This window comes from Kitasatospora sp. NPDC088779, assembly GCF_040685395.1.
GTDB lineage: Bacteria > Actinomycetota > Actinomycetes > Streptomycetales > Streptomycetaceae > Kitasatospora.
Genome location: NZ_JBFBHW010000048.1, coordinates 1 through 57,671, shown reverse-complemented (window position 1 = coordinate 57,671; position 57,671 = coordinate 1). Strand labels below are relative to the sequence as shown.

26 protein-coding genes and 1 pseudogene (1 of these 27 running past the window's edge) are annotated in these 57,671 nt (G+C 70.2%); 17 read left to right on the top strand and 10 right to left on the bottom strand.

Features of this window, described 5'->3' with window-relative positions:
- Positions 1 to 27,674: the 3' portion of a DUF6349 family protein gene (locus tag AB0P03_RS32345; RefSeq protein ID WP_363632182.1), read on the top strand. The gene continues 9,940 nt to the left of window position 1, outside the view; only the last 27,674 of its 37,614 coding nucleotides appear in the window; its start codon lies beyond the left edge, outside the window; the stop codon is at positions 27,672 to 27,674.
- A 955-nt stretch (positions 27,675 to 28,629) separates the two neighbouring features.
- Here the strand turns inward: AB0P03_RS32345 and AB0P03_RS32340 are convergent.
- The 9 genes from AB0P03_RS32340 to AB0P03_RS32300 all read right to left on the bottom strand — a co-directional run bounded on the left by AB0P03_RS32340 (position 28,630) and on the right by AB0P03_RS32300 (position 38,518).
- Positions 28,630 to 29,634, bottom strand: a complete 1,005-nt coding sequence (locus tag AB0P03_RS32340) for a hypothetical protein (protein ID WP_363632180.1) — start codon at positions 29,632 to 29,634, stop codon at positions 28,630 to 28,632.
- A gap of 797 nt (positions 29,635 to 30,431) precedes the next feature.
- Positions 30,432 to 31,043 carry a hypothetical protein gene (locus AB0P03_RS32335; protein ID WP_363632179.1) on the bottom strand — a complete coding sequence of 204 codons (612 nt, stop codon included), beginning with the start codon at positions 31,041 to 31,043 and terminating at the stop codon, positions 30,432 to 30,434.
- Complete coding sequence (locus AB0P03_RS32330; protein ID WP_363632177.1) at positions 31,036 to 32,835, bottom strand: TraM recognition domain-containing protein; 1,800 nt, start codon at positions 32,833 to 32,835, stop codon at positions 31,036 to 31,038. The genes AB0P03_RS32335 and AB0P03_RS32330 overlap by 8 nt, the downstream gene beginning before the upstream one ends.
- A complete protein-coding gene (locus AB0P03_RS32325; protein ID WP_363632175.1) occupies positions 32,832 to 34,199 on the bottom strand; it encodes an ATP/GTP-binding protein in 1,368 nt (455 codons plus the stop codon). The genes AB0P03_RS32330 and AB0P03_RS32325 overlap by 4 nt, the downstream gene beginning before the upstream one ends.
- A 4-nt stretch (positions 34,200 to 34,203) precedes the next feature.
- Entirely contained in the window at positions 34,204 to 35,691 is a 1,488-nt protein-coding gene (locus AB0P03_RS32320) for an SCO6880 family protein (protein ID WP_363632174.1), read from the bottom strand.
- Positions 35,692 to 35,741: 50 nt separating this feature from the next.
- Positions 35,742 to 37,106 (bottom strand): hypothetical protein, encoded by a 1,365-nt coding sequence (locus tag AB0P03_RS32315; protein ID WP_363632173.1) that lies wholly within the window; start codon positions 37,104 to 37,106, stop codon positions 35,742 to 35,744.
- Positions 37,106 to 37,318, bottom strand: a complete 213-nt coding sequence (locus AB0P03_RS32310) for a hypothetical protein (RefSeq protein ID WP_363632172.1) — start codon at positions 37,316 to 37,318, stop codon at positions 37,106 to 37,108. Before AB0P03_RS32310 ends, AB0P03_RS32315 begins: the two co-directional genes overlap by 1 nt.
- Before the next feature lie 49 nt (positions 37,319 to 37,367).
- Positions 37,368 to 38,141, bottom strand: a complete 774-nt coding sequence (locus tag AB0P03_RS32305) for a hypothetical protein (protein ID WP_363632171.1) — start codon at positions 38,139 to 38,141, stop codon at positions 37,368 to 37,370.
- 41 nt (positions 38,142 to 38,182) lie between these two features.
- Positions 38,183 to 38,518, bottom strand: a complete 336-nt coding sequence (locus tag AB0P03_RS32300) for a hypothetical protein (RefSeq protein WP_363632170.1) — start codon at positions 38,516 to 38,518, stop codon at positions 38,183 to 38,185.
- Positions 38,519 to 38,869: 351 nt separating this feature from the next.
- Here AB0P03_RS32300 and AB0P03_RS32295 point away from each other — a divergent pair, with 351 nt between their 5' ends.
- From AB0P03_RS32295 to AB0P03_RS32275, 5 genes and pseudogenes are all read left to right on the top strand, one after another.
- Complete coding sequence (locus tag AB0P03_RS32295; protein ID WP_363632168.1) at positions 38,870 to 40,021, top strand: hypothetical protein; 1,152 nt, start codon at positions 38,870 to 38,872, stop codon at positions 40,019 to 40,021.
- The gene (locus tag AB0P03_RS32290; RefSeq protein WP_363632166.1) at positions 40,018 to 40,755 is read left to right on the top strand and encodes a hypothetical protein; all 738 of its coding nucleotides are present in this window, start codon (positions 40,018 to 40,020) and stop codon (positions 40,753 to 40,755) included. Before AB0P03_RS32295 ends, AB0P03_RS32290 begins: the two co-directional genes overlap by 4 nt.
- 37 nt (positions 40,756 to 40,792) lie before the next feature.
- Positions 40,793 to 40,993 carry a hypothetical protein gene (locus AB0P03_RS32285; RefSeq protein WP_363632164.1) on the top strand — a complete coding sequence of 67 codons (201 nt, stop codon included), beginning with the start codon at positions 40,793 to 40,795 and terminating at the stop codon, positions 40,991 to 40,993.
- 220 nt (positions 40,994 to 41,213) lie between these two features.
- Positions 41,214 to 41,756: a hypothetical protein gene (locus AB0P03_RS32280; protein ID WP_363632163.1), complete on the top strand. Its 543-nt coding sequence runs from the start codon at positions 41,214 to 41,216 to the stop codon at positions 41,754 to 41,756.
- 226 nt (positions 41,757 to 41,982) lie between these two features.
- Positions 41,983 to 42,519 (top strand): annotated as a pseudogene (locus AB0P03_RS32275) (transposase); the annotation flags it as partial.
- A 35-nt stretch (positions 42,520 to 42,554) separates the two neighbouring features.
- On the opposite strand, the gene AB0P03_RS32270 reads toward AB0P03_RS32275, so the two are convergent.
- Positions 42,555 to 43,004, bottom strand: a complete 450-nt coding sequence (locus AB0P03_RS32270) for a hypothetical protein (protein WP_363632162.1) — start codon at positions 43,002 to 43,004, stop codon at positions 42,555 to 42,557.
- 799 nt (positions 43,005 to 43,803) lie between these two features.
- Between AB0P03_RS32270 and AB0P03_RS32265 the strand changes: the two genes are divergently transcribed.
- From AB0P03_RS32265 to AB0P03_RS32215, 11 genes are all read left to right on the top strand, one after another.
- Complete coding sequence (locus tag AB0P03_RS32265; RefSeq protein WP_363632161.1) at positions 43,804 to 44,622, top strand: hypothetical protein; 819 nt, start codon at positions 43,804 to 43,806, stop codon at positions 44,620 to 44,622.
- Between the two features lie 511 nt (positions 44,623 to 45,133).
- Positions 45,134 to 45,718, top strand: a complete 585-nt coding sequence (locus AB0P03_RS32260) for a hypothetical protein (protein WP_363632159.1) — start codon at positions 45,134 to 45,136, stop codon at positions 45,716 to 45,718.
- A gap of 376 nt (positions 45,719 to 46,094) precedes the next feature.
- Positions 46,095 to 46,700 carry a hypothetical protein gene (locus AB0P03_RS32255; RefSeq protein WP_363632158.1) on the top strand — a complete coding sequence of 202 codons (606 nt, stop codon included), beginning with the start codon at positions 46,095 to 46,097 and terminating at the stop codon, positions 46,698 to 46,700.
- A 311-nt stretch (positions 46,701 to 47,011) separates the two neighbouring features.
- The gene (locus AB0P03_RS32250) at positions 47,012 to 47,578 is read left to right on the top strand and encodes a hypothetical protein (protein WP_363632157.1); all 567 of its coding nucleotides are present in this window, start codon (positions 47,012 to 47,014) and stop codon (positions 47,576 to 47,578) included.
- A gap of 463 nt (positions 47,579 to 48,041) precedes the next feature.
- A complete protein-coding gene (locus AB0P03_RS32245) occupies positions 48,042 to 49,130 on the top strand; it encodes a hypothetical protein (RefSeq protein WP_363632155.1) in 1,089 nt (362 codons plus the stop codon).
- A 642-nt stretch (positions 49,131 to 49,772) separates the two neighbouring features.
- Positions 49,773 to 50,819 carry a hypothetical protein gene (locus AB0P03_RS32240; protein WP_363632154.1) on the top strand — a complete coding sequence of 349 codons (1,047 nt, stop codon included), beginning with the start codon at positions 49,773 to 49,775 and terminating at the stop codon, positions 50,817 to 50,819.
- A gap of 634 nt (positions 50,820 to 51,453) precedes the next feature.
- Positions 51,454 to 51,906, top strand: a complete 453-nt coding sequence (locus AB0P03_RS32235; protein ID WP_363632152.1) for a hypothetical protein — start codon at positions 51,454 to 51,456, stop codon at positions 51,904 to 51,906.
- A gap of 348 nt (positions 51,907 to 52,254) precedes the next feature.
- Positions 52,255 to 53,328 (top strand): hypothetical protein, encoded by a 1,074-nt coding sequence (locus tag AB0P03_RS32230; protein ID WP_363632151.1) that lies wholly within the window; start codon positions 52,255 to 52,257, stop codon positions 53,326 to 53,328.
- A gap of 992 nt (positions 53,329 to 54,320) precedes the next feature.
- Positions 54,321 to 55,004, top strand: a complete 684-nt coding sequence (locus tag AB0P03_RS32225) for a hypothetical protein (RefSeq protein WP_363632149.1) — start codon at positions 54,321 to 54,323, stop codon at positions 55,002 to 55,004.
- Positions 55,005 to 55,420: 416 nt separating this feature from the next.
- Positions 55,421 to 56,185, top strand: a complete 765-nt coding sequence (locus AB0P03_RS32220; protein ID WP_363632147.1) for a hypothetical protein — start codon at positions 55,421 to 55,423, stop codon at positions 56,183 to 56,185.
- 395 nt (positions 56,186 to 56,580) lie between these two features.
- Positions 56,581 to 57,321, top strand: coding sequence for a phiSA1p31-related protein (locus AB0P03_RS32215; RefSeq protein ID WP_363632145.1), 741 nt, complete (start codon positions 56,581 to 56,583; stop codon positions 57,319 to 57,321).
- Positions 57,322 to 57,671: the final 350 nt, after the last annotated feature.

The following is a 57,671-nucleotide window of genomic DNA, read 5'->3' as shown; positions in this document are numbered from 1 at the left end:
CCATCAGCCTACTCAAGGAGGCGGTACGGCACTTCAACGGAACCGCTGGTGATCTCGATCTGCCGGGCCGACTGGACGCCTGGCTTACCGAACGTGCCGGTACCGCCCCCTTCGCCGCCGCCCTGACCTCGCCGGACGACCTGCGGGAGTTTCGTTTGGCGATGCGCCACTACTTCCACGACACCGTGTCGAGGATCGCCGCCTCCGCCGCACAGTCCGGCCCGGCACAGCCGGCGGCACCGGCACCGGCCGAACCCGCGGCCCGGGCGACTGCTTCCCCGGTACCCGGACCGAGTTCCGAGGACGACGCCGGCGCCGAGACTGCCGCCATGCCACAGCCCGGATCCGACGGCCCTTCACCGGAACCAGACCAGGACCAGCCGCTCGTCGAACCAGCACCGGGTCGGGCCGGAGAAATCATCGCCACCGCGCTCGCCAACGGCTGGGCCGCCGAGGGCCGCTGGAACCGCAAGCGGTACTCCGACAGCTACGACGTCAGCCTGGAGGCCCACACCGAGGCAGGACGGCGCAGCTACAGCCTCACCTGGGAATTGAGGAACGGCAGCCACACCTACAACTCCGAACGCTCCATCGCCGCCCATCTCAGCGGGAAGTCGGCCAAGGAGGGCTTTCGCCCCAAGCTCGGCACGGTGGAACAGGACGTCCGCCGGCCCGCCGTTCCCGCGCCCATCGACCGGACCCTCGTGGGCGACCCGGGCGCCCGGCAGCCCGGCACTGCGCCCGCAGCGGCTGCGCCGGACCGCCTGCCCGCCATGGGGCCGGACGATGAGGTCCTGGCACCCACTACCGAGGCCCAAGCCGGGGCGCCCGTCGCCGACAGCCACGGCACACTCCCGGGGGCCCGTGATGCCGGGCCGGTGACGACGGACCGCCAGCCGCCCGACCCGGAGCCCCCCGCAGCTGACGCGGCTCCTACGGTGCCGGACGGCGCCACCACAGTCCCCGGCCACCCGGGATACTGGTGGCGCCACGATCCCGAGCCAGCCTCCGACCCCTACGCCGACTACCAACCCGTCCGCCGTTCCTCGATCACCATCGGGGTCGGCGAGCGCGTCATCGGCCGCGCGACCGCACCCGTCAGCGGGGCGACTCTGTGGATGGGCTCGGTCACCGGCTCCCGCAACAGTGTGCGCGGCGAGCGCACCCCCGGCGCGACCGCCGCCAAGATCGCCCAGCGCCACCGGACCATCTCCGCCGACGTCGACTTCGACCAGCCCCGCCCCGTCGAGACCGTCTGGATCGACCACACCGGCCCCACCGCCGAACTCCACGGAGTGCCCAAACAGGGCGACGACGAAGCCCAGGCTGCCCGCGAGGACACCCAGTTCACCTGGGCCCCCAGCCGCGAAGTCCACGTCCAGACCAGCAACACCTCCCGCTCTACCAGTCTCTACAAGACCAGCCTGTTCGTGACGGCGATGCTGGAGCGCGGCCGCACCATCGCCGTCCGCCAGGACCCGCACACACCGCCCGGCCCGGCCAACACCACCGCACCCGAACTCTGGCCCGACCAGCGCCAAGCCCTCCAGGGCACCGACATGACGCACCGCAAGACCCGGTGGTCACCCATCGAGCTGAAGGTCGGCGACGAAATCCTCGCTGGCTCGACCCCCTGGTGGCGCCGCGTCACCGCCGTCAACAGCGACAACCTGCACACTTTCGGCAACGAGCCGGACACCTACGCGAACCTGTGGGCGGTGCGCCGCGGCAACCACCTCTTCACCATCGCCGACGCGTCCGACCCCACCCCGAGCACCGCCCGGCCGCTGACCGGCCCCGTTACCGACCTGACAGACCAGCAGATCCAGGACGAACTCGCGCAACTCGACCTGCCACCGGCAGAGCCAGGCCACGCCGTGTACGTGGCCGCGCGCAAAGCCGCGCTGAGCGACAGTCTGGCGCGCCGCCACACCCTCCGACGAGCAAAAGAACAACAGCGCGCCGAACGATCCAGCCACCAGCGCACACCAGCTGGCCGCAAGAATCTCGTGCTGGACGAGGACGGAGCGGCGCTCGGTGCGACGGCCAAGGACGGCAGACGCTTCCTGTCCCTCGACCGAGACGGTAACCCCCACAGCGAGCACAAGACGCGCCAGGCCGCACGGAGCGCGGCCTACGAGCGCGCCGATCGGGCGGCCGACCGAGCCCCGGCCGGCTGGCGGCCCAGCGCATTCGACGACCTCGAGTCCGGCGCGGTACTGCGCCTCCCGGTCCGCGAGAGCCTGCCGCCCGGCGCAGGCGGTGGGCGCGCGGTCGACTGGTCGCAGCCGCTGACCCTGATCTCGACCACGCACAGCGACACGGGCGAGATCACCATCGAAGGCAGCCGCGGCGACATCATCGTCACGGAGACCGTGCCAGGAGTACTGCGCCGACATGGGGCGATGCGTCAGGCAGAAGGCGACCACGCGTACAGCGCCGACCAGCTCGCCCGCCGGGCCGCCCGCGCCTACCTTCGCCAGCGGCAGGGTCCACGGGCGGCCTTCATCCTCACCACCCGCATGAACGCGCTGATCGACGCCGCGACCACCGCAGTCAGTTCAGCACTGGAGCGGCCGCTCGACAGCCAGCAACTGGCCGATCGTCTCGACGCCGTGAACGTCGCAGCGTCCGCCATCGTCGGAGCCGCGCAGTCCATGGGCGACGCCGACCTGCAGGCCGCGTACACCGATCTGGCCGTCGACGCCGCGGCATGGGCCGACCATGTACGCGACCCCCGCACTTCGCCAGTGCCCCAAACTGCCGAGTCCCAGGCAGCGACCGAAGCGACTGGAGCGACCGACTCGGCCGACATTCCCGATCTGGCCACAGAATTGACGGCCGCCGCTCAGGTCAGCCAGAGGGACCTGCCCCGCATCGTCCAGCAGCAGGCCGCCCGGACCCAGCCTGCCCAGACGGTGACCGCAGCACCGATCCCAGCGGCGGCAGACGAGCCGCCCACCGCCCGAGGCACGGTGCATGGTGCAGAACAGGATCAGGATGCAGCATCAGTCCTGTCCGACCTGCACTGGTCCCATCGGATGGCCGACGTTGTGCGCTGGGCGGCGGCTGGCGAGGTGAGCTTCGATGGAAGCTACTACTGGCGCAACGGCAAGTCGAAGGTACGGGCCGAGCATGTTCGAGTGCTCGCCGGAGCCGGATTCCTTTCCGTCGGCGCGCCGGTCGTCCAGGCCACCGCCGACGGCCACACAGTGCTCGCTTTCGCGGACATACGTCCCGACCTGCTGCTTGACGATGACACGGCGATGCACCGGATCCGCGGCGAGCGACGCCAGCTCCGGGCATGGTCTGAAGAGGAGCAGGATCGTCGGGTCCTTCCATTTCTCCCCAACGGGGTGGAGCATCGACGCCGATCCGCCGACGCCCGTGCCGGGGAACTCGACTACGGCCACCGGCAGATCGCCAAGTGGACAGAGATCGCCGAGAGCCACCCCGATCCTGTCGTCCGGCAAAACGCCCGGGAATCACTCTCCAACCTCCGAACCCTGTACCGCTTGCCAGAGGGCAACCCCACACCGATCATCGAAGGCCAGAACCACCACGACGATCAGGCGGTGACGACCGCCGCTGCTGATACCACCGAACCGCCGGCGCCGGACCACACCCCCGCCGGAGAATCAGCCGCGGCAGCAGCACCTCTCAAGGAACTGATCGACGGCTTCGGCGATCGTGTCGCGATCGGCCACATCGGCCCCGTACACACCGAGCCGGAGACTGAACCACTCGCGGACCAGGGCCTCCGGGTCCCGGTCGAGGGCCTGCCCGGCTTCAGCATCCGCACCACCACCACCCGGAGGGACGGTAACCAGCATGAGCTGGTTACCCCAGACGGCCAGAGCGCGGCCACAATCCGCCGCACACTCAACAACAACTGGCAGGCCACCGTCGGGCAGGACCTCACCGACACCACTATCAGCCTCCAGGAAGCCGCTCACCACGCGGCCCGCCTGTGGGCGTTCAACAACAACGTCCACCTCGGACCCGGCCTCGACCAGCCTTACACGGCGGCCCAGGACCTCCTGGAAGGCCGCCAGAGCCTGGGCCACCAGCGCACCCCGTTCATCAAGGCCGGCAACAGGGCCTTCGGATCCGACTACGCCCGCCAACCCGAACTCCTGGCGATCGAGACCGCCTTCGCCGCCTGGGACGATGCCAGTAGCAACACCATGGAGGGCATGCGGGCCGAAGCCGACACCCTGAGTGCCTTCCTGGGCCCCGCCGCCGCGCTGCGCGAACGGGTCACCGGCGAGGCTCGCGAGATGCTCGCCTTCCCAACCGCCCTCATTCTGCAGGAGGCCAGGACGCACCAGGCGCGGCTGCGTGCCACCGCGGACTTCCTGGAGCGCAGGAGGCAGGAGTGGACCGAGGCGGACGCCGCGCGGTTCACCGAACCCGGCTACGTCGATCTCGTGAGCCCGCAGGTCACCTTCGGACCCCGTGATGCGCAGGGCTGGGTCCCCGCCATGAAGGGAACCACTCTGCTCGGTGCGGTGCGCCGCACTGCAATGGGCGAGTGGCTGGCCCGGCTCAGCGACGGCACGCTACTGGACGGGCCGTCGTTCTTCCGGCGCGACGGCGCCGCAGCGGCTCTGCACGCTGCGGACACCGAGCCGGCCGTCATTCGGCCCGGCCCGGCCGGCGACCGGCAGCCATCGGCCCCACAGCAGGCCACCGACCTTCCGGAACCTGTAACGGCCGAAGCCAGCGACGACCTGACTGTCAGCGCTGGGGAGGAGATCTACACCCCGCCCGCGCAGTCCGGGACCGTGACAGTGAACCTTCCCGACCTGGAGGCGTTGGCGGCGCAGCGCCCGTCCGCCGTGACCGGGATCGAGCGGACCCATGCCGGGAGCGGCGCGGAAGGCGCCGCCCCCGGCGAGTCCCGCGGCGCGGTGATGGCAGTCGGCGGTGACGGCATGCCAGCCCACTCCGACGATCCCGAGCCGGCCGCGGTTCGGACGGCTGATCCGGCCACCGAGCCCGACCCGAACGCCTGGGCCAACCGCATCCAGATCGTCACGAAGGGACGTGCAACGTACGTCACCGGGACCGGGCGGTCCGGTTACTACGATGATGAGGTCGGCCTTCGAAAGTTGCTGAAGAAGAACAGAGGGTTCCGTTTCATCCCGGGCGAGAGCCGCTGGAAGTACAGGGGTCGCCCGGCGGACTTGGCACGTGTCCTGGCCGAGATCCGGGCCTTCCTGGAGGAGATGGACGAGCGTGAGGCGGCCGCCTCTGCTGCTGATGCCGTGGCAGCCGCGGAGGAGGCGGGCAAGGAGTACCCGCCCACCCCGCAGCAGCAGAAGATCATCGACGCGTGCCTCGCTGGCCAGGACGTCGCCGTCCAGGCACTGGCGGGGACCGGCAAGACGTCGACGCTGCTGATGGTCACCCGCCAACTGCCCGACAAGCGCATCGCCTACATCGCCTTCAACCGGTCCATCGCCGACGAGGCGAAGCGCAAGATGCCGCGCAACGTCACCGCCGACACCAGCCACGCGTTCGCCCGGGCGGCTCTGAAGGGCAGGCTGATCGAGCGCAAGGTCGCCATTGCCCGCAACCACCCCGGGGCACGCCGGGACAAGGACGTGGCCCGGGCCTTGGGCGTCACGCGGCCCCTCCTGTTCACCGGGGGAGAGATCGACCCGGAGGACGTCGCGAAGACCGCCATGCAGGCGGTCCGGCGGTACCGCGAGAGCGCGGACGACGAACTCGGGCCGCAGCACCTCGGTCCATGGGGCCGCACACCGGCTGCGGCCGGTCTCCTGGACGCCGCCCGTAGCGCTTGGGCGGACATCACGGACCCCGACAGCGACAAGATCGTCTTCACGAGCGACGACTACATCAAGATCTGGGCACTGACGAGGCCTCGGCTGCCCTACGACATGATCCTTTTCGACGAGGCGCAGGACATTAACCCCGTCCTGAAACGGGTTATCCAGGACCAGCCGACGCAGACGATCGTCGTCGGTGACAGCCAGCAGTCGATCTACAGCTTCCGCGGCGCGATCGACGCCCTCAAGGACTGGCCCGCCGACATCGCCCTTCCCCTCACCCAGAGCTGGCGCTTCGGCCCGGAAGTCGCGGCCGTCGGCAACGGCTACCTGACGCTCCTGGGCGCAGACCTGGAGCTTCAGGGCAACCCGGCCCTGGACACGACGATCGGCACGGTGGACGAGCCCGACGCCATCCTGACGAAGACCAACATCGGCGCGGTCGGGGCCGTCTTCGAGGGACTGGACGCTGGCAAGCGGGTCGCCATGGTCGGTGGCGGCACCGACATCAACCTGATCGCCAAGGCGGCGAAGGACCTCAAGGCCGGTCGCCGGACCAAGCACGCGGAACTGAGCGGGTTCGAGGACTGGGACGAGGTCCGCGAATACGCCGAGTCCAATGAGGACGCCAAGGCACTTCAGACCTTCGTACGCCTCCTGGACCGCTACAGCCCCGACGACATCATCGCCATGGTTCGGCAGCTGGTCCCGGAGGACGCCAAGGACCCTGAGCAGCGCCCTCAACTGACGGTCTCGACCGCCCACAAGGCCAAGGGCCGCGAGTGGAACCGGGTCCGCATCGGATCCGACTTCCCCCAGCCCAAGGAGGACACCGAAACCGGCGAACTCGTCCTACCGGGAGGCGAGGACCTGCGCCTGGCATACGTCACCGTCACCCGTGCCAAGCAGCGACTCGAGCTCGGATCCCTCGCCTATGTCCTGGACATCGCTGGTGCGGTGCACCGCCATGCCACCCAGGTCGCGGGAACCGCAGCCGCACCGGAGACTGCCGTGGACCCCCGCACTGCCACGAGCACGCAGCCGGCAACCGAACAGACACAGCCCCAGTCGTCGACTGCCGCCCCTGCCATCCCCGTCCCGGGTCAGCCGTCCGCGGCCGCACGCCAGCCCGTCACAGGACCCCGAACCACGATCACCCTCTTCGCCCCGGCCCCGGACCGCGTCCTGGTCAGCTTCACACCCGAAGGCGCCGGGCCAGCCAGCAGGCCTGTTCCCGGGATCCGGGCCGACGACCTTCCCGGGACAGCCCTGCCCGTGAGCGTGACGGTTTCCGTACCGGTCCGGCCCGCGCGACTGAACGGGCACCTGGTCGAGCCCGGCGAGGCGACCACCTGGCTCGACACGGTTCTTGTCAACGGCCCGCTCGCGTCGGCGTGGGGGAGCGAGCCTGTGCGTGCAGCGCTCGCCGCCGCCGTGGCGGAGGCGGTGAACGACACCCTCGCACCGTCCGCCGACGATCTGGTGACGTGGATCGTCGAGCACGTCGCTCAAGACCCCGACCTTCTGGAGCACGCCGAAGCCGGCAACGTGGCAGCGTTCGCCCAAGGACTCGCCGAGGCCGTCGACGAAGCGCTCATGGACGGCGCGGCGGAGCATCAACTCTGGGCCTACCTACGTGACGGTGTCCGCGAGGACGTGCTCACCCGGGCCACCCCCCAGGCCTACGACACGCTGCGGGCAGCGGCCGCGCAACCCGCGGACGCGATGCTCGGCGTCGCCGAGCCGGCCACCGGCCCACCCACCGCGTCCCGTCACGAAGCCACGGCCGACGATGCTGCCGAGGTCGCGTCTGAGCCCGCGAAGGCGCCGCAGCCGGGAGCCCAGCCTCAGACCTCCTCCGACGCTGAGCACCCGAACCTTGCGCTGTCCGAAGAGGAAGCGCCGGATCAGGGCCGCGACGGCCCGCTCACGCAGTCGGGCGGCCCCGACCCGGTAGGCACCGCCGCTGACTCGGAAGAGTCCGGTGAGGGGACCGAGGCCCACACCGGTCCGGTCACGGACGACGAACTTCGCACCGCACTGAAGTACATGATCGAGCCGCACAGGCTGGCAGAGCTGGCCCGCGCCGTCGCGGGCAACGACACCCGCACCTGGGTCGCCGAGCACACCAAGATCGCGCGTCGCCGCACCTCCTTCCGCCCGATGCGCACACCGCAGCTGCGGCGGCACTACACCGAGGACGACCGGGGCCTGCGCATCCGCGTCACCACCCCGGAGGGGATCCGGGAGAGCCACCTCACCTGGGCGAAGATCGCTGAGCGGGCTTACCGGCGCCTGCCCGAGACGGTCGGAGCTCACCTGGCCATGCTCGATGAGCGATTCAGGGGAATCGACCTGCGGGAGGACCCGGAGCTCGCCGGCATGCTGGACCAGGCAGTCGACACCGTCGTGGACGCCATCGCCCACGGCCCGGAACTGCGCCCGCGACTGCGCCGTACCAGCGCCGCCACGACCCAGACACCGGTGGCCGGAACAGCCCCCAGGCCGGCAGCCATACCCGACCCAGCCCCGGTTTCCGGCGCCGAGCCGGAAAGCTCCATTCTCGGGGCACAGGCGCCAGTGGACGGCGGACACGTTCCGCCGACGCCGCGCCCCGACACCTCACCGCCGGCGCCCGGGGATGTCGCTCCGCCTCGCGGCGTGGTGTCTTCGCACTGGAACCCCACCGAAGGGGGCCAGGTCCCGAACATCGCCGCCCAGCGTGTACTCGCAGCGGGCGGTGAGCGCGCCAATACCGCCGAGTACCTGCGGATGCTGCAGGTCGCCGAGCGGCTCGAGCCGTTCGCGCAGTTCGACGTCAACCGCCGCCACCTTCGGGAGCAGTACCTCGGCCAGGTCAAAGCCCCGTGGGTATGGAAGCATCAGGCCGAGGCCCTGCGGAGTGACATCGAGCGGCTCGGCCAGTCCGTCTTGGTCGACTACCTTACGCGGATCAACGAGGCGGGCTTCGACCCGCACGCGCTGAAGGAAGCATTCTTCGGCAACCCGCAGGAACCGGAGGCGAGCCGCGAGGGCATTGCGGGCGAGTCCCGCCACCGCGACCGACTGCGCCAGGTGTTCGCCGAGCGCCTGCTCGCCGCACGGGCCGAGGCAGAGAAAAAGGGAGCCGATGCGGACGCCGTCGTGGACTTCCTGCGCCGCACGGCCGGCGTGGACCTCGGCCAGGACAACGGTGCCCCGTACTGCCTGGAGACTGTGCTTGACGCGGCACTCGGGAAGGCGTATCTGGCGTACGCGCGGGCCCATCTGAGCGAGGACGCACCGGCGTTCGCGGACCACCTGCGCCGTGAGGCGGAGCTGAGCGCCCGCATCAAGGCCGCGCCGCCGATCTCGCTTCCCGAGAAGTCCCGCTGGGTCGCCCGCGAAGACGTGGAACCCGGCATGGTCATCCGCAGGCACAGAGACGGCCGGTGGGGCGATCCGGAACTGGTGGAGGCCAGCCACGGCCACTCGGTCTCCTGCGTAGGGATCGGCGAGTTCGGCGGACACAGCGGCGGATGGGGCCGCCACTCGCACGTAGCCGTCATCGAGGCGGGCCCGGACGTCACGGCCGCCAAGCACAAGATCCGAACGGACAAACACCTTCGCGAGAGCCTCGACCGCAACAGGGCAGCGTGGCAGCAAAGGCAGCAGAATTCGCCCGCCGAAGAGTCCGCCACCGCATCCGCCGCCTACGGGGACGGCCTGTTCAGCGAGAAGCAGCGCCGGACCGCGACCCGCGCCGTACTGGCTCTCGCCGCCCAGCGCCCCGGGCCGGGGAGAGCGGAGAACGGTGAGCCCTGGGCACCGCTGCGGTGCACACCGGCCGACCTTGTGAAAGGCAACTGGTTCCTCAGCGCAGGCAGCGACGCCCACACCTACCAGGTCGGCTCCAGCGGACTCAGCAGGAACCTGGGCCAGGTCATCGACCCCACGGTCGGCCCGGACGTCTTCCTGAGCCCGACGCAAGAGATCACAGCGCTGGTACCGCTGGAGGTCCTCGTCCTGCCCGGCGAGGACCTTCCCGGGACCGCAGACACCACCGGGCGTCGTGCCCGCCGGCTGGCCGCCGCGTCGACCACCGGCGGACTGCTCCTCGACGACCACGTACACCGGCTGGTCGACCTGGACCTCGACGGCGGCACAGGGCGCGTCGTCGACGCGACCGGCCGCACACGGGGATGGATTCGCGCCCGCAGCCACCGCGGCGTGCGTCAGTGGTGGGCTCAGGACGCACGCGGAGGCGGTCCCGCGGCCGACCGGTGGGACGACCCGGTGGGCGCCGCCGTCTGGACCGCGTGGCACACCTCCAGGCCGCTGCCCGACGTAACACCGGGCCACGCCACCCCCGTTCTGACCGCCGAGCAGCTGCAGCAGGCCGCACCCCTGGCCGTCGCCTGGCGCACCAGCGACGATCCCCGTCTCGCCGAGGCCGCCACCGCGTGGTCGCGCAACGCCGCCGCAGGCCGCCCGCTGTCCCACGGCGGACTCCCAGTTACCAGCCCCCACCTGCACACGCTTGCGGACGCCGCACGTGAGGCGGCGGCCGCGGCCCAACCCGGTACCGGCCCGAACGCGCTGCTGACGGAAGTAGCCCAGGCCCTGCGCGCCGAAGCGCAGTTCCTCGACGCCGCCTTCACACCCGTGCCGCCGCTTCAGGAACCCGACCCGCAGGCCGACATTCCTGCCACCGCGAACCTCCACGGCACCGACGGCGCCGACAGGCAGTCGAAGGAGGTCCTCGTACACCAGCTGGTGATCGGCGACCTCGTTCGCGCGCCCTACCTCATGGCCGGCGCAACGGCATGGGCGGCAGGGAAGCTCACCGGGCACTCGACGGAAACGGTCCGCTCGCACGAGGGAGTCGTCCACGGACACCGCCTGTGGATCGAGGACCCCGAGGGGCACTTGGACATCCCGTTCGTGCCGCTCGGAACCCGCGTGCAGGTCCGCACCGAAGGACAGAACGCGCACAGTGCCGACGCTCCCGCCCGACCGGCAGCCACCCTCCTGCAGGAAAGCCCCACCGACCCTTCCCCGGCGGGCTGGCGGGCCGTCGACGACGTGCCGGAGCGCCTGTTCGCCGGGGACATGGTCCGCGTCCACCGAGGCGACGGCAAGAACACCCGGTACGAGAACGTCACCGTCCAGGACGGCCCCGACTACGCTGGCTGGTACGACACCGTGGGACCGCACCTGCGCTTCTCGATCAAGACGGTCGTGGCGACTCCACAGGCCGACACCTGGACGCCGCCTCCCACCGAACAGGTACTGCCCGGATTCGAACTCACCCCCACGAACCCACTCGACAGGACCGCGCGAACGGCGGCCACCGCACCTTCAGCCGAGACACCGGCTCCGGCCCCGGCACCGACGCACAGCCAGCAGGAGACGACCGCACCGGCCGCCGAGCTGCGCCTCGGCGAGCTCGTCAAGGTGGCGGACAGCCGGGCGTCCGCCAGCTACGGCGCGCTCCTGGCCCTGGGGGAGTCCGACGCCGTCGTCGCGGTCTCCGGGACGGGACGGGGCACTGTCCTGGCCGTGCCGCTGGCGGAGGTCGAGCCGATGGGCTACGACGCGCCCCGGTACTTCCTGGCCTCCGAGCAGGTCTACGTCGACGGTGCCCATCACACCGTCGACCGCATGACGGGGCCGGGCCACGTGCGGACGGCTGCGGGCGGGCTGTTCTCCGTCACGGACATCGTCCGCGAGCGGGACATGCCGACGCTCTCCTCCCAGCCGATCGCGGACCGGTGGTGGCGCTACACCTATAGTGACGGCCGGGTGTTCACCGTGGTGGCGCTGCCCGAGGACGTCGCACGATCCATCCCCGGCCTGCCCATGACCTGCTCGTACGCCATCGCCGTAGGCAGCCAGGTGATCGGTCGTACCTCCGGCGCCGAGATGGATGCCGCGATCCACTGGGCGGCCGCCCACCCCGGCGCGATCTCACCGCAGATGCGGAGCCTGTCCGGTCTGGAAAAGCTCCCGCCCAGCTCCGAGGCCGAGCGCGCTCACCTCGCCGCAGGCCCGCCTCCCCTGGCCGCGCGCACAGGAGTCCGCGCCCAGCACCGCAGCGACCCGGTACCCGCCGCGCCCGTCGATGCCGACTTCATGGCCGGCACCGCGCCCTACCGCGCCTGGAGCCCCGGAGACCCGGCCTACTTCCGCACGGCAAACGGGTCGCTCGCCAGCGGCGAGTTCCAGAACGTCCAGTGGCCGTACTACGTCATCACCGGTGACGACGGCTCCACACAACAGGTCGGCGTGCGCGACGTCTGGTACCGCGACGACGAACCGATCCAGCCGCCCGCATGGACCGCCAGCATGCCGAACGACTACGGACTGGCCCGGGCCTCCGACCTCGCGATCGGCAACGTGGTCCTCACCATCAAGGCCACCAGCCCAAGCAACACCGCGTTCGGGACCCCCCGCATCGTCACCGAGGCATCGCTCGGCCCCGACGGGCTGTACACCATCACCCTGCAGAACCTCGGCACCAGCACCAACGGGACCTGGCTGCGCCTGGCCCCGCGCGAGGTCGTCCCCCGGGCCGAGGCGGCCAGCGTCATTGCCCGGGCCACCGCCAGGCTGAAGCAGCCCGACATGCGGGAGCACCTCGCCATCGGACAGCGAGGTGCGGCTCATGCCGCCGCCCTGGTGGCCAAGGCCACGGCCGACACCGCCGCCGGGCGTCTGCCCGACTTCATCGCTCCCTTTCCGCCTAACGATGGCTGGGAACCCGCAGACACCGTCGAGTTCTACACCCGTGAAGGCGTCCACGTCCCGTACGGCCACGTCACGATGGCCGAGCACGCACGTGCCTGGTGGGTCCGCGACCCCGAAGGACATGATCACCTCGTGGCACAAAGGCGTATGCGCCCGGCCGTCGCCCAAGCGCCGATGCCCGGGCCGAACTGGGCCGCCGAACTGCCTTCCACCAGCCGGATCGTGCGGGCCGAAGAGCTCCAGCCGGGCCAGATCGTCCGCGAGGTCCGCCCGCCGTACTTCGGCAACAGGCTCTTCGGTCCGCCCTCCCTCGTTGTGGGCACCGGGGCCCAGCGGCCCGGATCGACGAGGCTGCGCCTCTACACATGGCTCCCCGACAAGGACCATGCACACTCCTCGGCCGGGCAGCACTCGGCGGGCGTCCATCCCCTCACCGAGTACGTCGTTGACGCGGGCCCGAGTGAGACCGAGATGGCGGCGCGCCTGCTCGACGACCCCCGGGTGCAGGCACACCAACAGGCCGCGGCGAGGCGAGCGGAACTGGTCCGAAGGAGCACCGACGACGATCCGATCACTCCGACCGGCGAGGACGCCACCCAGCTCCAGGCCCCCGACGGTTGGCAGGAAGTCGTCGGCGCCGACCTCGACCTCCAAGGCGGCGAGAGGGTTCGCGTCCGGGCCAGCAGTGGCACCTACCTCACCACCCAGATCGGCCCCCTCACCGGCAACGAGAACTACGAGAGCCTGGACCCCGGCTTCCCGTTCGTCTTCCCCGTCTCCTTCATCGTCGCGATGCCGGCCGGCGAAGCTGTTCCCTACCGTGCCGGCACCACGTCAGCGAAGCGCCAGGATCGCCGCGCCAAGGCCGAGTCGGCCGGACAGCAGCTGCCCTTCGACATTCCCGCACCGCAGGTCGCGGCCGTGCCGGGAACGGACGCGCCCGAGCCTGCCACCATAACCGCACCGCAAAGCGCGGGCGCCGCGCCCCTCACCGACGCCTCTGGGAGCGAGCCGGCCGCGAACGAACGCGAACCGAAGCTTGACGCCGTCCCGCTACCACCCCTGGTCCGGATCCAGCACTACCACCGGAACGCCGCCGCCATCACTGTGGACGGGCTGCGCTTCGGCGCCCACCTCGAACAGGACGACGACGGCGCTCAGAAGTGGACGCTCTACCTCGGAGACGCAACCCCCATCGCGACAGCACAGGACGCCGATGGCCTCGTACCGGCGGCCGTGCGCCGCGCTGCCCACCTGTTCGCACTCCCGACGGACACCACCCAATGGCCCGGTGTTCCGGCCGGCGACGACGAACAGCAGGAGGGGCTTGCCTACGCCACCCTGCAGTTCACCACCGGCGGCCGGACCTTCTTCATCACCGACGATGGCGTCATGCACACGGCAGATGCCGACGGCAACAACCTGGAGACAGACAGCCAGGACGACATGCTGCACGTCCTGCGCCGGTTCGGCGCCGCCCAGGGCCGCAGCGCTGGCGGGCAGCCATCTGAGGGAGAACCCGCAACCGACAGGTCCATCCGGGCCTGGGTGTACGTCACCGTCGACCCGAGCACCGGTGCCACGGAGCACAAGATCCGGCAGTCAGACGGGGCCTGGATCGTCCCCTCCACAAGCGCCAGGGCTTACCGGGCGACTTCGAGGACCACGCCGGACATCGCCGCGGTGCGCACGGACAAGGCCGAGGCTCTCGTCAGCCGTAACGGTTACCGCATCGTGGGGCCCTGGGGGATCGTCAATGCGACGACCAAACGCGCCCTGCTCGCTCTCGCACCGCGCGCGGCACAGGCCCAGCCCCCCGCGACTACCGTGGAACAGGGGGCGGGGGTGACTGCCGCGGCGCCTGCCCGAGCCGTCGTACTGGTCGAGCCGCAGCTCTGGATCGAGCACAACGGATCCGTCACGCGGCTGCACGGTGTCGACCCCAGGGACAAGGAGTTCGACACGGTCCGCAAGGGCGTCGGCGGGTTCAAACGCGTCACCACCAACGGCGAGGTACGGTACTGGGAACTGCCGACCGCCTGGAAGCAGCGGATCAAGCGCGACGAGCGGGTGACCTGGCTCGTTGAGCGCCTCGCAGACCTCGGCCGCGAGATCCCCGTCTATCTCAACGAAGCCGACCGTGCGGCCGCACACGCACCCGGCGGCCGCCACAGCGCCCCGCTCGAACAGGTCACCTCCGACGAGCGCCGCAGGCTCGAGTCCCGCACCGTGGACGCCCGCGCCCGCCGCTGGTCGCTGACCGACTTCGAGCCGGGCGACGAGATCCTCGTCGCCCGGGGATGGTGGCAGACCGTCCGCGCGGTCCAGACGACCTCCCTCGACACCGGCGACTCCACACCGGTTGGGCCGGGATGGGTGACTGCCCGTCGCAGGGCCGGCCGGATCATCACCACCAACTCGCAAGCTCCCACAGGCCACCCCCGCCCGGGCGCGCTCGACCCGGCCAAGATGACCTCCGCCGAGGTCACCGCAGAACTCGCTAACCTCTCCCTGCCCGTCGACGACCCGGCGCACGAGACCCTGATCGAGCGACGCCGCGCCCAACTCACCCAGCGCGCCGAACACCACCGCAACCTCAACCACAGCCGCGAGAACGAACGCGTCCAACTGCGCGCCTGGATGGCAGATCCGGAGCACGCACCACCACACATGGTGCGGGTTACAGACCTCGACGGAGTCCTCATCGGCGGCGTTGTCCCAGCCGGCAACGGCTTTCAGGCCGTTGACGTCGACGGCGGCTCCGCGATGGACATGATCTTCGGGACGGTCCCGGACGCCGTCGCGGGCTGCCACGAACTCCGCCGGCGCCACAACGACCGGACACCACCCGACTGGGGCTTCGCAGGCTGGTCGCAGGCCGAGCCCGGTGAAACGGTCCGGCTGCCCCACCCGGAAATCGCCGGCACAGCCGAACTCACCGTCGCCGCCGACAGTTGGGGCGAGCCGTTCGTTCTGAGGTCGGTCGAACGGGCCGTGGACGGCTCCTTGACCATCCGCGGAGAGCGCAACGGCGAGACGTTCACCGAGCACGTTCCCACGGACACCGCGAACCTAGGTACCTGCCGACCCGCCGCGACGCCGCCCCCGATCCGGGGCGGCCGCGACTGGTCCCGCATGCAGGCCAGCGAGTTCGGACTCCCCGAACAGCCAGTCCCGGCCGCCATAGACCCCATAGCCGCCGACCCCTACGGAACCCCGCCCATCACCACCGCAGACACCGCCCACGACACCCCCCTGCCCGACGCCAGCCCTCCCGGGCCGACCCACGGCGAGAGGCAGCACGCAGCGGTCGCGCCACCTCCCACCGTCCAAGCCCCGGCCACCAACGCTACCGATGAGCCGGTTACCACCGAGGACACGCTCGCCGAGCAACTTGGGCTGGCCTTGGAGATCGACGGCGATCAGCCCGTGCCGCCAGCGGGATGGAGCATCGCCGACCACGGCGACGACACCTGGACCGTCACTCGAAGCGACAAGACATCCTTCTCCGTGGTGCGAGACGTCATCGAAGACGGTGAGCCGCTCACCTTGGTGGGGTCGGGCGGCACCGCCGTCGCCTCCTCCACCCAGTGGCAGGCGATCTTCGATGCCATCGGGCAGCGCCCCGTCGCCCCCCGGACCGATGCCACGTTGGAACACCCGCCCGAGCCCTCCGCCCCGGCGGACGTGCCCGCGCAGCCGCCCACAACCGCGTCGGAAGAAACGGAGCTCTTCCCGGCCAGGCTGCTGCCCGGAGAGTCCGTCGCACCATACGAGCAACCGCCGCAAGACAAGGGCACCGAAGCCGTCCAGGACTACGCCTTCACCAGCGCGCAGGGCTACAAGTACCGGCTGGCGCGAGCCCCTTACGAGACTGGCGTCTGGAACGTCACCTGGATGCCCTGGCAGCACTCGCCGATCAACGGCGGCTACCAGTGGATCGGGGACAGACCGGACCTGGCCGTGGCACTGGCGTGGATACGACGCGACAGTCAGATGCAGGCGCTGGCGGCAGGCCGGTGGGAACGATGGGGCCACCTCGTGGGACCGGTGCCGTTCTCGCTCACACTGGAGATCGAGGAAGTCGAACCCGGAGTCATGCGCGTGGCCCGGTTCGGGCGCCAGGGCATCGCCGCCGACTACCCGTGGGGCTGGGAGACACGCCAGAACGGCAAACTGGGGGAAAACCCCAATCGGCGCTACAGCAACGGAATCCGCCTGGAAGTCGCGGCCCACCAACTGACAAGCCAGGGACTACTCGACGTACCCGACGACCACCTCCGAGTGGTTAGCACCTACCGCGAACTGGACGAGCCCTGCGCGGAAGGCGGGCCCAAGCACCTCGGATCCTGCGCGTCCAAGGCCAAGGACCGACGGTTCCTGGTAGAGGTCCTCGAAGACAACGGGGCCTCCCTCGGCACGGTGGTCATCTGCCACCAGCACCTCGCGCACCGCCTCACCGGCGACGCCTCCCTCGACACCTCGGCTCGCGCCGCCCACCGGCTCGCCGGAACCGGCACCTGGGTCGACTGGCAAGACCGGCTCGACAACCTCGTGTGGGCTCTCATCGGCCCGGCCGCCGACGCGGGAGAACCCCTGCCCGACGTCAAAGCCGCGCTGTACGAGACCGCCCTCGCCGACGGTGACGCTCGCGCAGCCCGGACCGCCAAGCGGGCATCCCGCGAGCGCGGAGAAGACAAGGCTCAGCAGAACCGGGCCGCAGACGCCGTGAAGGCCGAGCGGCTGGCCAACCGTGCCGGTTTGATCGCACAAGCCGAGGCCGGCGAGCGGCACAAGCGCCCCGCCAACCGCCCCCCGGACCTTCCCGAACAGGAAGCGGCGCCAGCCCAGGAGACCCAGGCAACAGGGGAAAGCACCAGCGACGTAGCCGGTGCCGGAGTCACCGGAGCGACCCCGGACAACTCCGCATCCCGCCCTTTCGAGTTCGGGGAGGAGGTCCACGGCCACGAAGGCTTCGTCGGCAGGATCATCGGCGTCGACGACAAGGGCATCGCCCTCGTCCGTGCCCAGGACAACATTCTTGTCCCTCGGCCGGTGAACGAGCTGTGGCGCCCCGGGCAGGCGCCCCGGCCCCAGCGCTCCCGGGAGGCCTGGTCCGAGGTCCTGGCCCGGGCCGCCACAACCGAGGGCATTGCCCTCGCCGAGGATGGTGCACACCTCTCGTACCTCGACGAAGCCGCCGGCCACGGACTCGTCACCGACACGGACGGGAACGTCATCGGCTGGATCAGGGCCCGCACCGGCCCCGGCGGCCGACGCTACTGGTGGGGACAGGACGCCCGGGGCGGCGCACCCCACGACATGCAGTGGCACGACGCCATGCCGGACACGGCCGGCATCCCGCAGCTCCGGGCCGCCAAAGCCGCCGCCTACGACCACGCCTGTGACCTGCGGGACCCCGACAAACGCCACACGCTCCCAGGCGCCGTCAAGACCGAGCTAGAGCTCACTACCGCCCGGGTTCGCGAACTCAGTCGCCTTCAGCTTCCCCAGGATGATGCCCTCCCCGCCCCGGTCGCGTTCAGGCCCGGTGTCTTGCGCTGGTACGTCTTCAGCGCCGCGCAGATGCGCGCCTACGCCGAAGCCGCCCGCAACGCCGCCGCTGGCATCGACGACAGCGCCCCAGCAGAGCGTCGCCGGAAGGAGGTCCTTACCCGCCTCGTCGAGTGGTTGCCCCTCAAGGCCCACGAGGCGGAGACCCACCTCGTCACCCTTCCCCGTCCGGGTGAGCCCGACCCTTGGGCCACCCCCTACCGCAACGGCCAGCAGACCCAGGCACCGGCGGACACCACCGAAACAGAACCTGTCATCCCCGACCCACAGATCGCGCCCGCGGCCGAGCCCTCCGAACCAGATCCCGCAGGCGGCGACCCCACCACCGCCATCCCGCCCTCGGAAGGGGACCCGGTGAGCACAGTACCCCCGACCCCCGAAGGCGCCCAGTTCATCGGCCAACCCGGTCAGAAACTCGGCCCGCGCGTCGCCGAGGTCGTCGAAACCGCCATCGTCAAGGGCTCCACACTTCGCGTCCGACTGCGGACATCCGGCGGCCAACACCTGGTGCTCTGGAACCCCGAAGGAAGCTCCGTTGCGGCGGGAGACCAGGTCCTGGTCAGCGGCACAGTCGCCAAGCACTCGGATTTCGCCGGAGAGCCACGGACCGAACTGCGCGGCGCTCGCCTCGAGCTGGCCGCAGACGCACACGACCGGGCGACAGCCCGTCAGGCCGCGCCAGCGGGCTGGACGGCGATCACCCACGACAGGACCCCTCCGCCCCTGGAGATCGGTGACAAAGCCCGTGTAATCGACCTGGACAGCCCTTTTGCCAGGCTCGACGTGCCGGCCAAGGCAGGCAGGTACTCGCCTCGCCTGACCGGGCCCGCGGTCACCGTGTACAGCACAGTGAGCGTCGACTCCGTCACCGAGCACCCGGCAGGTGACCGCTACACCGGTCGCACCCGACTCGGCCGCGAAATCCACTTCGCGGCCTCGGACATCGCCGCCGTCGTGCCGAAGCCCACCGCGGCCCCTGCTCCCGTTCCCGTTCTGCCAGCCGGCCCGGCGGTGGACGTCCGGGCCAAGGCAGAACCGCAGGCAACACAGCAGCCAGACAGCACCGACCTGCCGTTCGGCGAGCGCCGCCGCCTGCGAGTCGTGCTCGCAGGCCTGCCCTTCAACCGTCGCGTGGCGGTGTGGGCCGCACAGCCCCTCGAGAGGGGCGACGATGTCCTGATCGGCGACAACGACTGGCTGACCGTCGCCGAGGCCAAGCCCAACGTACTCCGAACCACCAACGGCGAGTCCCACGAGACCGCCTCCGTGTACGCGGCGAGGCGCGGCACCGTGATCACCACCATCGCCGCGACCGTTCCGCCTCCGGCGGAACTGGCGCCGGCACCCGAGCACCGGGAAAGCCCGGACCTCGACGAGGACGGCCCGTTCACGGACGCGGGCACCCTGCTCGGAACGCACCAGCGGATGAGGCAGGCATGGGTCGTCCTCACCGCGTTCATCCGTAAAAACGAGGTAGTGAACGAGCTGGCCCCAAGGACCATCCAACAGGCCGGCCATACCGCCTTCAGCTCAGGACTCGCCTCCGACCTGACAGAAGAGAACCTGACACCCTCGTCGGACCTGATCGCAGCGGCCCGCGTTCTCGCGGGCCACCCGGACGACACAACGCGGCACGCCGCGCAGAAGGCCGCACACCACAAGGACCACAACGTCCGGATCAACGCGAGGGAAGACGCCGGGCACCCGAACAACTCGGTTCGCAGCGCCGCCCGCCACCTCCACACTCTTGCCGAGCACATCCTCGGCCGCCTTGAAGCGACGCCCAGGGACAAGCTCACCACGCTCCTCGACGGCGCGAGGGCGAGGGCGACCGGCCTCGACGTGGAAGTCCCCGACGGTTGGACATTCACCGCAACTCCAGGAGAACTCGGCGTGGGCCAGGAAGTCCGCGTCCAGAACAGTGATGGTAGTTACACCGTCGTCCGCCTTCACGAGGCCGGCCACGGCCCTTGGCAGGCCACCGACCTGATCACCGGCCAGCCGCGCACTGTCCAACGCGCCTCCGTCACCGCGCTGCCGACCGGCCAGGCACCCGAAGACCCCAGGGCAGCCGGTGACGACACCGACCCCACCGACATCCTGAAGAGGGCCGCATCCGGAGTGTGGGGTCGCACGATCGCCTCCCTCTCCCTGGGCGCCCCCGAACGGCACACTGACCCCCGCCGCGCGGCACAAGCACTCCACCACCTCGCCACCGCCCTGCGCTCCTGGGGGGCCGCCGTACCGGCACCGATCGCCGCGCTCAGCGCCGAAGGCGCCCGGGCAGTTGCTGGCAGCGCCCTGCGGCCGTTCTTCGACGACGTCGACCAGCTGAGGCGGCACTACGCCGGAATTGCGCTCCCCCGCGAGCGCGACCAGCGAGCTGCCCGCCAGCGCCACGAGGAACGTGTGCGCCTCGCCGGTGACGAACACTTCTCGCTCTCCGATGGCGGACGCCTGGTCATCATGCGATCGGGCGGCAGGCCGCTGAGCGGGCGTGCGACCCGCGACAGGGGCACCGGCTGGGAGGTTCGGCTGCCGTGGTTCCTGGAGAAGTTGAACACCGTCGGCAAGATCAGCACGCGCGCCCACGCACAGCTGGTCGCCGATGCACTGGAGTCCATCACGGACGCGGACGGCGCTCCCTTCTCCTGGGACGCCCCTGACATAGACGAACTCAAAATGGCCTTTCGCGACCGTGAAGGCCGCAGCCTGGCCGAAGCCGTCGCTCACACTCTCGCTACCACCCCCGCCCTGGACGAGGACGGGGAGTTCGCCCGTACCGCGGAACGACTGCGAGCCCGTCGCGCAGGCACCACCCCACAGCGCCCCGACCTCCAGCCGCCGACACGGACCACCACACCGACCGCGCCGGCTCCCCAGCCTCCGGATGCGGCCGCTCCGGCCGCTCCGCAGACGCCCGACAGAGAACCCGATCCCGACAAGGTGCCGCCCACACCGCCGCCGCTGACAGCCAATGAGGCCAGCACCGCAGACCACGCTCAGAGCCCCTCCCCGGCGCCCCAGACACCGGCCGAGAGCCCGGTAGGCGACCTCCCGTGGCCCGACCCCAGCACGGAAGACGCACCCACCCCAGCCGCAGCCCTGGTCTCCGCCCCCGCGCAAAAACAGGCATCCTGGCAGCCCGCCCAGGGACACCCGACCACCGTCCCCGACGGAGTCGACACCTCGACCAGCCACAGGCCGACCGTCGAGACCCGCGGGCGAGATCACCGCAGCGCCTGCCTGTGCTGCTCCCACCGAGGACCCGCGCGCAGCGATGAGATGAGCGCCGTCGAGGACGCGCTCGACCACACACATCCCGGCTGGCGTACAACCCCCGTCTTCGCCACACCGTTCTGGAAGGACGCCGTCAGTCCCCACCGCCGCCTCCGCGACGTCGAGGCCTGGGCGCGAGCCTCCCAGGCCGTACTTCCCGATGGCTGGATCGACTCCGGCGGACCGGTGCGGATACACGGTGCCGAACCGACGCTCACGCCGCCGGGCGGCAGCGCCGGCCGCTACGAGGTCGTCACCAGCGAGCCGGTTCAGGTCGCGATCGCCCGTGACAAGGCAGGCCAAGGCGTGCTCACCTTTCCGCCCGCACCAGGCCGGACCCGGCCCGCCGATGCAGCGGGCGCCCGCGTCCTCCTGGCCGCCGTCGCCGAGCAGACGGACGACCGGCGGCGAGAGGCCCTGCAAGTGGCCCACCAGGCCAAGACCCTCGCCCCTGTGGCGGACGGCCTGTTCGGTGTCTACCAAGCGGACAACAGATGGAACCTGATTCCCTCAGGCGGCGCGCTCACCCCTCTGCCTCCCACCCTGCGGCGCTTCGTCAGCAAGGGTGAGGCTCTCGAGTTCGCCGAACGGGCGGCCGTCCTGCTCCACACGCCACCACTGGCCGGCGCCATTCCGCCCCTGGACTTTGCGGATCCGCAGTTCGAGGAAGCTCTTGCCCGCCGCCTGGCCACCCGCGGCGCCCACCCATCGACCCTGACACACTTGCTGCTGGCCACCCGTGCCGGTCTCGAACGAGACCACCAGCGCCCCGGCTCCCACTTCGTCCGTGAATGGGCCGTGTTCGAGTACGACCCGAACCGGGCAGTTCCCCAGGACGGGCACGCGTGGGCCGACGATCTCGGGCCCGGTGACTGGATCGCGATTACCATCCCAGGCCACGCCACACGCCGCGCGGCCCGTGTCACCGGCGCCACCACGGACCCCCTGGGCGCCGTCCACCTCGACCTCGACATCGACGGCACCCCGATCAGCCGCACCGTCGCCCGAAATACCTCCATCGCCCGCACTACCGTCCCACAGCCGACCACCGTCCCCGCCCAGCCAACGCTCCAGGCCGCGGCCCAGTCCACGGCGCCGGCCGCGCCGCCCGAAGCCCCCGACCCGGCTGCCACGTTCACCCCGAACGCCACCGACGCCGACGAGCCAGAACCCGCCCGCCCCGCCGACGCGGCTGAACTACGCCCGTCCCAGCAGCCCCCGACGCCAGCAGAGCCGTCCACGCACCCGCACGACCCGGCCACCGTCGTCCACACCGCGCTGATCGCCAGGCTCGACGAGTACCAGGACCTCTGGGACACCGACCCGGTCATGGCCAGGCTGCTTCGCGCCTCGGCCCCCGGGCCCGTCATCGACGGACAGACCCTGTACCTCGCGGTCGTCCACGTCCCCGAAGGCCGCAAGGTGGCGGCCGGGCTCGGCCACGAACCCGATCAGAACGCTCCGGCTTGGACCGCCGCCGAACTTCACACCGCCGACCCCAACGACCTCCTCACCGCACTGACAGCCCCCGGCCCGGCTGAACCAAATCCCCCCGCAGACGCAGCCACCGCCCTGGAGATCGTGCCAACCACGACGCCGGCTGACGCGCCAACCCACGACCGGCTCCACCAGGTCCTCGCCGCCGCCCAGGAACTGCTCGTCAACAGCCTCCGCACAGGTGCGCGCTCTGAACCCGCCCGCCGCTACCTCGCCAAACGGGGGGTGCCCGCAAACGGCCCCGTCGCCGCGCACTGGGGCATCGGCTACGCCCCCAGCGGCACGGGTACCCACCTGACCGACGCCCTGCGAGCCCAGGGCTTCACCGACCCCGAACTCCTGGAGGCCGGCGTCAGCGCACAAGGCGCCCGCGGCCTGTTCGACGCCCTGCGCAACCGCGTGACCTTCCCCATCGTCAGCCGCGACGGCCGCGTGATCGCCTTCACCGGGCGAGCCCTGCACGTCACCGAACACGTATCCAAGTGGGTCAACACCCGCAACACCGCGCTCTACACCAAGGGCGAGACCCTGCTCGGCCCCGGCCACCACCGCCAGGCCCTGGCCGGGCGAGGCCCCTTCGTCATCGCGGAAGGCGCTTTCGACCTCTTGGCCGTAGGCGAAGCCCTGCGGCGCCCCGGCCGACCCGCGCCGATTCCCGCCGGACCGTGCGGAACGGCCCTCACCCAGCAACAGGTGCAGGCCCTCGCCGCCATCGACAGCCACCGGGACATCGTCCTCGTCTTCGACCCGGAGGACAGCGGAGACAAGGCACTGTCGGCATCCTGGAAGCTCCTCCGCGGCTGGCAGGGCCGCGTCTACGCGATCCGACTGCCCGCGAGCAACGAGGCCGACGTCAAGAACGACCCCGGCCAGATCTTCGAGACACAGGGCCCCGAAGCCCTCCGCGCCCTCATGCTCGCCCACCTCCAACCAGCCCTCGACGCCGTCCTGGACGCCATATTCGCCCCGCTGACCACAGATCCAACCCGCACGTGGGCAGCGCCTGAGAAGGCCGCCCAGCTCATCCTCGACTCCGGCGACCCCCAGCAGATCTCGCGCCAACTGCCCCGCCTCACCGCGCTAGGCGTGGACACGACGACCCTGGCAGCGGAGATCGAACGCGAGCTCTCCCATTTCCCCGACGAGTCTCTACGCGACGCCTCTATGCGCGAACTACGCGCGGCCCTGGCAGCAACTGCCACCATCGCGCACCCCGACCGCACCCAGATCCCGGCCACGACCACACCCGAAGCCGACACACCACCCGACCCCGAGGACCCGCCAGCAGCCCAACTCGCGAACGAACCACAGACAACCCAGCCGACGACCGAACCCTCGCCGGACCCCGAACCTCCCGCGGCGACCGAGCCGGCCATCCCCTCGGAGATCGGCTCGCCCGCGTGGCTGGAGTACTGGGTCCAACGGCTACCCGAACAACTCCCCACCATCGTTGCCCCGATCGAGCGCGTGCAGTTCCTCAACCTCGTCCGAGACCTGGCGTTCCGGCTTGGCGACGGACCAGACCACCTGCCCGGACTCGCGGAACGGGTCATCGAGGCGACGGAGATGTTCGCGAACGGCGAGGGCGAACAAGCAGTGAGGCACCTCCTGGCGGCGGCTGGCGACCATCCCGCCTACGAGGAGATCGGTCCCGCCCGGCAGACACTCCGCCAGGCCGACTTCCAGCAGCAACCCCCACAGCCAGGCGACCGGCCCGAACCCGGCCCGAAGGAGGAAACGAGCGTGACAACTCCCACCCCCGCAGACCGGGCCGAACAACCCGACAACCCGGACCGGCCCGCCATGAGCGACCCCGCCAGATCCACCGAAGGACCTACCTTCGCCGCAGTCCGAGCGACGACCGCCGACCAGCTCAAACGCCCCGACCTGACGGCCGACCAACGACTGGAACTTCAGGAACGCTGGATCATCAACGCCTACGGCGAGGACAACGAGAACCGGGCCAAACACGGCGAGCCCGTCGAAGGCGTCTTCCCCGGCACCCAGCGCCGCGTGCAGATCGACCACGACTTCACCGCACCCGAACCGGCCCCGCTCATCGCCGGTGCCCCCGTCGGCCAGGACCCCGTCGGCTCACGTCTGCTCCTCGCACAGCACCTCACCATGCGGGCAGCCCAGGAGGCCAAGGAGCGCCCCGACGTCGCCGCCGCGTTCCGCGCCACGGCGCGCCAACTGCGCCTGGAGGTCACCGGCCGTCCGTCCGACCGACCCACCGCCCTCCCGATGCAGCCCCCGCCGGACCAACTCATCCAAGAGGCGACCCAGATCCTGCGGAACAGCGCCACCCCCGCCTCCCCCCTCGGCCTCCGGGACCGCCTGCGACTCCACTACCCGGCGGCCGAAAAACTCCTCGACGCCCTGGAGCAAACCGGAGTCGTCGGTCCGCTCACACCCGATACCGAGCTACGAGTCGTCACCCGGCCCCCGAGCCCACAAACGAGTGCGACCGAAACCCCCCTCCAACCACAAGCCCAGGCCACCCCGTCACAGGTAAAGCCGACGAACGCCGACGCCGCCGCCCCGGGCACACCCGACCCCCAGACGCCGCCCATGGAACAGCTCACCGAAGCCGCCGCAGGGGCAATCGCCGAGGCCGCCGACGACGCCCAAGACGTCAACACACGAGTACAGAAACTGCGCGAGGAAATCGCCCAACTCCGCACCCACGTCGAGCAGATGTTCAGCCCCGAGGACGCCGCCGCCACAGACTCCGACGCCCGCCCGGAAAGCCCCGCGAGCCTGGACGAGGCAATCCGCTCCGCAGCCCGCGCGGCCGCCTGGTACCTGAGCATGCCCGAATGGCTGAAGATCCAAAACATCCAAGCCGCCGCCCTCGACGCCTGGTCGACACTCAACGAGCACCTCCAGAGAACTCCCGACGATGCCCGACTCCAACAGCTGGCCCGGGCCATCACCGCCTACGGCGCCCAAGGCATCGCCACCGCCGCATTCAGCCTCGCCAACACCCTCGCATCCCGCGGCCACAGCGACTCCCCGGCCTGGGCCGCCCTACGCAACCTCTACCGCACCGCCGACGCACTGCGGGCCCGCGTCCTCGGACGCCAGCTCTCACCGCAAACCGCCCAGGAACAAGCCGGCATCGAAGCAGACCTCCAGGCATTCGCCAAAGAGATGCGCACCCCACGCCAGCAGACCACCAACACGACACCCCCGCCCCAGGCCACGCCAGCGAACCAACCAGCCGAGCCCCCCGCCACCAAGCCGGCCGACAACCAAGGCCTCACCTGGCTGCAGCGCACCACCAGAGAAATCGGCACCTGGCTGGCGAACGTGGACCAGCGCCTCGGCAGGACCGGAAACCGCGGCTGGAACGGGATCATGTCCCTCTGGAACCGCATGTCCGACGCCCTCCAGGCCGCCGCAGACAGCGGAGACCGGTTCGCAACCGACCTGCGCTCCGTCGGACTCTTCAAAACCCTCTGGCTACGCGCCGTCGAAAAGACCAGCGACCTCCTCAGCGACTTCACCAGCCGCCGAACCGGCAACGACAAACCGCCCACCCACATCGACGAACTCGCCCGCAACGCCCGCCACCGCCTCGAAGAGCACCGCGAGCACCTGCGAGGGACCCTGCCGCCCGACCGAGTCCAGCCCGAGGGCTACTACGACGACACCTCCTTCCACAGCCGCTCCCGTGCCTCCCAGACGCTGCGCACAGAGAGGCGCACGATTCTCCGGGACCTCCACAAGCCGGACCTTGCCCCTCATCAACGGTTCGCTCTCCAAGAGCGCTGGATCCTGAACACCCACCACGAGGAGACCCTGGCCCAGGAACACGCACGGGCCAGCGGCACGGCCGACAAGGTCGGACAGAGCCAACTGCCCCTACCCGAATTCGCCGGCCTCCGAGAACCCTCCGAACTAGTCGCGGGGGCCCGGCCCACTCCGAACCCCATCACCGCCCGTGCCGACCTTGCACAGCACCTGGACACCCGGGCCGGCCAACTCGAACGCACCAGTCCCGAGACGGCCCAACTGTTCAAGGACGTCGCACAAGGACTGCGGCGGGAGATCACCGGCCGACCCCAGGCCCTCCCCGACAGCAACGCCATGTCCCCGGAGAGCATCCGCGCTGCCGCCCGCATCGTCGTCGAAGGCGTACCCGCCTCCCCGCTCCTGCTCAGGCACCGGCTCGACCTCAGCTACAGCGACGCCGAACGCACCCTACGAGCCCTCGACAACCTCGGCGTCGTCGGGCCCATCCCCGCCGCCGGCGGGCAACAACCCGCCCTGCGCCCCACGCTACTCGGACCCGACCAACTCTCCGTGCTCGAACAGCAGCTCGCCGCCAATGCACCCCAGCCACGTCCCCAGCAGCTACCCTTCTCAGCGGCGGTACTGACCAAACTGTCGCCCGAACAATTCCGGTCCACCCTGAGCGTCTTTGCCCGGGAGCAACTTCGTCGCGCAGGACTGAACACCCCGCAGGGCAAGATCACCCAGAGCCTGCTGGAATCCCTTGGCTCCGCCACCGTCAGGACCGCCCGCGTTAACACCCAGAACAAGGCCGCCGCACCCGCGTTCCTGGCCTCCCTGCGGGCCGTCGCGACGAACCCGTCGGCTGCCGAAGCAGACGCTGAGGTACTCGGACAACTTGTTGAAGGAGCCCTCCAAGGCGCCGTACCAAGCGGAGCCACACCGGGCCGCGGGCAGGCCGTCAAGGCGGGCAAACACCAAGGCAAGGCCGCAGCGCGGCCAGCGCAGCAGCAACACCACCGCCCGCAACCGCCCGCTGCCGGACGTCGCGGCCCAGCGTGACGGACCAGAGGTGGAAGGAGAACTGTTCCATGGCACGGCAGACAAGCACCCGCGACCTCAGTGAGGAGCGAGCCCGGCTGGTGGCTGCCCTGCTCCAACAACGCAGAGACTTGATCCGGATGCTCACCCGGCCTGAGGGGACCAGCGAGCCGGCCGAGATGCAGCGACAGCAGGAGCAGTTGGACCTCGTGGCCGCCCAACTGCGTGAGACCACGGCCGAGCTCGAGCATCGCATCGCCGTCGAGTCCAACGGCCCAGGCCTGAGGCCCCGTAACACCCGGGCACGACTCGCGGAGCGACAGCAGGCGGAGACGTGGCACCACAGGCGCGCCACTCCGCGCGGTGACCGAAGAGAGGAGGAAAGGTGCGAAATGGGATAGCGCTCTTCTCCTGGATCACCGGATCGTTGGGCTGTGTGAACGATCGCGAAACTCCGCGATCGTCGACAGCCGCACTAGCCCGCTGTGGGTACTTGCCTGCGCCAGACTTTGGCTCCTGGAAGGGCGGCTACACCGGCCGTGGATCTGGGTCATTGACGGTACCTGGGGCGAAGGGCCCGCAACGGCTGGGCACGCCATCAGTGGTGACACGCCCAGCCGCAGTCGTCAGTACCGGACCCCACCAGGCCAGGAAGGGAGCCTCAGACACGCCCTATCCGGGGACGCGGCCACGGCTTCCGCCAGCCACGGCGCCACCGCCACGATGGCCAGCCGAAACAACCGGCGGGGTGATCTTTCCCTGCTCCCTCAAGATCATTTTGCGGGCGTCGTCTGGGTCTCATCGAGGTTTCGCTCTCGGCATCTCCGCCAGAATCGACTGGATCGGTTGCTCGGCTTGGCCTCTCGCAACTCCATCGCAGCACCACCGCCGCAGACAAGGTCAGCCGGTCGAGGCCCCTGGGCAGCGACCCCGTGTGACCCCAGTGGCCTTGTCCAGCCCAGTCCCTGGCGGCGGTTTAACGGTCACGTCCCACCGACCCGCTGCGGTCGAGGAGTTCGTGGAGGCGTTCGGGGGGAAGGGTCGGATTGGCGGCCGCTCCTTCGGCGAGCTCCGGGTCGTCCAGGAGGGTTTCGACCAGGTCGAGGGGAAGTCGCGGATTCGAGGCCGCGGCCCGTCGGACTCGCATGTCCGCATCGCGCAGCAGGCCTACAGGAGGTAGACGGAGCCTGTGGTCGGCGGCAGCCAAGGCGCGGACCTGCGGGTCGGGGTGGCTGAGGAGATGGTCCAGCCCGGTTCGCGGAAGCCGCTGCAGGGTCAGCAGGTACGCACGTTGAGACGGCAGGGCGAGGAAGGCGCCGAGGACGATCGGGCCCGGCGCCAGCGGGTGGTTGAGGGCGAGCAGGTGGCGCACCTGCGGATCGGGATCGCCGGCCAGGCGCCGCACCGCTTCCTGCGGCAGCCGCGCGCAGGTCGCGGCCACCCGGCGCAGTACGGGTTCGTCGGAGCGAGCGCATTCCTGGTACCAGTGCGTCTGCGGTTCCAGGAACATCTCGCTGGCCCGGCCGATGCAGTCGGCCGTGTGGCCGAGGACCCGGTCGATGGCGGCGCACTGCGGCCAGGTCCGCGGCAGCGGGTGGAGCAGGGCGCGGGAGGGAACGGTGCTGTCCGGATCCTGGGCGAGTTCCGTCAGTACGGTCGCAGGCAGGATGCCAGCCCTCGCCGAGACTTGCTCGCGTACTTTCGGGTCACCATCGCGGGCGAGCCGCGCGACGATCGCGGCGGGGGTGTGGTGGTTGTGGGCCAGCGGCCGAAGGTCACGCCGCTCGGCGAGGCACCGCTCGGCCACGGTGACAGAGACGGCGTAGATGGTGAGCAGCTGGTTGCGGTGGTGGCTGTCGTGGTCGGGGAGTTCGGCCCGCATCGCCTCCGGGTCCAGGATCCGGTTTCGCTCGCGTGCCGCCTCGGCGACCCCGGTGACCGGGTCGGCCAGCAGCGCGCCACGTTCCGCTGGGGTGAGCATCGGCCACAGGGCGAGGGCCCCCGCCCGCAGCTCCGGGTTCGGATGACCGGCCAGGCCACGGCGAAACGACTGTGGGATCTCCCGGAGAATTCAAGCTCGGACCTGATCTCGTCCGCCGTCAGCAGCTGCTCCTCGCCTTCCTCATCCCATGCGGTCAGCAAGGTCTCCAAGGCCTCGTCGGGCAGCGCCTCGGCCGTTCCCAGGCGCGGGCGCGGGCCTGCGGCGAGGGCCGCGCGCACGAGGGTGTCGGGGTCCTGGGCGAGCCGTCCACGGAGATCCGCAGCGGCGTGCCGGTTCCGGGCGAAGGCCCGGCGGGCTGCCGGCTCGGGATGCGTGAGGGCGGCCTCGACGACCTCGGCGGGCAGCGCCCGGTCAGCGCACCGGACGGGCCACACGGCGCGCACCCGTGCCGACAGCAGGCGCAGCAGCACCTCGGACGGGGCCGCCGGATTGGCGGCGACACCGCGCAGCCAGAGCACAGGTAGGGGAAATGGACGCACCGGTTCATCGTGCCACCCGACCGGCACCCCGGACCGACCCGGGGCACCGAGCCCGGGCAGTGTCCCCGCCGTACCGCTCTCCGGACCGCACCACCTCGGCAAGGGGACGTGAGCACTGTGCCCAGGACGTCCCGATCCCTGTCTCCGGTCTCCGCACGCTCTTGACGCTGGCCGTGCCCTCAGAGGCCGGTTCATGCTCGGGTAGGTGACGGTGTCATGGGCGGCGGGGGCGTGTGGCGAAGAACGTCGCGCCCAAGGAACAGACGTTGGCCCACGACGGGTCGGCCTCAACCCGCCCTATGGCTGCGGTTCGCCTGGGTCCGTGGGCGGCGGTTCCACCGGTTCGACCGGCTTTTCGGGCTCAGTCTCACGGGGCGGCCCGGCTTCCAGAAGTTCCTCGCGGTAGGCGGCGTCAGCGCTGAAGGGGACGCGCGACTTCGGTTCGTGGAAGCCGTTGACGCACCCGCCGAGCCAGTTGCGGTTGATCCGCTCGACTGCCCTGGCCAGGGCGTCCTGCCACAGGTAGGGGGAGGCGCCGACGTCCTCCTCCGAGTCGTATGCGGAGGAGTGCGATGTCCACAGGGCGGTCAGTTCCTCGACGACGGATGCGTGCTGCCACCAGCACTGCCGGGGTAGTTGCTCGGTCGTCAGCTCGTAGGCGTCGGAAAGCCACAGGACCCAGTCCACGAACTCCGGCCACAGAGCAGCCGCCTGCTCGTCGTCCATCGACCGCCACAGCACCGGCACGCCGGGGGCCCGGTCGGACGGCCCGTGACCTTCGCTGCCTCCACCGGAGCCGCCGGCCGCGGGCTGACGTTCCTCCAGTGCGGCCAGGCGGACCGCGACCGACGCCAGCTCGGCGTTGATCGAAGCGAGTTCGTCAAACAGCGGGTCGAACGCGTCAGGCACCTGCGTCCACCTCCGGGTTGACCATGGCGAGTGCTTCCTTGGTGGCCGCGGCGATCTCGGCGGCCCGCGGGCCCTCGTGGGCCCGCACGAACCGCACCCTCGTCGCCGGGGTACGTCGATGAACCAGCAGACCCGTCCGCTCCTCGAGCATGCGGATGTCACTGGGCTCCAGCGCGGCCCGGCGCCGGACGGACAACGAGGAGGACACCCGGTCACCGTCGTCGGAAACGGACTCGGTGTCCTCGTCGAACTCTCCCACGAGCGCGGAGTATGCCTTGAGCTCCTGCTCGTCGGAGACACCACCGAGGATGATCTTGGCGGTGGCGGCGCCGAACAGCTTGCGCACACCCGTCTGCCCCCACCGCTCCTCCGCCTGCGCGAGGTTCTGCAACACCGCCGCAACGAAGATGTTCTGGGAGCCGCTGACGGACATGAAGCTCGGGATCTGCGGGAGCGGCGCCACATTCGCGAGCTCGTCCAGGAAACACCCCAGCGGAGGATCGAGCCGGCCGTTGGGCATCCGGGCGGCGACCTTCTTCGCCGTGTCAAGGATCGCCTGCACGAACGTCGCCAGGACCGGCGCCAGCGCGCTGCCTTCCTCCTCATCCCCGATCAGGAACAGGGTGCCCCCACCGCGCAACCACGCCTCGATGTCGAAGTTGCTCTCCCGCGGCGCGAAGATCCCGGCGACCCGCTCGTCGTACAGCGCGAGGAAGCTCTGCTCGGCGGTGCGCCACGACGCACTGCGCTCCTCCGGCGCTGCCGCGTGCTGGGCCGCCAGCGCCCGCGAGAGTGCCACCTTTCCCCGCCGGGCGAGGATGTCCACCGCCTCCCGCTCCGCTGGCGAGGTCGCCCACCTCAGGATGTCCAGCGCACTGCGCCCGTCGAGGGCGGCCGCATGCAGCCAGCACGTGATGAGCATCTTCGCGTTCATCACGAAGTAGCCGCCGTTTTTGGTGCCCTCATCACTCTTGGTGGAGGCTGTCAGGGTTTCGGCACGGCGTCGGGCGATCTGGAAGTCCTCGCAGCCGTCGGTCAGCGGCCACGCGAGCTGGTAAGGCCAACCGGACAGGCCCGTGGCGTCCAAGGCCATGACCTTGCCATGGCGCTCACGCAGCTTCGCAGCCGAGAAGAGGACATCAGTCTTGCTGGAGGTCGCGAGAACGGTGCCCTGGAAGTCCAGAACCGCGGGCAGGATGAACTGACTGGTCTTGCCCTCGCGCGGCGGCGCGATGATCAGCAGGCTCTCCTCGATCGTCAGCCACAGCGGAATCTGCGCCGGGTCGGCGGTCCCGCAGAACACTGCGACCTCACGCACGTCTACCGTGCCGGCCGCCGCCTTCGACAGGCTCGGGCGCAGCGACGGCACCCGGCTCAGTGCCTTCGTCTCGCCCATGGCGGTCTCGAGCTGTTTACGGGTTGCCAGGCCGTCCGATCCGTCGGCCAGGCGCCGCTGCCAGCGCAGCCACAGGGCCTTGGCGATATAGAAGGCGCCGGCACACTCGCCGGCGAACAGCCCCCAGAAGGGGACCGGTCCGCCCACACCCGAGCCTGCGGGAAAGGCCGCCGCCGGCTCGGCGAAGTGGATGAACACCCCGGCCGACGCTGCGCCCGCTTGGGTCCAGGCAATCCGGGCCGGTCGGTGGTGGGCAGGGATGCCGGACAGGAACGCGGCAAGCCAGGTGAGGGCGGACAGGACGACGAGTCCGATGATGAGGCTGATCCACCAGGTGTCCCGGCCCAGGCGCAGTCGCGTGGCTGTGATCGGGGAGGCCACTTTGTTCATGCTCATGCGGCGCGGCCCTTGTGGAGGGCGATGAGGGGCGCCTCTGAGCCGTTGGTGAACTCACGGCGTTTCTCGCTCATCCGACTGTTGGTGTTCGTGAGCCGGACCTCGGTGGTGGAGCGGATGTGCTGGACCAGGGATATTCGTCCGCCGACCTGCCAGACCGCTCGGCCGGGCGCGCAGACGTTGGCGCCGTCGACGATGGCCTCCCGGGCCCAGACGGGGAGCTGCAGGTAGTCGGCGGTCGCGTCCGCGTCGGACTTGTCGAGGTGGTAGATCACCCGGGTGGCGGTGAGTTTGAGGATGGCCATCGCCTCGGGGGATTCGTCGACGTCCACGTCGCTGAGGTGGTGGATCACTCCCACGAACGACAGTCCCAGGCGGCGGCCGTAGCGGACGAACTCTTCGAAGAGGCGGGCCACCGGCCGGTGGCTGAGGATGTGCCAGGCCTCCTCGACGATCAAGGTGCGCTTGATTCGGTCGCCCGGGCGGATCCAGCCGAACCGCAGCCACGGCCCGATCACGGACATCAGCAGTGGCATCGCCACGCCCTCGCGTGGAAGACGGGTCAGGTCGAAGACGATGAGCCGTGCGTCGAGATCGATGCCGTCGGTCGTCGGCCCGTCGAACAGGCCGGCCAGGTCACGGGAGGGGGAGCACAGCTCATCCATGACCAGTGACGCGGGGCGTCCCCAGCGTCCGAGCTCCGCCGCGGGCACGGTCTTTCTCCCGAGCTCGGCGGGCTCCGGGGCGGTGAGCGCGTTCAGCACGTCCGAGAGCACAGGCACCCGGTCTGCGGTTGCCGCCGTGGCGACGGCCGCCTGGTGGGCTATGGAGAGGGCGAAGCGGGTCTCCGCGGTCATCTCCCCGTCGATGATCTCGATCATCGAGCAGAGGATCTTGAACTGGTGCTCGGAGGGGATGCGGCGATCGAGCGGGTTGATCCGCACCGCCCCGGCCTCGCCACCACCACCGTAGACCAGCCGGATCGGCACAATGCCCAGCGCCCGGGCGATCGGGTCCCACTCGCCGACCCCGTCCTCGCCCTGCGCGTCCAGGACGGCGAAGGCCCGGTCCTGGAAGCGCAACTGACGCAGCACGTAGCACTTCTCCAGGGCGCTCTTGCCGTAGCCGCTCTTGCCCAAGATGAGGATGTGGCCACTGGGCAGCCGCTCGCGCGCCGAAGGGTCATACAACACGAACGGGTCGTAGATGAACGCCTTTCCGGAGTACATCTCCCGCCCGACGATCACCCCGCGCGGGTCGCCTGTCGGCGCGCCGACCGCCGGGTACAGACCACAGGCCTGCGCCGTGGTCGTCCGCAGAGCCCTGCGGCGGGTCTGCCGCTGGGGCCGGAGCATCTCCAGCATCCCCTCAGCCCTTCAGCAGGCCGCCCGCCAGCGGCAGCGTGTTCGCGTGGGCCCGGAAGTGCTCGTGATCGCACCACTCCAGGCTGAGGTTGGCGCGGGTGGCCTGGGCCCGCAGCAGGTCGCGGTGCTGGCGCAGCTTCTCCGCGTTCGGCGCGGTGACGGTCACCCATCCGGCAAGGCGAACGCCGGCGGCACCGTTGGCTATGTCGTGCATCGTGGCCGTGGCGGTACGCCGGTCCTTGGACTCCCGCGGGTCGTTGACCTTGCCGGCCTTGCTGTCCGCTTGCCCGATCTCGTTGGTGACGTCCGCCATCGCCTCACGCAGCGCTTCGTCACTGGTGACCAGGTCCATCGTTACGGAGACCGTGAAAATGACATCCTGGACATACAGCAGTAGCGGCGCCAGGAAGTTGACACCGACCGGCAACACGGGAAGCTGCTTCCACCAGGCGGTGACGCTGTGCCAGGCTTCGGTGCCCTCCCAGCTGCGGGAAAGCATCACGGCCGGATCCCGCGCGTCGACCTCTGATGGCCACGCCGTCGCTCGGTCCATGCCCCGGGTGTCGTTGATCCAGTGACTCGGGTCGTAACTGTGGTGGAACCAACTGGCCAGCGACGGTTCATCCAGGTTGCGCACCCACCGCAACTGCGCGAGACCGAGCCGCCGGATGAACTCCTCGAGCTCCTTGCCGAGCACGATCCCGAAGCCCTCGTGCAGAGTGCGGTACCGCAGGGCCTCCGCGACCAGTTCCGCGTCGTAGGGGATCCCCACGACGATCAGCAGACGCCGGTCCTCGGCGGAGATCGCCACCATGCGCAGCAACTGGTCGTAGGAGTCGTGGAGCCACTGCGGGGCGGACGGGTCGCGTCGGGCATGGGCGTCTCGGGCATGGGCGTTCGGATCGGTCGGCACCACCCGGCTGACCCATTGCAGTCGGCGTATGCGCCCGACGGAGTCGGCGTTCGACTTCAGCAGGAACTCCCACGCGCCGACCAGTGCCTCCTTGTCCTCCGCATCCAGGCCGCCGAAGTTCTTCTGACCCTCAACCTCGATCGCTGCCGTGAACATCGCCTCGTCGGTCTGCAGCAGGATCGCCAGGTCCCCGTAGGCGGTGCGGGCGCGGATCCACTCCACGTCCGGGATACCCGGCGGCGGTGCCACCTTCATCGGGCTGCCGTCCCCGTGCCGGCCTACCTTCGGTGCGACGGACCTGTAGAGCAGGCGCCCATCACGCAGCAACCGGCGGTGCGTGCGCCGGATTTCGAACCACTTCAGAAAAGTCCGGCCCTGCCACGGGGCCAGCGTCGCCCACCCGCAGATTCCCGCCGTCACGGCGAAGCCCAGCAGCTTGAGCGGAATGCCGGGCGCCACCCAGAGAAACAGCAGCCCGCCCAGCACACCGGCGGCGAGCACCACCTGCTCGTCCATCTCGAGACGGCGGCCCAGCAGCCCGCGCGGCCGAGGGCGGGGAAAGAGGAAGGTTCGTGGCATCGTCACTCCTGAAGGATGGCGGGTGTGTTTTCTGCTGGCCGGCTCCTGGCTCACTCACCGTCGTAGGGGGGCTCCTCCACCGGACTGCCATCCGAGAAGGTCTCGGCTGGCGCCGTCGAAACTGACAGGGCCGCGTCGGCGAGCGGCGCCGGATCCTCACCGAATCGGGCGGGACCCGAGGCGGTGCCGCCCGACAAGCTCCCACCCCCCACAGACTCCGACGGGCCTGCGCCCGGGCCGTCGTCAGGCGAAGCCGCACCGGCGACGGGGTCCTGCTGCGGGTCCTCGGCCTGCGGCACGTCGGCCGAGCCGGGCTGTGCCTGCTCGTCCACGTTCTGCGTCTGACCGTCAGTGCCCTGGGTCTGGTCGGGCGAGCCTGCAGCACCGTCGACGGCGGCCGTCTCGTCGCCTTGGCTGTCATCCTGCTCAGTTGCGGCGGTGGCTCCGTCCACCCCGCGCATCGCGGCGGCCTCGACCTCCTGCCCGCCATCCCCGGCAGCCCTCGCTAGACCGCCGCCCGGTGCCGCCTCGCCGCCGACAGCGGCGGCGGCGCCCTCGGCCCCGTCGCCGAAACCGGCCTCACTGTCGTCGTCGGAGGAGCCTCCGAGTTTGGACTTGATCTCACCGAAGCTAGACCTGGCGGACTGCGCAGCGTTGGAGAGGCCGCCCTCCATCTGCTTGCGCGAATTGAAGACGTCCTGGACCTGGTCGCCGAGGATCGGCACGAACCTGGCGACCTGGAAGGGGAGGTACAGGGCCAGGAACAGAAGGGCCAGTGCCGTCAGGATGGTTCCGAACGCCTGGGCGATACTGGCCTTGTCGCTCTTCTGCTCGGCCAGCAGCGCACTGGCGAGGGCCAGGGTCGTGAAGGTCACATACTTCGAGGCGATGATCCCTGCGAGGATCCCGAACCACCGCTTGCTGTGGCCCCAGAGGTCCCTGTCGACCAGCCCGGCGAAGACGGTGGGGCCAAAGACCAGACCGGTGTAGATGAGGGCGTTGCGGACGATGAGCTCGAGCCAGACACCAAGGATCGCCATCAGCAGGAAGAAACCGACTGCGATGACGATGACCGCGCCCCCCGGAATGAAACACAGGATGGCGAGCATGCCTCCGAGCACCGCCCCGATCTTCACCAGGTCCCAGCCGACAGGTGCCAGCATCGCGTCCGCGATGCCGTCGAAGACCTGGGTCATGTAGGCGATGCCCAGCGGAGCGAAGGCGGACGTCATGACGGACAGCAGGAGGTATCCGATGGATTCGCCCAGCGCCCGCAGGGGATCGACGCCTTGGAACGCCCGCTTCGCGACGGCCACGAGCCAGAGCACGACAGTCAGGAAGACCGAGGCGCCGAAGGCCATGGTGTAAGTCCGGATGAAGCCGGCGTTGCTCCAGTCGATCTGGGTGATACCCATCAGCGTGTGAGGTCCTCGGTCAAAGAGGTCATGGCGCTGACGACGGAATTGGAAATCGTTTTGGCGACATAGCCGAGCGGATCCTTGGCGAAGTCGACGATCTCTTTGGCGCCCTCGACGGCGCCGCACACCACATCCGCGAAGGGGACCTTGCAGAGGGCGTCGGAGATGCCATTGGCCTGGGCAGGCGGGGCTGCGATGACGGTCGTCATCGCAGCAAGGGCGCAGCCCAGCGCGAGTACGCCGCGGCGCAGCGGTGTGTCAGCCCACGTAGGGAGGCGCATCGAAATCCTTGTCCGTTGAGGAGAAGACGTCCACCGAGGTGGGCTGCTGGCCGGTCGACTGCAGCGGGGTCGGACCGGGCGTGACCGAGATCGACGACGCCTTCCAGTCGCCGTCGTGCCAGACGAGGGCGATCGTGTAGGTCGTCCAGGAAGCCGAGACGGGGACCGGGGCATTGGCCGTCGGCAAGCCGACGATGCCGCTCATCCAGACACTGACCGTGGCCACCTGGGGCGAGTAGCTGACGACCCTGGACCCGAGGGCGGACGCCCGCGCGATCAGTTTGTCGGCGGTGTCGGCCGTCAGCCCCAGGGCCGAGGAGAACCGGGCAGCAGCGGCGTTGTCGTCCTTGATCTGGCCGGCCGCGGCATCGGACGCCATGATCGTGTTGAGGATGCGCTCACGGGCCGTGGAGTCAGTGAGATAGCGCGTGCTCGACCGCGCGATCTCATAGTTGACCGCCGCGGCAACCGCCCCTTCCCGTGAGTTGCTGTAGCCGACCGGGACACCTTCGACCAGCCTTGACGCGGCTGCTTGGCCGGTTGCGCCGGCCCCGGCCAAGCTCGAACCACCCGCCGCCTCGCTCGCTTTTCCGGAAGGCGTCGGGTTGTCCGCAGTGCCGCCGGAGCCGCCCTGGCCACGGCCTATCAAAATGGCCCCCAGAACCACCGAAAGTAGGATCGCCCCGAGAATCATCAAGGGACCCCGAAACGGGGTCGGCGCCTTCGGCGGAGGCTGTTCGTCGCGCAGCACGCGTGTACCGCCATCGTTGGCGGCAGGAGTGCGGCGGGGCATCAGATGCCCATTCCGTAAACAATGGTGAACAGTGTTCCGATGGACGCCACAATGAATGCGGCGATAAGACTTCCCGCGAGCTCCTTTTGCCCCTGCTTGACCTGGACCGTGTCATGCTGAGAGTTCCCGACCTTCAGGTGGATCACGCCGATCAGGGCCCGCCCCAGAAGGATCAGAATCACCGCCGCCATGATGGCCTGGATGACCGTTCGTGCCGTTGTGCCGACTGATGCGAACGGGCCCCAGTCCGGGGCCAGCCCGGTGACCAGGCCGTCCACCGTCCCGCCGTGCTTCGGTGGCGGGTCAGCCGCGAGGCTGACGTCCTGCAGTCCCATATGCCCACCCTGTTCCCCTGCCTCCCGCGCTGCGCGGGAGATCCCCTGATGAAAGATCAGCGCCTCAGAAAAGAGGCAGGTCGCCAGGCAGGGAGATCAGGCACACATTCCCGGTCCAGCCGACTCGGAAGCCACCGAAACGCCTGCCGAACCCTGGCCGATGCCCCGGACCTCACAGCCAACGTGCCTGGCCCCGCCATTACACGCGCTCAGGCCGTCTGATGGCATGCCGGATTGACGGGAGGCGCCGTGGAATCCGCAGGGCGGGAACTCTGGCATGGAAATCCCGGTCCCCGGAAACTACGCCGAACTCCCTGAGACCTGCGCGGATTCGCAAGACAGAGTGAGGCGGTGAAGAAGAGCGCCTCGATGCTCGCTGTCGTGCCCGTGGCAATGTCAGGCCTGTTGTTGGTCTTCCTTGGAGGTATGGGTGGAGCCAGCGCCAATGCCAACGCCGTGACCTGTACCGGCTCCCTCGCGTCCGTCGGCAGCGGCGCCCAGGGCGCGGGCACATCGGTCTCCGCCACCGGATGGGAGCCGCCCGTCGGGCAGGACGGCGCCGCGGTCGTCGTACCGATCAGTCCCCAGGGCCCGCAGCAGAACCCCTCCTGGAGTGAGCGGCAAGTCCGCAACGCGTCCACGATCACCAACGTCGCACGGACCCGTGGGCTCAGCCCCCGAGCGGCGGTCATCGCCGTCGCCACCGCGATGCAGGAGTCGACGCTGGAGAACCTCGACCACGGTGACCGGGACAGCATCGGGCTCTTCCAACAGCGGCCCAGCCAGGGTTGGGGAACCACGGCCCAGATCACCGACCCGGTGTACGCCTCGAACAAGTTCTACGACAGCCTCATCAAGACCAACAACTGGCAGACACGGCCGCTGACCCAGGTCGCTCAGGCCGTACAGGGCTCCGGGTTTCCCGATGCCTACGCCAAGTGGGAACAGAGCGCCGGCGGACTTGTCAGCACCACCTGGGGGACCGCCGCCGTCACCTCGGTGTTCGCCGGCTGCCAACCCTCCTCGAGTACGGACACAGCAGCGGACCCCGCCGCGGACTTCACCGCCAAGAACCCTCGAACCGCCACCCAGGCCATCGCGGCCGCGCGAGCAGGCACGGCTAGCGGCCGATCCGACTTCCATAACCATTGCGACAACTTCGTGGCGCAAACCTACGGTTGGGGATCCTCCGGGTCAGACTCCGCCAACGTGCACTGGCAACGCCTCGTCGCCAGCGGCGACGCCCACCCCGGGGACAACTCACCACCCGCCGGCGCACTCCTCTTCTACGACAGTGGCAGTGAATACGGCCACGTCGCCCTCTACCTCGGGGGCGACATGGTCGCCAGCACCGACATCGCCGGCTACGGCACGATCGGCATCCGGCCCCGGTCCGACGTCACCAACGGAACCTGGCGAATGCGCTACCGCGGCTGGGCCGCACCGGCCTTCCCGTCCGCCAGCGGCGCCAGTACCCTTCCTGTCCCCGGAGGCACGACGTGACCGACACCCAGGTGCGCATCAGCCCGGACGCCACCGCCCTCATCAACGGCGAACCCCTCCACGTCCCGCCCGGCATCGACCCGGAACACGCCGTCCTGCAGCAACTCACCCTCGACGCGGCAGGCTCAGGAGCCCCCCTCGCGGCGGACATCCACGACACCCGCACCGAACAGCACCTCAGACTGCAGATCAACCCGGACGGGAGCACCAACCTCCTGGCCCCAGGAGAGCCACTCTCCCCACCCGCCCCCTCCACCGCACCCCTAGCCGACCAGCGACGGACACCCCCCGAACCCGACCAGGCCCTGCAAGCGGTGTACGAGGCAGGCCGCGCCCACGACTTCGCCCAAGCCGCCGCCAGAGCCGACCGCATCCTCGCCGACCTGACGACTTCTCACGGAGAGCGCCACCCCGCCACGCTCACCACAGCCGGGGTACGAGCCGACCTCGCGTGGATGACGGGCGACTACCGCTACGCCGCAGAGCTGTGGACCTACATCGCCGAGGGATGGGCGAAGACCACAGGACCTGAAAGCAGGCCCGCACGAACCAGCGCCCGCCAAGCCGCCGCCTCCTGGAGAGACGTCCCCGACACCGAGGCCATCGCCTGCGGACAGCCGCTCCTGGCGATGCTCCTCGCCATCGCCCCCACCCCCGAGACCAACGCCACCGTCCTCGCAGTCCGCCGACGGATAGGACACCTCACCGGCGGAGCCCGACCCGCGCTACCGTAGACCTTCGAACGGAAAGGGGGGCCACACCATGCGCTGGTTGGCACCGATCACGCTCAAGGTCATCCGATACGGTCCTCACCTGCTGGTCATCGTGGGCATGTTCACAGCCGGTGCCCTCTGGAACACGGGCAACCCCGCAGCGAGCTTCCCGAACGTGCTCGCACCGATCGCAGTCGTCGCGACGGGTGTCGTCCTCGCCTTCGTGTTCCCCCCGCACGGCAGACGCCGGCGACGCTGAGCCCACACCCGGAGCCGTGACGCGGCGCGGCCGCCGATCTCGCCACGCGGGATCTCTCTGGAGTGCCTTCCGCGGAACGGGAGGCGCCTCGGCCGGGCCTCGATACCCGGCGCGGGGCGCGGGATCCTGGACGGCGCCGTCGGCCCACGGCCGCCGCAGCAGTTGCACCAACTGACCGCCCACCCGCACCCGGGACGGCCCCGACCGCCTGGAGCCCGACATGAGTGACCCCACCAGTGGCAGTGCGACCGTCGGCGACACCACTTACAGTTGGCTCTCCACCGCCGTCGGCGACATCCTCTACGCCACCAGGGCGTCTGGCTGGCACGAACGGCTCCTCATGGGCAACGCAGTGCAACAGGTCTTCGCCGCACTGACGCAACACCCCGAAAGCGGTTGCCTCGAGCAACTCCGCCGGGAACAGCAGATACTCGACCAGGCCCGGCAGGAAGCTGCAGCCCAGCAGCAACAGGCCAACGAGGAAGCCGAACACCGGGAACTCCAGCAGAACCTGGACAGAGGCGTGATCGGTCCAGAGACCTATGTTCGCGGCCTGGCGGACCAGGCCGCCCGCCGACGCACGGCGCGGCAGCAATCGCTGCAGGACCGGCTGAACGACCATCGGATCCTGGCCGGGCTCGAACACGACCTGAAGATCGGCAGAGTCGGTCGGATCCTCGACACCGTCGACGAAGAACGAACGCCCGGCCCGACAGACGCCATGCTCACCGACCTCGAGGCACTCTGGCACGACGAACCCTAGCCACCCGAGGCGGTCCGGACACCAGCCCCATGGACCAGCAGACCGCACGGCGCCATGCCCGGCGCGACGCTCAAGCGACAGCTCTCACGGCTGCGGCAAACCGTACGCCACCTCATATCCCAAGCAGACAGTGCCGGGGCAACAGCCGCCGCGATGAGGACCGACGCCCGGCGAGGCCGCGGCGCCTGCCGGCCGGGCCGCGCACCAAGTCGTCCAGGCTCAGCTCGTCGAGGAAGCCCTCGGCAAGCAGATGCGCGCCCTCCTGCACCAGCTCGACGCCATCTGCCAGGCCGCTGACGAACTCGCTCAGGCCGTCGAGGAGCTCTTCCCTCAGCATCCTGATGCGGAGATCCTGCTGTCCTTCCCTGGCTTGGGTACCCAGCTCGCGGCCCGCGTCCTGGCGGAGGCTGGCGACGACCGCACCCGCTTTGCCGACACCCGCGGCCTCAAGGCCTACGCCGGGGCCGCACCGGTCGCCCGCGCCTCGGGGAAGATGAACCACATCGGTCGACGCATGGTCAAGAACGACCGCCTCAACCACGTCGGCTACCTCTGGGCGTTCTCCGCCCTCACCGCCTCACCAGGTGCCGGCGCTCACCACCGAGCCCGCCGCGAACACGGAGACTGGCACGCCGACGCCCAACGCCATCTCTTCAGCCGACTTCTCGGCCAGCTCCAGCACTGCCTCCAGCACCACGAACGGTTCGACGAGCGCACCGCCTTTCCCACAGCCGCCCAGCTGACAGAGGCAGTTGCCACATGACCCGAAGGCGTCCTGGCGAACCTGGCCCGGGCGGATCAGCCCCGCACGGAGAGCGGACCGTACAGCTCGACGCGTAGGCGGACCGAGACGTCGATCGGAAGCCCAAGCTCGGAGTGTCGAATGTCCTCAGCCCGGCCCGCGATCAGGTCGAGGTCGCGAAGCTGGTGGCGGAGTTCCGCGAGCAGATTCGGGACCAGCGCGTTCTCCAGGTCCGGAAGGTGCGCCCCGTCGTGGATGTGCGCGAGGATCTGCTCGGGCGAGTGGGGCTCGGCACGCCGATGAACGACCTCCACCGCGCGGCGGCTGGCCCAGACGGCGAACTCCGCAAGTCCGTACAGGTAGGTTTCCGCCGCGAGCAGCACAGTCGATGCGGCGTCCTCGTCGGCGTCGTCAGGGCCGTCCTGGCCGTCGATGTGGCAGTACTCGCTGAGCATGTAGCCGGTCATCGCCCGGTTGACGGCCTTGAAGGCCGTCATGTCGCCCAACGCGCCCTCCCAGACGGAGTTCAGCAGCGGACGCAGGCTCAGGGTGAAGGACGCCTGCTCGTTCTCGGGCAGCGCTTCGTGCGCACCCAGCAGCCGCTCAGCCGCTGGAGGACGCGGCCGCCAGTCGCTGGGCCGCCATCCCCGAGAGGCTCTGCCACGTTTCCATCCGAACCACCCGAATCGAGGTACGGCGCGCTCCTGCCGCCAGGGTGATCATCATATCTGGCACCGTCAAGGCCTCGTCCGCATTTCGGGCCTACCGGCCGTCCAAGGTCGGTCGTCGTCCAGAGGCCGCTGGCCCGGGCGATCGCCGACCTGGACCGTGCAGGGAGCATCTACGCCGAGCAGATCCCCCTGATCCGTGCCATGGCCGACGGACAGACTCCCTACGAGGCGGAAGGCGCCTGGCTCCACCCCCGTCCGCACCCTGCTGCGTGCGGAGGAGGAACGGCTCACCTGACGTTGCACGGTGCCGGCCGGTGGGGGTTGACTCGCGGACCCGGGTAGCTACCTTCCTCCCACATGAGGCGGTCACCCGACGACCCGTCGCCGCAACAAGCAGCGGTCCCACAGATACGGGACCGTCAGCCCCATTGACCGGCGGCAGCCGCAGCGGTCCGTAGGACACCCCTCATATGACCAACCCGAGGGCGGATCAGGAGCCTTCTGGCCTGGAAATACCCGCCCTACTGGGCAGGCGGGAACGGCCACAGACCCCCATGCATTGAGCCGGGCCCGGCGCGGCCCGGCGTGCCTCCGGTGAACCCCCGCCCTACCAATCCCGAGGAGAGATTCCCGCATGCTCGATGTTCTCGCTCAACAGATGGCCACCGAACTTCCCACGATCGCGACCCGAGCCTGGGCGCACGAGAAGGAGCCCTACGTGGTCTTCAACAACAACCCGGCCTCGGCGCTGACCGACGGCTTCCGCCGGATCCTTGTCGGCCAGGACGGGACCTCGGTCATCGTGGCCGGTTACAACGGTGGCCCGTTTCCGATCGGTGCCCACGTCTACGTGCCCAACTCCCAAGCCGGTCCGGAAAGGCTAGCAGCCGAAGCTCTGTGCACCGTCCTGCCGGACCTCGACAAGCGAGCCGCTCGCGCCGAGAACGACATCCAGCGGGCCAGTCGCCGTATTCGGGCGCAGCAGGCCATCGTCATGGCCGTGCCCGATTCCGCCATCGGGGCCTTTACTTGGCGGGGCGACGACGCCCGCTGGCCGCATTCCCGGTACGCTACGGCATCCGCCACCGTTAGTGGAGACGGCCACGCGGTGACCGTCATCGCGCCGTTGACCCTGGCGGCAGCCGAGCGCGTCCTCCCGCTGTTCCTGAGCCCGCCAAGGCAGCGTCCCTGGCGAACGATCCGATCGGTTCACGGCCCTGTCGGACGGCGGATCGCCGCGGCCCATCCCAATCTGAGGCCTCTCACCAATCAAGCTCGCCTCGGCACCGATACCTACGACACCACCGTACTCGGCCAGCTGGCCGACACCGCCCCCATAATGCGCCTTCACCTTCCCGCTCCCCAGCGCGAAACCCCCGGGGCCCGTCTCCAACTCACCGTGACCACCGGCCTGGACCTTGCCGTTGCTTTGATCCCCAAGCTGGCCCACTAACGCGGGGCGCCGCTGACCAGGCGGCGCCCCCAACGCCGTCGTTGGCCCCTCAGCTCGGCGAAACCGAAGCAGTCCGCCCCGGCCGAACTCACCCGGGCGGGTAGACACTCCTCGCCAACGACCAGCCCGTCAGAACGGCCGCAGGAGAGCCCCGAATCCGTAGGCCGTCCCGCCATCCGCCAACACAGGCCAAAGATGCAAGAGGTGTTGGGAAGTAGGCGTTCCTGCAGCAGACCTGACGACCATGAGCAAGCCCCCGGCATCGTTCCCACCGCCACGGCCACGGCAACCGGGGACGGCACCCCGGCACGTACACGCTGGCCACCCCCAGTAGCGCCAGTTCGGGGCCGCCTCCCAAGCCGACCGATGACCCTCCTTGAACGCCCGTCTGATCCCTCTACTGTGCGGACCGCCGCCACGCTCTGAGTTGCGGCCGGAGCCCACGGAGTATCCGACGGGCACGACGTCCCACCAGGCCGGCACCGAAGCGGGTCTGAGGAAGGAGAAGCAGATGAATACGACAACCGAACGGGTGTTCCGGGCCGCCAACGCCCTCCGGGAGCTCTTCCAGGACTACCCGTCCGACCCTGAGGACACGACCGGCGCTGTAGTACTGACCATCACCGACGCCGCGAGCGGGCAGCAGCACCGCGTCGAGCTGCAGCCCGGCCACGCCGACTGGCTGCGCCAACTCGCCGAGGCCGAGGCTAGTACCTACCGCCGTGCCCATCTCGATCAGGACGGCCGGTGCGGCCACTGCAACGGCACCGGCAGGGCATCCTCGAACACCGCCAGGCAATCTTCCGCGCCCGAACCCGGCCACGCGACTCGCGTCACCCAACAGGTCATCGCCCTGGCGGCCCAGGCTGGCCTGCACCCGACACGCTCCAAGCGCTACCGCGGTACGTGGCGCGTCTACCTCGACGCCAAAGCCGGGACGCAGTCCCTGTGCGGCACGATCACGGTCGGCGCCCGCAGCGGCCGGATCCTGCGAGCCCAACTCGTCCACGACGGCGGCGCCAAGGTCGCGGACTACACCGGGACGGCCGCTGTCCGTCGCGCACTGGCCGTCTACGCGAACTCGATCGGACGCTGACCTCACCGGCAGGGCCGTCAGGCCACCACGACGGCCGAACACACGGCCCCGCGCCACGCGGCGCCGTGCCAACCCGACCACCACCCACGGTGCTGCCGGCTGCACGTCAACCGGCACCCACCAAGCCGCAGCCCAGCGCGGGTTCTCCAAGACCCCGGGACCAGGAACCAGATCGCCCTCCGGACTTGACCGGCTCCCGCACACCACTATGGTGCGCCCCGCGCCACAGCCCGAGCGCCGAGGCGCCACAGGAAACAGGGACCGTCTGCTGCTCAGCGAGGCCGCGCAGCACTCCCGTCCACACGGAATCTCACGGCGGCCCGTACGTCACCCGGCGCTCAGCTCCCGACTCATCCCCGGAAGGGCACCACCATCCATGAACCTCAAGCGCCCGCACCCACACCTGACACAGACGCTCGCTGCCCTCGGCGCAGCCGGTCTCACCGCGGAGGCCAAGTTCTCCGACGGCACCGCCGCCGGCGACCAGGTCATCGTCCCCGGACCTGGCGGCATCTACTTTGCTATCTCCCGCTCCGAGATGCCTTCCGGACCCGACGCCCACCTCAACGGCTACCAGGTCCTGCTTCACGCCCGGGACGGCGAAGTCCTGGCCTTCGCCTACGACAGTCGAACCACCGGTGACACGGATCCTGCACCCCTTGTGGCCGGGATCGTCGCATCGCTGCAGAACCACCCCACCGCCACGCCCGATCAACTCATCCCGGACAACGCGGCACCAGCAGGGACCAAACCCCAGAACACCTACACCGGCTTTGCCGACCCCATCGATGCTTGCCACGTCGGTCGTCCGCGGCTCTACGTGCGGGACTCACCTGTGATCGCTGTCGAACAGATCCTGCCAGCCGCGTTCGTCGAGCTCACCCTGCGCAACCCGGTGTCGGGCCAGGACCCGCTGCGAGTCCGTCTGGACCCTGCCACCACGGGGCCCTGGGCCGTCCACCCGGCGGCCGAAGCCAGCTGATCAGCCACCGCCTGCCCGCTCCTCTCCGCTACACACGGCCTGGGGGAGCGGGTGCGGTACGGCGCCCACCGACCGACCCCGTTTGCGGAAGCTCTTGACTGGCCATCAACCGGCCTTACGTTGCGCAACGGTTGAACCTCGGCTACCCGGAGGCCGAAGCTGGCTTATGGGAGCTTCGGGGCCCCGCTGATTCAGACCCCGGCATACCGGCGCCAGCACGCCCCCCGGTACCCGGAGGCCCGCAGGCCGGCCCGCACTCCGAATAGCGGCAACCACACAGCACCTCCCGGCCAGAAATCACCTTCCCTGAAGTGGAGTTCACCGTGCCACCCTTCCCCGACAACCTCCCTCGCCGCCTGCGTGGCCTCCCTCCGGAACGCCCCTGCCGGCGACACCTGGCAGCGCTGCGTCTGGCCGCACCCCGCCGACCCGGCGCGGGGATACCCGGCGCCGCGTCAAGCCTCGCCCTCGTCTGTCCTGAGCCAGGTTCCTACCAGGTCGCGGTCCTGCTGAACGTCGCCCTCGGCCCGGACGGGAGGAGGGTCAACTTCGACGGCTTCCAGAAGGGACACGAGCTGGCGGTGGCCAGCCCGACCGACGGCAGCCCTCTGCTGATTCTCACTGTCACGGCCCAGGGCCTGCTGCCCGCTGCCGAACGAGCCTTCGAGATCGGTAACCGCCAGGGCGTCGACGACAAGGGGGTGGAGTGGCCCCGCGACCTCCGCTCAGTAGCGGTAGGCGACGTCCTGCACATCACCTGTCCCTTCGGCCGGAGGCACCACCTCGCTGTGTCGCCAAGGGCCTTCATCCACATTGATCCTCCACCCAGGGAATCCCTCGTGGCGTTGGTCGGCAGCTCGGCGACCTTCCGCATCTGACCAGCGCGACAAAACGAGTACGTCGAAGCTGCACCGCCCCGAACACGGTCAAACCGAGGCACCACCACACGCTAGACAAGGACGACCACGGCGATCGGACGCCCGAAGCGAATCCGATCAGACTGCCCACGGAGCGTCACCCACTTCCGATCCCGGCACCGAGCAGGTCCCGGATTGCCCACCGCGAGGCCCGACCACCCGGTGCGGCGGAAGGCCGCACTCGCCGGCGTCCCGGGCCCGGCCCAAGGCAGTGCGGTCGTAGCTGCCAGGCTTGCTCAGCTCTGCGAAACCGCTACCGTCGCCCCGCTTCCGCCGGGCGCCGACTACGCCGACGAGGTCTACGCGCCAGCCCGGACGGGCGTTGCGCCCAGTCCCGACCCGCCGCAGCAAGCGCTACACGCCAGCCATCACCCCTCCCAGCAGGCGCGGCTGCGTTCCCACTCTTTCTCACACTGGAGAACTCATGCTCACCTCATCACCTGTCGTCCGTGGATGCCTGCCCGAGCACACCGTCTCCCCGTCCGTCCGAGCCATACTCGACGTGCTGGCCGACACCCAGATGACCCGCGCCGACCTCGCCTCCGAGAAGGCCCACCAGGCCAGGAACCTGCGTTGCACGGTCGGCGCCGTCGCCACCCCTCGCGACCACTGCGCGGAGGTGATCGTGGAGTGGTACGAGGACGGAGCCACCGACGAAGCCGGCCTGCCGGCCCGCCGCGTCCGGATCGTCCGGAACATGCGCAACCGCTTCCTCGACGAATGCGCCGGTCTACTGCGGGACGTCGGCTTCTCGGTGATGTCCTCCGAGTCCTCGCGGACCCGCACAAGGCGGGTACAGTCCCTGCTCGTCTCCGGCGAGCCGTGCGAACTTGCGCTGGACGTGGCACAAGCCCTCCCCTCACACGGCCTGTCCCGAGCCGGAGTGCTCCCGCCCTACTGGGAGATTCCGGACCGGTACCGCCTCACGATCGCATCGGAGGCCATCACCCTGACGTTCTCCCACGCGACACAGGTGGAGCGAGTCCGGGACGCAGTTGCCGCGTTGCGCGCCCAAGGCCTGAACGCCAACGAGGACGCGCCCAGCCTGTACGGCACGGGCTACGGCGTTTTGGTGCGCGAGGGAGAACGGCCTATCGGGGATCGCGACGGACTACGCCCGGAGACCCCCCAGAGCCAGGCGGCACGGGACCTACTGTGGACTCGAGGGTTCTCCCGTGAGAACACCGAACATGGCACGATCGGACACCGGGTCCACCCGCAGCTTCCGCCCCACCTGCGAGACGGCACCGTCAACATTGACAACACCCCGTTCGCCGCCTTCGCCGCGTTGCACGACCGGGTGAGCGTGACCGCGTCGGACACCGCCTACGCGGAAAGGGCCGGACGAGAGCTGGCGACCGCCCTGTCAGACGCGCATGCCGAGGTGTTCGCAGCGGACAGTTGGACCGTGGTCCGAGAGGACCCGAGCACCATCACAGTGTGGCGACGGACAGCGCTTGGCACGGCGACCGAACCGAGCGCAACACCGACGGCCGCCATAGTGGCGGTCTGACCGGTCCGGGGACGGACACCCCGCGCTGCGCCCGCAGAGCTGGGCCCGGCCGCCTCGCGGCGCCACACACCGCCAGCAGAGCAAGGCAGCCGCGGCTCGGCCGTTCCCGCTCCCACCGCTGCCCATCGTCAGCACCACCCTCTTGCCCGCCCGGCGCCCTGGACTGGATCTGGGGCGCCGGGTTCGTCGCTGTCCGGGCTTTCGTCATGCCGCAAACACCGCAGGTTCCCGGATTCGGCGGAGGGCTTGACCGGACGTGGCGCATGGCTACCTTCCGGGTCAGGGGATCGCTCCGGGCAGTCTGCCCGGAGAGCGGAGTCCAGCCGGCTCGAGCCGACTGGATGCCTCACATGCCTTGCACGGCCGGACTTCGTGTCAGCGCGGGTGCCGTTCCCCCCACCACCCGTAGGCGACCGGGAAGCCACCCGGTGCACTGCGCTTCGCGCCTGCCGGCCCGCCCTGCGGACATCGACCGGCCGCCTCCTACAACTCCACTCCAACGCGAAGCCCTGCAGACCCCGCCGGGCTCCGGCCAGCCACCCGAAGCACACGTCAGATGGGAAGCACCCCGCTGCCCGGCCGCCCCGGGTCGAGCCCCTCACCCTTCCAACGGCCCCACCCACACCGACCCAAAGGAACCCCGTGACCGACCCGATCGCCGAGCTGTCTGCCACCGCCGGGGCGATGTTCTACGACACCGCCACCCCAGCGCATGCAGAGATCACCAACGTCCTGCTGACGCTGGAGGCGCCCGCAGCCACCGAGAAGACCCAGATCCCGACGCTGGAAGACGTGGAAGTCGTCCTGACCCGCGACCAGGTGGACCTGTACCTGGAGGAGCGGTCGTACCGCAGCGAGAGCGATCGGCAGTCGGAGCGGGGACTGATCGCCGCCGTGAACTCCGCGAAGGGCAAGCGGAAGGTCAAGGTGCGGCTGACTGCCACCCAGGCCTGTGACCTGATGGACTACTTCGAGGCCATTGCCCAGTCCCTGGATTACATGGCTAACGACGATGAGTCCGAAGCCCGGAACCAGGCTCTCGCCGGCGAACCGGCGAAGCTGCTGGACGAGGTTGGGGCCCCGCCCCCTGGCGAGTTCAACGCCCGTGCGAAGGCCAGTACGGCCGCCAAGAATGCCCCCCGCTCCAAGGCCCCCGTGGACGACGCTGGGAAGGTCGCCGCGTTTCCGGCGGCCTGGGATGTCATGAACCGGTACGACCTGGTGAACAGCCGGGGCTGGACCGACCACCTCATCGCGACCCGACTGGGCCAGCCCGATCGGCTGGATACCGTCCGGTCCGGCACCGCCACCCGCCCGGTCGGCTCCTGGAACCGAGAGCGCATCCTGCAGGCGGAGCGGGAGCTGCGAGAAGAGCAGTCGGTCACGGCCGAGAACGCCAAGGACCTCATCGGTCAGCGGGTGCGGATCGAGCCGACCGGCCGCACCGGTGTGCTGCGCCACGTTCGGCTGATGGCTGACGGTTACGGGGACCACGACATGGCGTCCGTCGACCTGGACGCCCCGCTGTCCCACGGCGTGATGGCGGAATGGGGCTGCCTGGAGCAGGGCGTGACCGTGTTGGCGGACCAGACGCCCGTGGTGAAGGACGCACGCGCGCAGATGGAGCAGAAGCTGCCGCAGCTGCGCCAGGAGCGGGAGGAGACGCAGAAGGCGACGTGCAACATGTAGGTCCGGGAGCGGGCGCTGCGAGAGATAGAACTGCACCGGGACCACATGGTGTCCGTGGAGGTTCCGCAGGCCATCGTGGACTTGCTAGCCGCCCGAGATCCAGATGGAGGACGCGAACGTGATGGACGTCCCCACGATGCTGGTCCGGCTGGCGTGGAATGGCGCCCGGCCGATTGCGGCGCACTCCGCCGCCGTTCCATCCGGGTGCCGGCACTCTCGGATTCCGGTCGTCTCACTGTCCCGCCTTCCTGACCCCGCGTGTGAGTTCTGTTGCCCTTCTCGCGATGCCGCGTCGTGCCGTCCGCGGCCTCCGACTCCTGGAGGGGGGAGGCCCGGTACAGGGCAGGGCCTGCTGCCGGGCCGTCCGGCCTGAACGGCTTCGCAAACCAGTGTGGTTGGGGTGTTGACCGGCTCGATCCCGTGGCTACTTTCCCTTCCCGGGAGAGCGCCCCGGCCCGGCTGCTGTGCTGTACACCACCGTCCCGGCCGTGCCGCACACCATCGGTCGCTGCGGCCGTACCACGAGCGGGCCGCCATCGTGGCGTACCGCACCGGCCGTCATCGCGCCACCGTCGTCGTTCGCACGACGGGCTCTCCCACCTCGTCCTTCACGACGCTTTGGGAGAGCCCCATCATGCCCGCACACCGCCGTACCCTGTTGCGCCGCCGTACCGCTACCGCCCCGGCGACCGTCCTGTTCACCGCCTCGGCCTGCCTCAACATCACCACCGGTCCCCACGGCTGGCCCGAGAACTACTTCGGCTACCAGCCTTGGCACAGCCTGGTGCAGGCCGTCGACCCGGACATGCCCGCCCTGCCGCTGACGTTCACCATCCCCGCGCCCGGCCCGCTGACCGCCGCCCGCCGGGCCGCCGCCGTCGGCCGGCGCCTGGCCGTCGACCACAACGCTGCCTACTGGCCCGCGCGGATCCGCCGCCTGGCCGTCGGCGACGTCGTCACCATCACCCCCCACACCCCCACCACCGGCCCCCGTCGCTACTACGCCCTCGCCCCCGGCGGCGACCTCACCGAACTGCCGTGCATCAACGAGCCCCTCAGGCTCCCGCACGCCCGGCAAGCCCACTGAACCGCACCCGCATCCGGGTGCGGGGTACAACCGGTCCGGAGGTTCCGTCAACCTCCGGACGATGCCCCGACCAGCCCCCCGGGCGTCCGGCCGTCCGGTCCTCAACTCGTCTTTCCTTCTGCGTGGTTGGCCCAACGACTACCCCAACCCAGCCCACTCCGGCAGCATTCGGGTCGACAGCGCCGTACTCGACCAGTACGGCCCGCGTGCCCTTGCCTGGCGGCCGGGACTCCGCACCCCCTCGCAGGGTCCCGGCCGCCGCACCCACCAGACGTCCCGACACAAGGGCGGCCACGTTGTCCCGGCGCGTGGCGACACCCCGGAACCCATACCCCCTTTGGAGGCACCATGTCCCAGCCCGTCTACGACCCCTACTCGACCACTCCCGGCCCGGCCGACATCGCGAGTTTCCTCGCGGGCCAGCTCGGCCGCGACTGGAGCACCCGGCCGGACCGGCCCGCGGCCCTGTGGCACACCGACGGTTTCAGCGTCACCGTCGAGCCGGCAACCCAGCCAGGCCTGCCCTTCGACGGACCGGGCACCGACCTGATCCTGACCGCGACCAGCGGCACCGAACAGGCCGAGCGCACCGTGCACGGCACCACTCTCCTGCGCGTCGGCGAGCAGGCCGTGGCCGCCGTCGCCCGGATGAGAGACCAGCTCGCCCCCCAGGGCCCGGGCCGCATCGACATGTTGCTCCTGCACGACATCGACGAAGCCCGGCTGACCACCGCCGCCTGGCACAACGGCACCCTGCTGACCGACGCCCTGATGGCCTCCTCGATCCGCTGCGGGCGGGTGGTCGTTCACCAGGTCACCGCACCCGGCGACGACCTCGCGCACCACTGGTTCGAATGTGCGACAGACCTTCCCCCCGGCACCCCGGCCGCGGTGAGGGCCTGGGTGACGTACGTCGCCGAGGCCTACCACGACAGCGAGGAATGTCCCTTCTGCCGCCCGGCTCACTACGCCGACACCGCCGGTCAGGAGCAGTCTCCGGCGCTGCACCGGGTCCTCCAGCAGATCGTGGGTGCGGTCCGCGAGCCGGTCGCGGAGGCGATGCTCCTGTACGCCGACGCGTTGGCGTGCGGGGCGATCGCGCCGACGGAGCGCAGGCCCGCCGTATTGGCGGCTCTGTTCCCGGACATGGCCGCCCGCGAAGACGTCACCGAGTACGTCTGGGGCGGCGCCGTCCACCGATTGCACCTGCTCGCTGCAGGAAACGTGGCTGACCGTAACGACCTCGACGCCCACCGAGCCTGGCAACTCGACATCAAGGCGTTCCCCGACGGGTTCTCGATCGCCGACCTGCGCGGGGCATTCGGGGGTGACGTCGTCACCACCGCCACCGCGATTCGCACGGCATGCGCCGACGACGAGCCCGAGGACGAGCGGGGCGGCGAGCCCGCCGATCGCGCCTGAACCCCCTCTCCCGTTCAGGCTGTAACTCCCGGCGCCGCCCCACCGAAGTGGCCGTGCGGCGCCGCCCGCCCTGCCGCTGCGCCCCAGCCACTGTCGGCCCAGGGCCGGGCCCGTCCCCGCCCGCGGTTGATCGGTCAGCAGCCGCTCCTACTGCGCGCCCTGTTCCCACCCGGCGGCCGTGTGTGCCCGTGCGTCTTGTTCCCGGTCGCGTGGGTTTCCCCGGTAGCCCGCCCTCCTCTGCCCGCCTAGGGGTGGGTCGCAGGTGTCGCCGCAGCCCTCGTCCCGTCCCCATCCCCGGGTGCGGGCCGCCCGGCCCCCTTGGTCCGGGCGGCCGGGCTTCCCCGGTACCCGCCGGCCGCCACACACGCATCCACCACGGCACAGCGCCGCACCGCCCACTTCGCGGCCCCGGGCCCCGCCAGGGCCGCCGAGACGCCGCACCCGCCGGCGTCCGACCCGCTGGACACCGTACCCGTCAAGCACCGCCGCCTCATTCTTGCCGAGGCCGCCGCTCTCCTGCTGGCCCGCTACTGGCCGCTGGAGTGCGCCGACCTGGTCCGGGGACTGGCCACCGGCCGCATCTGCCCGGCGCGTCGGGGCCGGGGCCAGACCACGCACACCAACGAGGACACGGCGCGCCTCTGCCCGGCCTGCGACCGATCCGGAACCGTCCCCCGCCCGGCCCGGCACAGGACCGTTGAACCCGCCCCGGGGCGGGGCACCACCGCTGCGCCCCGCCCCGCCGACCGCCCACCCTCGGGTGGGGGTTGACCGGCCCGCAGCTGTTCCTACGGTGTCTCCTGTTCCCGCCCGGCGGCCGTGAGTCGTTCCGGCCGCGCGGGCTTCCCCTGCACCTCCCCGTTCCTTCCCCTTGGCGGGTTGCAGGTGCCGCCGCCGTCCCGCACCCCGCGTTCGCCGGCCCGGGGTACGGGACGGCCCCACTTCCTGCCCGCCTGCCGTCATGGCGCCCCGGATCACAGAAGGAAGTCCCGATGGTCATCAAGTGGTACAGCAACAAGTCCTACCAGTGCCCGCAGTGCCGTCACGATACGGTCGCCAGCCCCTCCAACTGGGAGGTGTACACCTGCTGCAACTGCGGCACCCGCTTCGCGCGCTTTCCTCACCTGCAGCGTTTCCTGCGCCACGCCGGGATCACCTGCGAGGTCTGTACCTTGCGATACCCCGTCCCTGTCGACGGCGAGCCGTTCGGGTTCCTGCGCCGCCGCCACAGCGGTGTCGGTATGAACACGGAACACCGGTTCGAGGCGTGGCTGCACGACACCGAAGAGATCACCGACCACCGCGACGCCGTGCGCTACGTCAACACCCGTTCCAGCCGCGCCGAGGCGATGGCCGACCTCGCCTACTGGCGCAGCTTCCTCGGCCGTGACGAAGACGACCTCAGCCCCGTGCTCGCCGTCGTCACCGACGACCAGTTCGACACATACGGGCCGGACACCGCCGAGGAGCAGCAAGGTGGACTCCTCGACGGGACGCTGGGGGTCTACGGGGTCGGTGTTCTGCGTCCATATGCTGCCCCGCACCCTGGGCGGGGGCAGTTCCACGCTGATGCCAGGACGTTCTCCTGGAGCCTGATTGCTCCCAGCGGCCTGGAAGGCATCTACACCCGGCTCCTGCCCGAGGCGCTGGCGGCGTTCCACCCCGGCGGCGAGTAACGGCCTCCGGCCGACGCCTCCCACACCGGCCCATTGCGGGTGGCTGCTGCGCCCCGTCCCCGTGTTCGTGGGGGCGGGGCGCTGGTGTGTGTCCGGCCTCGGGGCGGTGTCCGGTGTTGGGGCGGGTGCCGCAGCCGGCAGGGGCGTGGGGCGGGGTGTGTCGCTGCCCGGGTGTCCGGCAGCCAGAAGGGGACAGGGTCGGCGCGCCCCGAACTGCCGACCCGCCTGTTCCGGTCCGGGGTTGACCGGCTGCCTGCCGGTCTTATGGTGCCTTCTGTTCCCGCCTGGCGGTCGTGAGTTGTTCCTGCCGTCAGGGCTTTCCCCGGGTGCCCCGCCCGCCCCGGCACTCCGCAGTCCCCGGCTCGGGTGCGGGGCGGCCCCGCACCCATCAACCCATCTGACGAGCAGGAGCTCTCATGAGTATGTGGAACCCCGGCGACACGCTCGCCACCGTCATCCGCGCTGTCCTGGACCAGCGCGGCATCCGCTACGAGAGCCACGGCGGCTTTGACACGCACTACCTGGTCATGCCCGTTCTGGACGGCTGTGGCGAGGTGCTGATGTCCGACGTGAGCAGCAACCTCGCGGGCACGATCGCCGAGTTCAGCGGTCTGCGGGCCCACTACTGTCCCACCAGCCACACCGAGGGACGCGGCGACGAGGTGGTGTTGTACGAGTCGCCTAACCTCGGCCAGCGTCGTCACCCCGCCCGGTTCGACGTCGAGTTCTCCGAGTTGCTCAGCGCGGTCGTCGCGTGCTTCCGGCTGTTCGCCGCCCGCCGCCCGGCCGCCGCCCGGTTGCAGACCCTGGCCGCAGTCGAGACCGCCGGTCGCAGCCCGGCACCGGACCCGGTCCCCGCCTCCTACCGTTGGCGCCGGGCGATCGGCGGGACCGTGGCACTGTCCGTGACCGCCACCGCCGTCATGGATGCCGAGGCCGTCGCCGCCAAGCTCTACGCCGCCTTCAGTAAGCCGTTTGAGGGCGGCGACCCGTTGCCGCCCCTGCTGACCGTCCAAGACGTCATGCAGGTGCTCGCCCGCGAGTTTGCCGGATGCGCAAACGGCTGGCACTTCTGGGCCGCCGAGCCCGGCCAGGACGCATGGGACACCGTTCACCCCTGGGCAGAGGCCCAGGTCCGCCGGATGTTCCCCGAGCTGACCTGGCCCCCGGTCCGGGGCTGACTCCCGCCGTCGGTCTCGGGCCCGCATCCGCCCGGGGCCGGCGGCTGTCCCTGTAGCGGCAGCACCACCTGCTTCTGACCGCCGTCGGCGGGGCGTCCGTCCCGGTCACCGGCCTGGAGCCGCCCACACTGCGGCCCCCGCCCCGAAAGCCGCGTCCTGTCCCCGGTCCTCGCCGCCCGGGCCGGGGTTGACCGGCCGCTTGCCGCCCCTACGGTGTGCCCTGTTCCCGTCCGGCGGCTGTGACTTGTTTTGGCCGTGCGGGCTTCCCCCGGCTGCCTCCCCGCCTCCCTTCCCCGTGGGGGCGTGCGGATGCCGGCGCCAGTGCGTTCGCCGGCCCGGCGCGCGGGACGGCCCCGCCTTCCCTCAACCCACTCCACGAGCAGGAGAACTCTCTCATGAGCAAGACGCCCGAGAAGGACGTCCACCGGTACCGCGACGGACAGATACCCCTGCGTTCGACCCGCCTTCAGGACACCGGCCCGCAGGGCATCACCCGGGCGGTCATCGACCGGACCCCGATCGTCTACCAGGGCACCACCTACGACATCGGGTCTTCCTACAGCGACCGCGACGGCACGGTGTGGTTCTTCGAGGACACGGTGAGCTCCGAAGACGGGACACCGCACGTGAGCAGTTCGGCGGACGCGTACCTGAACTCGCTTGCCAGGGTCATCAAGGAGTGGGGCCCACTGACATTGCACTGCGCGGGCCGCCGCCACTCCCGCCTCCTGCGCCGGTCTGTTCACCGCCACCGCGTTCCTGAATGTCACCACCGGGTCCCGTGGCCGCACCTCGCGTCACTTCGCCTACCGGCCCGGGCATGTTCTGGCCCAGGTCATGGATCCCGGCCTGCCTGGCCTGCCGTTGACGTTCGTCGTCGAGGCCCTGAACCCGCGGGCGGCTGCCCTGGAGGCCCACGCGATCGGCCGCCGACTGTCCGCCGACAAGTACGCCGACTGCTGGCCGCGGCGGGCGCGCCGCCTCACCACGGGCGACTTGGTCAGCATCACCCCCCCCGCACGCCCACCACCGGAGAGCGCCGTTTCTGGGCTCTCGCCTTCGGCGGGCACCTGACCGAACTGGAGGCTGTCGGCGGAACGCTCCGCGTCCTCGCGCCGGTCCCGGGTCTCTCCTGACCCCCGCCCCCGTACGACGGCCCGGCCGCAGGAGCGCGGCCGGGCCATCGGACCCGGCCGTGCAACAGCGCCGCTGCGCTCCGGCCCCTGCCCCTCCGGGGGCGGTCTGATGCCCGACGGCGGCCCGGTCCATCGTCCGGCCCGATCGGGTTCGCCCCGTGCCTGGCCGCCGTCCCGGGCCGGCGGCTCGTCCGTTGCCCTCAAGCATCGCGTGCGGCCCGGTCCACCACCGGCCCCTACAACACCGGACGTCTGAGAAAGTGTTGGGTAATTGATCAACTTCGTGGCGTGATGCACTGGTGGTGATCGTCGCGGGCGAGGCATCCGCGACGATCACCGCCATGTGTGTC

What these genes read in the sequence shown, in the direction of transcription:
- AB0P03_RS32215 (WP_363632145.1), top strand. Translation starts at nt 56,581, where the DNA reads ATGAGCAAGACGCCCGAGAAGGACGTCCACCGGTACCGCGACGGACAG.
- AB0P03_RS32280 (WP_363632163.1), top strand. Translation starts at nt 41,214, where the DNA reads ATGAGTGACCCCACCAGTGGCAGTGCGACCGTCGGCGACACCACTTAC.
- AB0P03_RS32310 (WP_363632172.1), bottom strand. Translation starts at nt 37,318, where the DNA reads ATGACGACCGTCATCGCAGCCCCGCCTGCCCAGGCCAATGGCATCTCC.
- AB0P03_RS32260 (WP_363632159.1), top strand. Translation starts at nt 45,134, where the DNA reads ATGAATACGACAACCGAACGGGTGTTCCGGGCCGCCAACGCCCTCCGG.
- AB0P03_RS32225 (WP_363632149.1), top strand. Translation starts at nt 54,321, where the DNA reads ATGGTCATCAAGTGGTACAGCAACAAGTCCTACCAGTGCCCGCAGTGC.
- AB0P03_RS32230 (WP_363632151.1), top strand. Translation starts at nt 52,255, where the DNA reads ATGTCCCAGCCCGTCTACGACCCCTACTCGACCACTCCCGGCCCGGCC.
- AB0P03_RS32235 (WP_363632152.1), top strand. Translation starts at nt 51,454, where the DNA reads ATGCCCGCACACCGCCGTACCCTGTTGCGCCGCCGTACCGCTACCGCC.
- AB0P03_RS32340 (WP_363632180.1), bottom strand. Translation starts at nt 29,634, where the DNA reads ATGCTCACCCCAGCGGAACGTGGCGCGCTGCTGGCCGACCCGGTCACC.
- AB0P03_RS32245 (WP_363632155.1), top strand. Translation starts at nt 48,042, where the DNA reads ATGCTCACCTCATCACCTGTCGTCCGTGGATGCCTGCCCGAGCACACC.
- AB0P03_RS32330 (WP_363632177.1), bottom strand. Translation starts at nt 32,835, where the DNA reads ATGAGCATGAACAAAGTGGCCTCCCCGATCACAGCCACGCGACTGCGC.
- AB0P03_RS32220 (WP_363632147.1), top strand. Translation starts at nt 55,421, where the DNA reads ATGAGTATGTGGAACCCCGGCGACACGCTCGCCACCGTCATCCGCGCT.
- AB0P03_RS32255 (WP_363632158.1), top strand. Translation starts at nt 46,095, where the DNA reads ATGAACCTCAAGCGCCCGCACCCACACCTGACACAGACGCTCGCTGCC.
- AB0P03_RS32325 (WP_363632175.1), bottom strand. Translation starts at nt 34,199, where the DNA reads ATGCTGGAGATGCTCCGGCCCCAGCGGCAGACCCGCCGCAGGGCTCTG.
- AB0P03_RS32265 (WP_363632161.1), top strand. Translation starts at nt 43,804, where the DNA reads ATGCTCGATGTTCTCGCTCAACAGATGGCCACCGAACTTCCCACGATC.
- AB0P03_RS32315 (WP_363632173.1), bottom strand. Translation starts at nt 37,106, where the DNA reads ATGGGTATCACCCAGATCGACTGGAGCAACGCCGGCTTCATCCGGACT.
- AB0P03_RS32320 (WP_363632174.1), bottom strand. Translation starts at nt 35,691, where the DNA reads ATGCCACGAACCTTCCTCTTTCCCCGCCCTCGGCCGCGCGGGCTGCTG.
- AB0P03_RS32300 (WP_363632170.1), bottom strand. Translation starts at nt 38,518, where the DNA reads ATGGGACTGCAGGACGTCAGCCTCGCGGCTGACCCGCCACCGAAGCAC.